Annotated in this window: 57 protein-coding genes and 4 tRNA genes (2 of these 61 only partly in view); 39 read left to right on the plus strand and 22 right to left on the minus strand. The window is 67.5% G+C overall.

All coding sequences use genetic code 11. The annotated features are described in order from the left end of the window. The 5 genes in view from gatA to E0W80_RS01065 are tightly spaced (at most 47 nt apart) and all read left to right on the plus strand, a layout consistent with a single transcriptional unit that may run on beyond the window. A protein-coding gene (gene gatA / locus E0W80_RS01045) for an Asp-tRNA(Asn)/Glu-tRNA(Gln) amidotransferase subunit GatA (RefSeq protein ID WP_047523334.1) crosses the window boundary here: on the plus strand, nucleotides 1–941 show its 3' portion. 577 nt of this gene lie to the left of the window's left edge; 941 of the gene's 1518 nt are visible here — the last part of the coding sequence; its start codon lies off the left edge, out of view; its stop codon occupies nucleotides 939–941. Next, the gene (gene gatB, locus E0W80_RS01050; RefSeq protein ID WP_131490971.1) at nucleotides 941–2455 is read left to right on the plus strand and encodes an Asp-tRNA(Asn)/Glu-tRNA(Gln) amidotransferase subunit GatB; all 1515 of its coding nucleotides are present in this window, start codon (nucleotides 941–943) and stop codon (nucleotides 2453–2455) included. The genes gatA and gatB overlap by 1 nt, the downstream gene beginning before the upstream one ends. Before the next feature lie 47 nt (nucleotides 2456–2502). Further along, on the plus strand, nucleotides 2503–3759 hold the full coding sequence (gene dinB, locus E0W80_RS01055; RefSeq protein WP_131490972.1) for a DNA polymerase IV: 1257 nt from the start codon (nucleotides 2503–2505) through the stop codon (nucleotides 3757–3759). A 37-nt stretch (nucleotides 3760–3796) separates the two neighbouring features. Further along, nucleotides 3797–4114, plus strand: a complete 318-nt coding sequence (locus E0W80_RS01060) for a hypothetical protein (protein ID WP_047523330.1) — start codon at nucleotides 3797–3799, stop codon at nucleotides 4112–4114. After that, nucleotides 4098–4679, plus strand: a complete 582-nt coding sequence (locus E0W80_RS01065) for a hypothetical protein (protein WP_131490973.1) — start codon at nucleotides 4098–4100, stop codon at nucleotides 4677–4679. Before E0W80_RS01060 ends, E0W80_RS01065 begins: the two co-directional genes overlap by 17 nt. 3 nt (nucleotides 4680–4682) lie before the next feature. Here the strand turns inward: E0W80_RS01065 and E0W80_RS01070 are convergent, their stop codons facing one another. The 6 genes from E0W80_RS01070 to orn form a co-directional block, all read right to left on the minus strand. Then, on the minus strand, nucleotides 4683–5186 hold the full coding sequence (locus E0W80_RS01070; RefSeq protein WP_131490974.1) for a DUF2017 family protein: 504 nt from the start codon (nucleotides 5184–5186) through the stop codon (nucleotides 4683–4685). Then, nucleotides 5183–5479 (minus strand): ATP-dependent Clp protease adapter ClpS, encoded by a 297-nt coding sequence (clpS, locus tag E0W80_RS01075; RefSeq protein WP_194239217.1) that lies wholly within the window; start codon nucleotides 5477–5479, stop codon nucleotides 5183–5185. The genes E0W80_RS01070 and clpS overlap by 4 nt, the downstream gene beginning before the upstream one ends. Continuing rightward, nucleotides 5476–5823 (minus strand): metallopeptidase family protein, encoded by a 348-nt coding sequence (locus tag E0W80_RS01080; RefSeq protein ID WP_047523326.1) that lies wholly within the window; start codon nucleotides 5821–5823, stop codon nucleotides 5476–5478. Before E0W80_RS01080 ends, clpS begins: the two co-directional genes overlap by 4 nt. A 38-nt stretch (nucleotides 5824–5861) precedes the next feature. Beyond that, nucleotides 5862–6497 (minus strand): LysE family transporter, encoded by a 636-nt coding sequence (locus E0W80_RS01085; protein WP_131490976.1) that lies wholly within the window; start codon nucleotides 6495–6497, stop codon nucleotides 5862–5864. Nucleotides 6498–6590: 93 nt separating this feature from the next. After that, nucleotides 6591–6663 (minus strand) — tRNA-His (locus E0W80_RS01090). A 36-nt stretch (nucleotides 6664–6699) separates the two neighbouring features. Further along, nucleotides 6700–7326, minus strand: a complete 627-nt coding sequence (gene orn, locus E0W80_RS01095) for an oligoribonuclease (protein ID WP_131490977.1) — start codon at nucleotides 7324–7326, stop codon at nucleotides 6700–6702. An 85-nt stretch (nucleotides 7327–7411) separates the two neighbouring features. On the opposite strand from orn, the gene E0W80_RS01100 reads away from it, so the two are divergent. Continuing rightward, nucleotides 7412–7484, plus strand: a tRNA-Arg gene (locus tag E0W80_RS01100). 45 nt (nucleotides 7485–7529) lie between these two features. Here E0W80_RS01100 and E0W80_RS01105 read toward each other — a convergent pair. Then, a complete protein-coding gene (locus E0W80_RS01105) occupies nucleotides 7530–7799 on the minus strand; it encodes a hypothetical protein (protein ID WP_131490978.1) in 270 nt (89 codons plus the stop codon). Nucleotides 7800–8006: 207 nt separating this feature from the next. Here E0W80_RS01105 and E0W80_RS01110 point away from each other — a divergent pair, with 207 nt between their 5' ends. The 4 genes from E0W80_RS01110 to E0W80_RS01125 all read left to right on the plus strand — a co-directional run bounded on the left by E0W80_RS01110 (nucleotide 8007) and on the right by E0W80_RS01125 (nucleotide 11323). Further along, the gene (locus tag E0W80_RS01110) at nucleotides 8007–8519 is read left to right on the plus strand and encodes a single-stranded DNA-binding protein (RefSeq protein ID WP_131490979.1); all 513 of its coding nucleotides are present in this window, start codon (nucleotides 8007–8009) and stop codon (nucleotides 8517–8519) included. A gap of 79 nt (nucleotides 8520–8598) precedes the next feature. Further along, nucleotides 8599–9087, plus strand: coding sequence for a hypothetical protein (locus E0W80_RS19285; RefSeq protein ID WP_194239225.1), 489 nt, complete (start codon nucleotides 8599–8601; stop codon nucleotides 9085–9087). Nucleotides 9088–9150: 63 nt separating this feature from the next. Beyond that, entirely contained in the window at nucleotides 9151–10830 is a 1680-nt protein-coding gene (ettA, locus tag E0W80_RS01120; RefSeq protein WP_047523319.1) for an energy-dependent translational throttle protein EttA, read from the plus strand. Nucleotides 10831–10837: 7 nt separating this feature from the next. After that, the gene (locus E0W80_RS01125) at nucleotides 10838–11323 is read left to right on the plus strand and encodes a thioesterase family protein (RefSeq protein ID WP_131490980.1); all 486 of its coding nucleotides are present in this window, start codon (nucleotides 10838–10840) and stop codon (nucleotides 11321–11323) included. A gap of 31 nt (nucleotides 11324–11354) precedes the next feature. Here E0W80_RS01125 and E0W80_RS01130 read toward each other — a convergent pair whose 3' ends face one another. Further along, complete coding sequence (locus E0W80_RS01130) at nucleotides 11355–12245, minus strand: acyl-CoA thioesterase II (protein WP_131490981.1); 891 nt, start codon at nucleotides 12243–12245, stop codon at nucleotides 11355–11357. Nucleotides 12246–12296: 51 nt separating this feature from the next. On the opposite strand from E0W80_RS01130, the gene E0W80_RS01135 reads away from it, so the two are divergent. Next, nucleotides 12297–12962 (plus strand): hypothetical protein, encoded by a 666-nt coding sequence (locus tag E0W80_RS01135; protein ID WP_131490982.1) that lies wholly within the window; start codon nucleotides 12297–12299, stop codon nucleotides 12960–12962. Nucleotides 12963–12997: 35 nt separating this feature from the next. Here the strand turns inward: E0W80_RS01135 and E0W80_RS01140 are convergent, their stop codons facing one another. From E0W80_RS01140 to pepN, 4 genes are all read right to left on the minus strand, one after another. Continuing rightward, nucleotides 12998–14662, minus strand: a complete 1665-nt coding sequence (locus tag E0W80_RS01140) for an FAD-binding dehydrogenase (protein ID WP_131490983.1) — start codon at nucleotides 14660–14662, stop codon at nucleotides 12998–13000. Next, entirely contained in the window at nucleotides 14659–15150 is a 492-nt protein-coding gene (locus E0W80_RS01145; RefSeq protein ID WP_227992075.1) for a globin, read from the minus strand. Before E0W80_RS01145 ends, E0W80_RS01140 begins: the two co-directional genes overlap by 4 nt. Next, entirely contained in the window at nucleotides 15105–16178 is a 1074-nt protein-coding gene (locus E0W80_RS01150) for a mechanosensitive ion channel domain-containing protein (RefSeq protein ID WP_131490985.1), read from the minus strand. Before E0W80_RS01150 ends, E0W80_RS01145 begins: the two co-directional genes overlap by 46 nt. A 146-nt stretch (nucleotides 16179–16324) precedes the next feature. Further along, nucleotides 16325–18877, minus strand: coding sequence for an aminopeptidase N (gene pepN / locus E0W80_RS01155; protein ID WP_131490986.1), 2553 nt, complete (start codon nucleotides 18875–18877; stop codon nucleotides 16325–16327). Between the two features lie 146 nt (nucleotides 18878–19023). Here pepN and E0W80_RS01160 point away from each other — a divergent pair, with 146 nt between their 5' ends. The 6 genes from E0W80_RS01160 (at nucleotide 19024) to E0W80_RS01185 (ending at nucleotide 25489) form a co-directional block, all read left to right on the plus strand. Further along, nucleotides 19024–20208: a ferrochelatase gene (locus tag E0W80_RS01160; RefSeq protein WP_131490987.1), complete on the plus strand. Its 1185-nt coding sequence runs from the start codon at nucleotides 19024–19026 to the stop codon at nucleotides 20206–20208. Between the two features lie 38 nt (nucleotides 20209–20246). Next, nucleotides 20247–20732: a ribose-5-phosphate isomerase gene (locus E0W80_RS01165; RefSeq protein ID WP_131490988.1), complete on the plus strand. Its 486-nt coding sequence runs from the start codon at nucleotides 20247–20249 to the stop codon at nucleotides 20730–20732. A 1-nt stretch (nucleotide 20733) separates the two neighbouring features. Next, entirely contained in the window at nucleotides 20734–21732 is a 999-nt protein-coding gene (locus tag E0W80_RS01170; RefSeq protein WP_131490989.1) for a DNA-formamidopyrimidine glycosylase family protein, read from the plus strand. 97 nt (nucleotides 21733–21829) lie between these two features. Further along, nucleotides 21830–23314, plus strand: a complete 1485-nt coding sequence (locus E0W80_RS01175) for a sodium:alanine symporter family protein (RefSeq protein WP_047519659.1) — start codon at nucleotides 21830–21832, stop codon at nucleotides 23312–23314. Between the two features lie 40 nt (nucleotides 23315–23354). Next, nucleotides 23355–23996 carry an FMN-binding negative transcriptional regulator gene (locus E0W80_RS01180; RefSeq protein ID WP_131490990.1) on the plus strand — a complete coding sequence of 214 codons (642 nt, stop codon included), beginning with the start codon at nucleotides 23355–23357 and terminating at the stop codon, nucleotides 23994–23996. Then, nucleotides 23993–25489, plus strand: coding sequence for an amidohydrolase family protein (locus E0W80_RS01185; protein WP_131490991.1), 1497 nt, complete (start codon nucleotides 23993–23995; stop codon nucleotides 25487–25489). Before E0W80_RS01180 ends, E0W80_RS01185 begins: the two co-directional genes overlap by 4 nt. Before the next feature lie 65 nt (nucleotides 25490–25554). Here the strand turns inward: E0W80_RS01185 and E0W80_RS01190 are convergent, their stop codons facing one another. After that, complete coding sequence (locus E0W80_RS01190) at nucleotides 25555–26040, minus strand: DNA starvation/stationary phase protection protein (RefSeq protein WP_047519653.1); 486 nt, start codon at nucleotides 26038–26040, stop codon at nucleotides 25555–25557. Between the two features lie 130 nt (nucleotides 26041–26170). Between E0W80_RS01190 and E0W80_RS01195 the strand changes: the two genes are divergently transcribed. The 3 genes from E0W80_RS01195 to E0W80_RS01205 all read left to right on the plus strand — a co-directional run bounded on the left by E0W80_RS01195 (nucleotide 26171) and on the right by E0W80_RS01205 (nucleotide 27231). Beyond that, the gene (locus E0W80_RS01195) at nucleotides 26171–26707 is read left to right on the plus strand and encodes a gamma carbonic anhydrase family protein (RefSeq protein WP_131490992.1); all 537 of its coding nucleotides are present in this window, start codon (nucleotides 26171–26173) and stop codon (nucleotides 26705–26707) included. Nucleotides 26708–26748: 41 nt separating this feature from the next. Then, nucleotides 26749–26822, plus strand: a tRNA-Ile gene (locus tag E0W80_RS01200). Nucleotides 26823–26970: 148 nt separating this feature from the next. Next, nucleotides 26971–27231 carry a DUF6458 family protein gene (locus E0W80_RS01205; protein ID WP_047519650.1) on the plus strand — a complete coding sequence of 87 codons (261 nt, stop codon included), beginning with the start codon at nucleotides 26971–26973 and terminating at the stop codon, nucleotides 27229–27231. Nucleotides 27232–27272: 41 nt separating this feature from the next. On the opposite strand, the gene E0W80_RS01210 is transcribed toward E0W80_RS01205, so the two are convergent. After that, entirely contained in the window at nucleotides 27273–27590 is a 318-nt protein-coding gene (locus tag E0W80_RS01210) for a hypothetical protein (RefSeq protein ID WP_131490993.1), read from the minus strand. A 174-nt stretch (nucleotides 27591–27764) separates the two neighbouring features. Continuing rightward, nucleotides 27765–28679 (minus strand): helix-turn-helix transcriptional regulator, encoded by a 915-nt coding sequence (locus E0W80_RS01215; protein WP_131490994.1) that lies wholly within the window; start codon nucleotides 28677–28679, stop codon nucleotides 27765–27767. A 121-nt stretch (nucleotides 28680–28800) separates the two neighbouring features. Between E0W80_RS01215 and E0W80_RS01220 the strand changes: the two genes are divergently transcribed. Beyond that, nucleotides 28801–29700 (plus strand): alpha/beta hydrolase, encoded by a 900-nt coding sequence (locus E0W80_RS01220; protein ID WP_131490995.1) that lies wholly within the window; start codon nucleotides 28801–28803, stop codon nucleotides 29698–29700. Here the strand turns inward: E0W80_RS01220 and E0W80_RS01225 are convergent. Then, entirely contained in the window at nucleotides 29672–30145 is a 474-nt protein-coding gene (locus tag E0W80_RS01225) for an Lrp/AsnC family transcriptional regulator (RefSeq protein WP_028501915.1), read from the minus strand. The genes E0W80_RS01220 and E0W80_RS01225 overlap by 29 nt on opposite strands. A 171-nt stretch (nucleotides 30146–30316) precedes the next feature. Between E0W80_RS01225 and pdhA the strand changes: the two genes are divergently transcribed. Genes pdhA through E0W80_RS01240 form a run of 3 tightly spaced genes read left to right on the plus strand, consistent with a single transcriptional unit; the run spans nucleotide 30317 to nucleotide 33800 of the window. Next, a complete protein-coding gene (pdhA, locus tag E0W80_RS01230) occupies nucleotides 30317–31432 on the plus strand; it encodes a pyruvate dehydrogenase (acetyl-transferring) E1 component subunit alpha (protein ID WP_131491101.1) in 1116 nt (371 codons plus the stop codon). 2 nt (nucleotides 31433–31434) lie between these two features. Beyond that, complete coding sequence (locus E0W80_RS01235; protein WP_131490996.1) at nucleotides 31435–32445, plus strand: alpha-ketoacid dehydrogenase subunit beta; 1011 nt, start codon at nucleotides 31435–31437, stop codon at nucleotides 32443–32445. Then, the gene (locus E0W80_RS01240; protein WP_131490997.1) at nucleotides 32442–33800 is read left to right on the plus strand and encodes a dihydrolipoamide acetyltransferase family protein; all 1359 of its coding nucleotides are present in this window, start codon (nucleotides 32442–32444) and stop codon (nucleotides 33798–33800) included. Before E0W80_RS01235 ends, E0W80_RS01240 begins: the two co-directional genes overlap by 4 nt. On the opposite strand, the gene E0W80_RS01245 is transcribed toward E0W80_RS01240, so the two are convergent. Beyond that, complete coding sequence (locus tag E0W80_RS01245; protein WP_131490998.1) at nucleotides 33793–34401, minus strand: TetR/AcrR family transcriptional regulator; 609 nt, start codon at nucleotides 34399–34401, stop codon at nucleotides 33793–33795. The two genes, E0W80_RS01240 and E0W80_RS01245, sit on opposite strands and share 8 nt — an antisense overlap. Before the next feature lie 112 nt (nucleotides 34402–34513). On the opposite strand from E0W80_RS01245, the gene E0W80_RS01250 reads away from it, so the two are divergent. The 5 genes from E0W80_RS01250 to E0W80_RS01270 are packed head-to-tail and all read left to right on the plus strand — an operon-like array spanning nucleotide 34514 to nucleotide 40448. Next, entirely contained in the window at nucleotides 34514–36067 is a 1554-nt protein-coding gene (locus E0W80_RS01250; protein ID WP_131490999.1) for a carboxyl transferase domain-containing protein, read from the plus strand. A 5-nt stretch (nucleotides 36068–36072) separates the two neighbouring features. Continuing rightward, nucleotides 36073–37995 (plus strand): biotin carboxylase N-terminal domain-containing protein, encoded by a 1923-nt coding sequence (locus tag E0W80_RS01255; RefSeq protein WP_131491000.1) that lies wholly within the window; start codon nucleotides 36073–36075, stop codon nucleotides 37993–37995. 2 nt (nucleotides 37996–37997) lie between these two features. Next, on the plus strand, nucleotides 37998–39146 hold the full coding sequence (locus E0W80_RS01260) for an acyl-CoA dehydrogenase family protein (RefSeq protein ID WP_131491001.1): 1149 nt from the start codon (nucleotides 37998–38000) through the stop codon (nucleotides 39144–39146). Between the two features lie 10 nt (nucleotides 39147–39156). After that, complete coding sequence (locus E0W80_RS01265) at nucleotides 39157–39645, plus strand: MaoC family dehydratase (protein WP_047519727.1); 489 nt, start codon at nucleotides 39157–39159, stop codon at nucleotides 39643–39645. Beyond that, the gene (locus E0W80_RS01270) at nucleotides 39642–40448 is read left to right on the plus strand and encodes a CoA ester lyase (RefSeq protein ID WP_131491002.1); all 807 of its coding nucleotides are present in this window, start codon (nucleotides 39642–39644) and stop codon (nucleotides 40446–40448) included. Before E0W80_RS01265 ends, E0W80_RS01270 begins: the two co-directional genes overlap by 4 nt. A gap of 20 nt (nucleotides 40449–40468) precedes the next feature. Here E0W80_RS01270 and E0W80_RS01275 read toward each other — a convergent pair whose 3' ends face one another. Together E0W80_RS01275 and E0W80_RS01280 are read right to left on the minus strand one after the other, a co-directional pair. After that, a complete protein-coding gene (locus E0W80_RS01275) occupies nucleotides 40469–41056 on the minus strand; it encodes a histidine phosphatase family protein (protein WP_131491003.1) in 588 nt (195 codons plus the stop codon). Next, complete coding sequence (locus tag E0W80_RS01280; RefSeq protein ID WP_131491004.1) at nucleotides 41053–41892, minus strand: Sir2 family NAD-dependent protein deacetylase; 840 nt, start codon at nucleotides 41890–41892, stop codon at nucleotides 41053–41055. The genes E0W80_RS01275 and E0W80_RS01280 overlap by 4 nt, the downstream gene beginning before the upstream one ends. A 98-nt stretch (nucleotides 41893–41990) precedes the next feature. Between E0W80_RS01280 and E0W80_RS01285 the strand changes: the two genes are divergently transcribed. Then, nucleotides 41991–42791: an RNA methyltransferase gene (locus E0W80_RS01285; protein ID WP_131491005.1), complete on the plus strand. Its 801-nt coding sequence runs from the start codon at nucleotides 41991–41993 to the stop codon at nucleotides 42789–42791. Nucleotides 42792–42794: 3 nt separating this feature from the next. Here the strand turns inward: E0W80_RS01285 and E0W80_RS01290 are convergent, their stop codons facing one another. Further along, the gene (locus E0W80_RS01290) at nucleotides 42795–43622 is read right to left on the minus strand and encodes an SGNH/GDSL hydrolase family protein (protein ID WP_131491006.1); all 828 of its coding nucleotides are present in this window, start codon (nucleotides 43620–43622) and stop codon (nucleotides 42795–42797) included. A 149-nt stretch (nucleotides 43623–43771) separates the two neighbouring features. Between E0W80_RS01290 and E0W80_RS01295 the strand changes: the two genes are divergently transcribed. Both E0W80_RS01295 and E0W80_RS01300 read left to right on the plus strand, forming a co-directional pair. Beyond that, nucleotides 43772–45514 carry a DEAD/DEAH box helicase gene (locus E0W80_RS01295; RefSeq protein ID WP_131491007.1) on the plus strand — a complete coding sequence of 581 codons (1743 nt, stop codon included), beginning with the start codon at nucleotides 43772–43774 and terminating at the stop codon, nucleotides 45512–45514. Nucleotides 45515–45669: 155 nt separating this feature from the next. Next, nucleotides 45670–46767, plus strand: a complete 1098-nt coding sequence (locus tag E0W80_RS01300; protein WP_047519620.1) for a VIT1/CCC1 family protein — start codon at nucleotides 45670–45672, stop codon at nucleotides 46765–46767. 189 nt (nucleotides 46768–46956) lie between these two features. Here the strand turns inward: E0W80_RS01300 and E0W80_RS01305 are convergent. Continuing rightward, nucleotides 46957–47039 (minus strand) — tRNA-Leu (locus E0W80_RS01305). Between the two features lie 111 nt (nucleotides 47040–47150). On the opposite strand from E0W80_RS01305, the gene E0W80_RS01310 reads away from it, so the two are divergent. After that, nucleotides 47151–48446: a M20/M25/M40 family metallo-hydrolase gene (locus E0W80_RS01310; RefSeq protein ID WP_131491008.1), complete on the plus strand. Its 1296-nt coding sequence runs from the start codon at nucleotides 47151–47153 to the stop codon at nucleotides 48444–48446. Nucleotides 48447–48488: 42 nt separating this feature from the next. After that, complete coding sequence (locus tag E0W80_RS01315) at nucleotides 48489–49313, plus strand: undecaprenyl-diphosphate phosphatase (RefSeq protein ID WP_131491009.1); 825 nt, start codon at nucleotides 48489–48491, stop codon at nucleotides 49311–49313. 7 nt (nucleotides 49314–49320) lie between these two features. Here the strand turns inward: E0W80_RS01315 and E0W80_RS01320 are convergent, their stop codons facing one another. Next, nucleotides 49321–50169, minus strand: coding sequence for a PAC2 family protein (locus E0W80_RS01320; protein ID WP_131491010.1), 849 nt, complete (start codon nucleotides 50167–50169; stop codon nucleotides 49321–49323). A gap of 90 nt (nucleotides 50170–50259) precedes the next feature. On the opposite strand from E0W80_RS01320, the gene E0W80_RS01325 reads away from it, so the two are divergent. The 5 genes in view from E0W80_RS01325 to E0W80_RS01345 are tightly spaced (at most 10 nt apart) and all read left to right on the plus strand, a layout consistent with a single transcriptional unit that may run on beyond the window. Continuing rightward, nucleotides 50260–50943 carry an HAD family phosphatase gene (locus tag E0W80_RS01325; protein WP_256536394.1) on the plus strand — a complete coding sequence of 228 codons (684 nt, stop codon included), beginning with the start codon at nucleotides 50260–50262 and terminating at the stop codon, nucleotides 50941–50943. Continuing rightward, nucleotides 50940–51959, plus strand: a complete 1020-nt coding sequence (locus tag E0W80_RS01330; protein WP_131491011.1) for a tRNA (adenine-N1)-methyltransferase — start codon at nucleotides 50940–50942, stop codon at nucleotides 51957–51959. Before E0W80_RS01325 ends, E0W80_RS01330 begins: the two co-directional genes overlap by 4 nt. A 10-nt stretch (nucleotides 51960–51969) precedes the next feature. Beyond that, nucleotides 51970–52881 (plus strand): hypothetical protein, encoded by a 912-nt coding sequence (locus tag E0W80_RS01335; protein ID WP_131491012.1) that lies wholly within the window; start codon nucleotides 51970–51972, stop codon nucleotides 52879–52881. Further along, nucleotides 52881–53873, plus strand: a complete 993-nt coding sequence (locus tag E0W80_RS01340) for a WYL domain-containing protein (protein ID WP_131491013.1) — start codon at nucleotides 52881–52883, stop codon at nucleotides 53871–53873. Before E0W80_RS01335 ends, E0W80_RS01340 begins: the two co-directional genes overlap by 1 nt. Beyond that, on the plus strand, nucleotides 53870–54811 hold the 5' portion of the coding sequence (locus E0W80_RS01345) for a WYL domain-containing protein (RefSeq protein WP_131491014.1). It continues 42 nt past the right edge of the window; only the first 942 of its 984 coding nucleotides appear in the window; its start codon is at nucleotides 53870–53872; its stop codon lies beyond the right edge, outside the window. The genes E0W80_RS01340 and E0W80_RS01345 overlap by 4 nt, the downstream gene beginning before the upstream one ends.

The following is a 54811-nucleotide window of genomic DNA, read 5'->3' on the forward strand; positions in this document are numbered from 1 at the left end:
CGACCTACGGCGGCGTGAGCCGCTACGGCGCGATCGCTCTCGCATCCAGCCTCGACCAGGTCGGTCCGGTCTCGAGAACGGTCCTCGACTCGGGGCTGCTGCACGATGTGATCGCCGGGCACGACCCGAAGGATTCCACCTCCCTGCGTGACGAATGGCCGTCGTTCGCCGAGGCGGCGCGCGAAGGCGCGCGAGGGGACGTCCTCAAGGGACTCAAGGTCGGCGTCATCCGTGAACTGCCCGACAGTGGATTCCAGCCCGGTGTGGCAGCGTCGTTCCGCAGCGCACTCGCGATGATGGAGGCTCAGGGAGCGGAGATCGTCGAGATCGGTGCTCCGCACTTCGAGTACGGCGTGGCCGCTTATTACCTCATCCTGCCGGCGGAGGCATCGAGCAACCTGGCGAAGTTCGACTCCGTGCGCTTCGGCCTGCGCGTGACTCCCGACGGCACGCCCACGGTCGAGGATGTGATGTCCGCGACGCGCGATGCCGGTTTCGGCGACGAGGTGAAGCGCCGCATCATCCTCGGCACGTACGCGCTCTCCGCCGGATACTACGACGCCTACTACGGGAGTGCGCAGAAGGTCCGCACGCTCATCCAGCAGGACTTCGCGAACGCCTTTGCGGAGGTGGACGTGATCGCGACGCCCTCGGCTCCGACCACGGCGTTCAAGATCGGCGAGAAGGTCGACGATCCGCTGCAGATGTACCTCAACGACATCACCACGATTCCGGTCAACCTCGCCGGCGTCCCCGGCATCTCGATCCCGAGCGGTCTCGCCGACGAGGACGGGCTGCCCGTCGGCATCCAGTTCATCGCTCCTGCGCGTGAGGACGCGCGCCTGTATCGCGTCGGCGCCGCGTTGGAGACGTTGCTCGTCGATTCGTGGGGCGCTCCGTTGCTCACCCGCGCACCCCAGCTCGCAGGAGGGACCCGCTGATGGCCGCCGCCAAGCTCATGGACTTCGACAAGGCGCTCGAACTGTTCGAGCCGGTCCTCGGTTTCGAGGTGCACGTCGAACTCAACACGAACACGAAGATGTTCTCCGACGCGCCCAACCCGGCCAACGAGGCCTACCACGCTGCGGAACCGAACACTCTCATCGCTCCCGTGGATCTCGGTCTCCCCGGCTCGCTGCCGGTCGTGAACGAGACGGCGATCCGTTCCTCGATCAGCCTGGGGCTCGCCCTCGGCTGCTCGATCGCGGAGTCGAGCCGGTTCGCCCGCAAGAACTACTTCTACCCGGATCTCGGCAAGAACTACCAGATCTCGCAGTACGACGAGCCGATCGCCTATGACGGGTCGGTCGAGGTCGAGCTCGAGGACGGCACGCTCATCACGATCCCGATCGAGCGCGCGCACATGGAGGAGGACGCCGGCAAGCTCACTCACATGGGTGGGGCGACCGGACGCATCCAGGGGGCCGAGTACTCGCTTGTCGACTACAACCGGGCGGGTGTCCCGCTGGTCGAGATCGTGACGAACATCATCTACGGCACCGAGCACCGTGCACCGGAGGTCGCCAAGGCCTACGTGCAGGCGATCCGCGACATCGTGCGTGGTCTCGGCATCTCCGAAGCGCGACTGGAGCGGGGCAACCTGCGTTGCGACGCGAACGTCTCGCTGCGTCGACGTGGCACCGACGAGCTCGGCACCCGCACCGAGACGAAGAACGTCAACTCGATGCGCTCCGTGGAACGGGCCGTGCGGTACGAGATCCAGCGCCAGGCGCAGATCCTCGCCGACGGCGGCACGATCACCCAGGAGACGCGTCACTGGCACGAGGACACCGGGACCACCTCTCCGGGGCGCCCGAAGTCGGACGCCGATGATTACCGGTACTTCCCGGAGCCTGACCTGCTGCCCGTGGAACCGGCCGCCGAGCTGATCGAGGAGCTGCGTGCGGCTCTTCCCGAGCAGCCGGTGGCTCGCCGCCGTCGTCTGATGACGGAATGGGGATTCACCGATCTGGAGTTCCAGGACGTCCGCAACGGCGGCCTGCTCGAGGTCGTCGAGGCGACGATCACCGCGGGGGCGACACCCGCCACTGCACGCAAGTGGTGGACCGGTGAGATCACTCGCATCGCCAACACCCAGGACCAGGACGCCACCGCGCTGATCAGCCCGGAGAACGTCGCTGCTCTGCAGCGGCTCGTCGATGCGGGAACGCTTACCGACAAGCTCGCCCGCCAGGTACTCGAAGGCGTCATCGCCGGTGAGGGCACTCCGCAGGAGGTCGTGGACGCTCGCGGGCTCGCGGTGGTGTCTGACGACGGCGCGCTGATCGCGGCGATCGACGAGGCTCTGGCGGCACAGCCCGACGTGATGGCGAAGATCAAGGACGGCAAGGTGCAGGCGGCCGGAGCGGTGATCGGAGCGGTCATGAAGGCGATGAAGGGCCAGGCGGATGCCGCGCGCGTCCGTGAGCTCATCCTCGAGCGCGCGGCGCAGTAGCGCGCGCCCCCGGGCCTCATGTCAGAGGCTCGGGGGAGAATCCTCGCATGGGACACGGTGACGGCAGAGGGCGGATCGTCTCCGACTCGGGCGCGGAGGACACCGGCACGCGTATCCTGCACGTCGACATGGACGCGTTCTATGCGGCCGTCGAGGTGCTGGATGACCCCACGCTCCGGGGTCTGCCGCTGATCATCGGTGCACCGGATGGCCGTTCCGTCGTCTCGAGCGCCTCGTACGAGGCCCGTCGATACGGCGTGCGCGCCGCGATGCCGGTGTCGCAGGCGCTGCGTCTATGTCCGTCCGCGCGCATCGTCCCGCCGCACTTCGCTCGGTACCAGGAGGTATCCCGGCAGGTCATGGCGATCTTCGAGTCGTTCACGCCGCTCGTCGAGCCGCTTTCCGTGGACGAGGCCTTCCTCGATGTGCAGGGCGTGCGGCGTCTGTGGGGGAGCCCGGCGCGCATCGCCGAGCTGATTCGAGAACGTGTGCGCGACGAGGTCGGCATCACGTGCAGCGTGGGCGTCGCGGCGACCAAGCATGTCGCCAAGATGGCTTCGACGATCGCCAAGCCCGACGGGATGCTCATCGTCGCGGGCGACGACACGCTCGACTTCCTCGCGCCTCGGCCCGTACGTGCGATGTGGGGAGTGGGACCGAAAGCTGCGGAGGCGCTCGAAGCACGCGGTATCCGCACGGTGCAGGACGTCCGCGACGCGCCGACGGAGATGATCGATCGTGCCGTCGGAGCCGCGCTCGGGGCCCGCCTCAGACAACTCGCCCGCGGAGAAGACCCTCGAGCCGTCGATACGGAGCGAGTGGAGAAGAGCATCGGTCATGAGGAGACCTTCGACACGGACATCCTGGACCGGCCGTTCCTCCGTGCCGAACTGCTGCGTCTGGCCGACCGGGTCGCGGTCCGGCTTCGACGCGCCGGCTGGGAGGCGTCGACCGTCGCGATCAAGATCCGATTCGACGACTTCCGCACCGTGAACAGATCCCATACTCTGACGGAGCCCACGGCAGTCGGACAGCGGATCGGCGAGGCGGCACAGACGCTCTTCGAGCAGATCGACCGACGCGACCCCGTCCGTCTCGTGGGGGTTCGGGCAGAGAATCTGCGACCTGCCGGTGGCGCGGGAATGGCACTCTGGGACGACGACGAGGACTGGCGCAAGGTCGAAGGCGCGGTCGATGAAGCCATGGCTCGTTTCGGCTCGACGACGATCAGCCGCGCGCGGCACATCGGACGCGGTGAAGGGCGAGGCGCGGCCCAACATCCCAAGGCGCACGGCGTGGATTGATCCCACACGCTCGGCGTTCCTCGACTACCGTGGGCTTATGCCGAACATTGCACTGGAACTCGGAAAGCAAGCTGCGTCCTTCGGCGTGAAGAGCGCGTATGGAGAGCCGCAGGACGTGGATGGGGTGAGCATCACGCCGGTCGCGTTCACCTATTCGGGATTCGGCGGGGGGAGTGGGGACGGCGCCGAAGGCGGTGGAGGCGGAGGCGTTTCCGTTCCGGTCGGTGTCTACGTGCGGCGTGAAGAGGGCCTGCGCTTCGAGCCCAACATCGTCACTCTGCTCGTCGTGGCCGTGCCGTTCGTCTGGGTCGCCGGACGAGCGTTCGCACGTATCATCCGTGCCCTCAAGAAGTGACGACCCGGTCGCGGCAGCACTCGAGCATGCGGCGACCCTGATCGCGCAGGACATCCGATCACTGGCTGCGGCCAACCCGGTCGTCCTCATCGACGGCGGCAGCGGTGCCGGCAAGTCTTCCCTCGCTGCGCGGCTCGTGCGGCGCTGGCCTGTGCTCGGCCACGTGCAGCTCGTCGCGCTCGACTCGATCTACCCGGGCTGGGACGGGCTCGATCAGGGCGCGGAACGCGCTCTCGAGTGGATTCTGCGCCCGCACGGGCGGGGGTACTTGGGGACCTGGCGGCGCTGGGATTGGGAAGCGGAGACCGAGGCCGAGAGCCACGCCGTCGACCCTGCTCTCGGCGTGATCGTCGAGGGCAGCGGGATCCTGCGGCCGTCGACCGCAGGCCTCGCCGACGTCCGGATCTGGGTTGAATCGACGGAAGAATCCCGGAAGAGGCGCGCGCTCGCCCGTGATGGTGACACCTATCGCCCACATTGGGACCGATGGGCGGCCCAGGAGCGACGCCACATCGACCGAGACGACCCACGCGCGCTCGCGACGCGTATCGTCGAGATCCCCTAGCGGTCAGTCGATCGGAAGTCCTTCCGCTTCATCCGCAGCGTGGATCAGCAGATCCAGGCGATAACCCAGCCAGTCGTAGATGCCGTGGCGATCGTCCCCGCCGGGGTCCTCGTCGGAGGTGATGCCCAATCGGGTGGCGATGACGAGACGGATGGCAGTGAGCGTGCGCAGCCAGGCGTCGACGCTCTCGATGGACACGAACACCTCTCGCGTCGTGAGAGCCGTGTCCTCCGTGAGCGCGTCGGAGTCCGGGGGCAGTGTGCCGAGAGCCGACCGTACGATGCGGGCGTCGGCGAGGCGACGGTCGAGAAGATCGTCTCTCGTCGCGACGCTGAACTCCGCCGCCGCGTCCGAGTCCTCCGGATACGGGGTCGGAGTCAGCCGATCGACGGCGGGGTCAGCGATGTCCCGGGAATCGGTGACGAGTTCCACGAAGTCGTCCACCAGTCGCGCGAGGTGGAACGCCTCGATCAACGTCATCTCCTGAAGGATGCGCTCAGCGGTCACGATGCCGCCTTCCGTACTGTCGCCCAGAGCCCGAAGTCGTGCATCGCCTGGGCATGGACCTCCATCGTCTCTCTGGGGCCGGTCGCGACCACCGCATGGCCTTCGTGGTGGACGGCGAGCATGAGTGCGGTGGCATGGTCGACCGAGTAGCCGAAGTACGTCCGGAACACGCGCACCACGTAGCTCATGAGATTCACCGGGTCGTTCCAGACGACGACCTGCCACGGCTCGAGGGGGGCGGCCCGAAGATCGGTGGTCTCGTCGAGCTCGGGAAGCGCAGCCGGTGTCGTCATGCCCATCCCATCTCATGCAGCTGCTCGTCGTCGATGCCGTAGAAGTGGGCGATCTCGTGCACCAGTGTGGTGTGGATCTCATCGCGGAGTTCGTCTTCGGAATCGCACTGTGCCAGGTGCGGGTCACGGTAGACTACGATGCGGTCGGGGAGCTCGCCCATGCCGTACTGGGTGCGCTCGGTGAGGGCCAGACCGTCGTAGAGACCGAGAAGATCGAGGCTGCCGTCCTCCGGGCGATCTTCGACAACGAACACGATGTTCTCCAGCCCCTCGACCATGTCATCGGGGAGCCGGTCGAGCTCGTCGATCACGAGCTCTTCGAAGGCGTCGGCGTTCATTTCCATCGCATCCAGCCTAGAGGCGGTAGCCGCCCGGCGCCCGCTCAGTGCACGACGACGAGGACACCGGCGACGGCGATGAACAGCGTTCCGAAGACCACGTTGAGTACACGTTGTCCACGCGCGGACGCCGTCAGACGTCGGAAGGGCCGTGCGGCAGCAGCGAAGAACCCCCACATGACGATCACGTCGACCACGACCACGGTGGCGATCAAGGTGAGGTACTGGGGGAGTGGCGGTTCATCGAGCCGCACGAACTGGGGGATGAACGCTAGGAAGAAGACGATCGCCTTCGGATTCAAGAGGTTCACCCAGAACCCCCGTCGGATCATCGACCAGTGGCTCTCACGGAGGTCGATCGGGGCCGGGGCGTCGACATCGACGTTGACCGCAGCGGGCCGGACGAGCAGGAGCCGTACCCCGAGAAAGACGAGGTAGGCGGCTCCGGCATAGCGGATGGCGTTGAAAATGAGTTCCGAGCGTGAGACGAGGAGACCGACGCCGGCAGCGACGATCGCCACGTGGACGACCAGAGCGATCTGCTGGCCGATGATGCCCCAGATCGAGCGCCGCCACCCTTGGCTCATGGCGTTGGACATGGTGTTGATGGCGCCCGCACCGGGCGTGAGGCTGATCACGACGGACGCGGTCAGCAACGAGAACCAGACCGCGAGTGACACGAGGTCAGTCTAGAGCTTCGGGGTGACGTGCCCGGCTTGTTCACGAGGGGACGAAGAAGGCCCGGATCATTCGACCCGGGCCTTCTTCCTGAGGGTGAGTAACGGGACTCGAACCCGCGACATCCGGCACCACAAGCCAGCGCTCTACCAGCTGAGCTATACCCACCATGCGCCCACCGGAGCGGGCAACCATACGAGTCTATTACATGTTCGGAGTGAACTCTGACACCGTGCGGGTCGAGATCTCTCGTGCTTCGTCGCTGGACGGCCCCGGCTCATCGACGAAGACCGCTTCGCGGTAGTAACGGAGCTCTCGGATCGACTCCAGGATGTCAGCGAGCGCACGGTGCCCGCCGTCTTTCGTCGGCGCTTGGAAGAACACACGCGGGTACCAGCGTCGCGAGAGCTCTTTGACGCTGGACACGTCGACGTTCCGGTAGTGCAACCACTGGTCGACCTGTGGCATGTACTTGGCGAGGAACATCCGGTCTGTCCCGATCGTGTTGCCGGCGAGCGGCGCTTTGCGCTCCAGCGGCACGAAGCGCTTGATGTAGGCGAGGGTCTGCGATTCGGCCTCCTCCACGGAGACACCGCCGGCGATCTCATTGATCAGGCCCGAGGTCTCGTGCATCTTCGTGACGAAGTCGTTCATGTGCGCGAGAGCGTCCGCGCTGGGGCGAATCACCACCTGGAAGCCGGGATCGACAGGGTTGAGCTCGAAGTCGGTGATGACGACGGCTATCTCGACGAGCTCATCGACCGCCAGATCGAGTCCCGTCATCTCGCAGTCGATCCATACGAGACGGTCGTTCTCGGACGCAGTTACCATGCGGCCATCCTATCGACGGGCCCGACATCGCTGACGTGGCGGGCTTCGTGCAAGGCCGCACGACCGCGATACTCTATACGCGTGCGCCTCCGTAGCTCAGGGGATAGAGCAGGAGCCTTCTAATCTCTTGGTCGCAGGTTCGAATCCTGCCGGGGGCACTTCGACTGCGTCAGCCTGAGCTGTCGGCAGGTGTGGTCCGTGTCTCACGAGTGGCGCAGCGCAGCAACGGCGTCGTCCACGTTCCAGAACTCGCCGACGACGCGAAAAGAGCCCGTGGCCAGGTGCAGGCGCTCGGCGCGATACCGGAGCCCGAGCGGATCGGCCGTGAGCCTGAGATGCCCGAGGACGTGCTCCCTCCGATCCTGCACGCGCCAGAGGTGATCTGCGGCACGCACGAGGTGCTCACGGCTGGAAGAGAGCCGAGGCGTTGCGTACGGAACGTCGGGGAGGGCAGTGATCAGGTTGTCGGACATCGGAACTCCTTTCGCTCCTTCGAAGATATGACCGACCTCCGACATTCGGTCTCCGCTCCGACACGCGGCCTGATCGGCCCTTTCTGCACTGACAGGCCCGGGACGCGATCGGTGCACGTTTCGCGTGATTCCGAGCTATCGAGTCGTGGTCGCGGATGCAGGCTGGAGACCCGGACGACACGCGTCCGGTCACCGGAAGGACAGGACATGATCGACACGCTGACCATCGTGGGAAGAGTCGCCACAGATCCGACGCAGGGGCAGACGGGCGGCGGTATACCCGTGACGAACTTCCGTCTCGCGAGCACCCACCGGCGGTTGGACCCGGCGACGCAGGAGTGGACGGATTCCGGGACGAACTGGTTCTCCGTCGCGGCGTTCCGGCAGCTCGGTGAGAACGTGAGGGCCTCACTGCGCACCGGTGACAGCGTGATCGTCACCGGACGATTGAAGATCCGCGAGTGGGAGAGCAACGGCAAGCATGGCACGAGTGTCGATATCGAGGCCGATGCGATCGGACACGATCTGCGTTGGGGGACGACGGCGTATCGACCGCGCGCCCGCCCGACTGCGGAGCCGGGCCTGCACGCTGTCCACAGCGACCGGTCCATGTCGCCGGCCGAAGACCTTCGAGACGACGAGTCCGTCCGCGGCGAGGAGACGACTCCGCTCGGTCTCTCCTGGACGGAGTCGAGCGCCACGATGGAAGCGGTGCGGTGAGCTCGCACGCGATTCCCACGGCGACGCGGGATCTCCGTGACGTACCGAGGCGCTTCGACAGGAGCCGTAGACTCGGCACGTGATTCGTCGAACGGTCTTCTCCCCGGCGCGCACGGCCGGCGTGGTGGCTTCGGTCGCTGCCGTCCTCCTGTTCGCCGGTTGCGCGCCGACACCTGAGCCTTCCGCCTCTCCGACGGCTCAGGTGTCGGCGGGCCCCACGCCCGTTCCCGAACCGGCACTGGTTCCCGATGGCACGGCAGAAGAGAACCTTCCTGTCTTCACGGCGGTCGCTGAGCGCGTATGGGCGACCGATCAGCGTGGTTCCGGCCGCGCATACGTGGATGCCCTGGTCGAGGCCGGCTTCGATCGCGACGCCATGCAGGTGACTCAGGACCAGACGACGGTAGGCAATCCGGCGGAGAGCCTTCAGTTCTCCGTGCGGTGGGGTGATGAAGCCTGCCTGGTCGGACAGGTCGGACCGTCCACGGGTCAGGTCGTCGCGACCGTGATGCCGCAACTCGCCGAGGGGCGGTGTCTCGTAGGCACCACGCGCCCGATCGACTGGTGACGGGCCGAGGGGCCGGTAGGCTGGGGTGTCGATCTTCGACGCCAACAGAAGGAGCGGTTTTCGGTGGCTGAGTACATCTACTCGATGGTGCGTGCGCGCAAGGCGGTGGGCGAGAAGCTCATCCTCGACGACGTGACCATGGCGTTCCTGCCCGGAGCAAAGATCGGCATGGTGGGTCCGAACGGCGCCGGAAAGTCCACGATCCTCAAGATCATGGCCGGTCTCGACACCCCCTCGAACGGTGAGGCGAAGCTCTCCCCGGGTTATTCGGTGGGCATTCTGATGCAGGAGCCGGAACTCGACGAGTCGAAGACGGTGATCGAGAACATCCAGGACGGGATCGCCATCAAGGCGAAGCTTGACCGGTTCAACGAGATCTCCGCGCTGATGGCCGAGCCCGACGCCGACTTCGATGCCCTCCTCGCCGAGATGGGCACCTTGCAGGAAGAGATCGATGCCGCCGACGGGTGGGACCTCGACTCCCAGCTCGATCAGGCTATGGATGCGCTGCGCACTCCTCCCGCCGACGCCGCGATCGCCCCGCTCTCCGGTGGTGAGAAGCGCCGTGTCGCGCTGGCGAAGCTGCTCCTGCAGAAGCCCGACCTCCTGCTCCTCGACGAGCCCACGAACCACCTCGATGCCGAGAGCGTGCTCTGGCTCGAGCAGCACCTGCAGGCGTACAAGGGCGCGGTGATCGCGATCACCCACGACCGGTACTTCCTGGACCACGTCGCCGAGTGGATCGCCGAGGTCGACCGCGGTCGTCTCATCGGCTACGAGGGAAACTACTCGACTTACCTGGAGAAGAAGGGCGAGCGCCTCGAGATCCAGGGCAAGAAGGACGCGAAGCTCGCCAAGCGCCTCAAGGAGGAGCTGGAGTGGGTGCGGTCCAGCGCCAAGGGCCGTCAGACCAAGTCGAAGGCTCGCCTGGCTCGCTACGAGGAGATGGCCTCGGAGGCGGAGCGCACCAGAAAGCTCGACTTCGAGGAGATCCAGATCCCGGCGGGTCCGCGTCTCGGCACGGTCGTCATCGAGGCGAAGAACCTCAAGAAGGGATTCGACGGGCGTTCACTCATCGACGGGCTGAGCTTCAGCCTTCCGCCGAACGGCATCGTCGGCGTGATCGGACCGAACGGTGTGGGAAAGACCACGCTCTTCAAGACGATCGTGGGACTCGAGCCGCTCGACGGTGGTGACCTGAAGATCGGTGAGACGGTCAAGATCAGCTACGTCGACCAGTCTCGCGCCAACATCGATCCGAACAAGACGCTGTGGGAGGTCGTTTCCGACGGCCTGGACTTCATCACCGTCGGCAAGACGGAGATCCCTTCGCGTGCCTACGTCTCGAAGTTCGGCTTCAAGGGGCCCGATCAGCAGAAGAAGGCCGGCGTTCTCTCCGGCGGTGAGCGCAACCGTCTGAACCTCGCTCTGACGCTCAAGGAGGGTGGCAACCTGCTGCTGCTCGACGAGCCGACCAACGACCTCGACGTCGAGACGCTGAGCTCGCTCGAGAACGCTCTGCTCGAGTTCCCCGGATGCGCCGTGGTGATCACTCACGACCGGTGGTTCCTCGACCGCATCGCGACGCACATCCTGGCGTACGAGGGCACCGACGAGAAGCCCGACCAGTGGTACTGGTTCGAGGGCAACTTCGAGGCCTATGAGGAGAACAAGATCGAGCGCCTCGGACCGGACGCCGCGAAGCCGCACCGGTCGACGCACCGCAAGCTGACGCGCGACTGAGACCGCGATGTCTACGTCGCCGGGGACCCGCCTGCACATCCCGATCCACCTTCGCTGGGGAGATCTGGACGCCTTCAACCACGTGAACAACACCTCGATGCTGAAACTGCTCGAGGAGGCTCGCGTGCGGGCATTCTGGCGGGCGGGTCCCGGCGAAGAGGCGCCCTCCACGGCGGTGCTCGATTCCGGCATCGACGAGGGCATCCTGACCCTCATCGCCCGCCAGGAGATCGAGTATCTCGCACCGGTGCCCTATCAACGCCGGCCTCTCGAAGTCCAGATGTGGTTCGGCAAGCTCGGCGGCTCCAGCGTCGAAGTCTGCTACGAAGTCCACAACGACCCCACTGCCGCGCCCCGACAGATCTACGCGCGGTCGACCGCGATCATCGTGCTCGTCGATGCGCAGACCGGGCGCCCGACCCGGCTCACCCCGGAGATGCGTGACGCCTGGGAGCCCTACGTGGGTGCATCTATCGAGTACTCCCACCGCTGAGGCTGCGGAACAGCGCGAGACCGGCGCGGCGTCAGGAGGCGTCTTCAGGGACGCGAATCATGATCTCCTGCGCGACGCTCGCCGCAAGAGAACCATCGCGTGTGTAGATCCGTCCGGTGGCGAGCCCGCGGCCACCGCGGGCGTTCGGGGACTCCTGGACATACAGCAGCCACTCATCCACGCGAGCGGGACGGTGCCACCACATCGCGTGGTCCAGGCTCGCGACCTTCAACCCGGGCAACGCCCAGTACACGCCGTGCGCGCGGAGGATCGACTCCTGGATCGTCATGTCGCTGAGGTAGGCGAGCGCGGCACGGTGCAGGCGCTGATCGTCGGGGAGTGGTGCACGCAGACGCATCCACACCGCCTGGCGCGCGACACGCTGGTCGTCACTCGGCAGATACAGCGGAGAGTCGACGTGCCGGATGTCGGCAGCGCGTTCGCTCAACATGCGCGTGGTGCCCTCGGGAAGGCCGTGAACGCGCTCCTCGTCCGGCGTGAGCTCCTCCGGGGAAGGGATGCCCTCCGGCATCGGCTGGGCGTGCTCCACACCGGGATCACCGTCTTGGAACGACGCGATCATCGAGAAGATCGGCACACCGTTCTGATAGGCCTGCGCCCTCCGGGTCGAGAAGGAACGGCCGTCGTGGATCCGATCGACGGCGATCGTGATTCCCTGACTCGCGTCGCCGGGGCGCAGGAAATAGCCGTGCATCGAGTGCACAGCCCGGTCTTCGGGAAGTGTGCGTTCGGCGGCGAGGAGCGCTTGCGCGAGGACTTGACCGCCGTAGATGCGTCCGCTCGGCATGGGATGCGACGAACCCGTGAAGATGTCCTCCGTGGTCCGTGCCTGCGTCGCATCGAGATCGAGGATCTCACGCAGCCGCTCGACGGTCCGGACGGCATGGTCCTCCGCGCTCATATGTTCCTTCCCCGCGACCGCACACGCCGCTCCGTTGGTAGTTTAGAACGCGTGCCGCATCACCTCCTCCTCGCCGACCCGGACACCGCGAAGGATGTACTCACTTTCGTCGGTCGAGCGACCCGGATCACGGACGACGGGGTGCGGCTGCAGGCAGCGAACGGCGTCCTCGCTCTGACCACCGCGGCGCTGGCGCCGCACGGTCTCTTCGACCAGACTCCGACGATCCTCGCCATGCGTATCGTGCATGCTGACCCTGAACTCCGCTGCGATGTCGTCGTGGATCAGCTCACCACGACGGACGAGCAGGCCCAGCTCGCGTTCCCGGACACGGGACTATCGCCTGCGTGGGCCGGCGTCGCACCGCCCCGCTCCGGATGGGAGCAGGCCTCCGCGCTCCCGGCCTCGACGATTGCGCAGCGCGCGCAGTGGGGGATCTCCGCGGTGGCTCGGGGCGCGGGTGCAGGATCGGGCGAGGAGGCCGTCCGGGCGCTTCGTGCAGCGATCTGGGGTGAACCGGATGAGGACCTCGGCGGACTGCCGCGTGGCATCGCCTTCGCCGCCGACGCCATGGGTTTCATCTCCGGGGACGAACAGGTGCCCGTCACCCGGTCCGGTCGGTGGACTCGACTGTCCTTCCGCCGCGGTCATGTCCTGGTGCGAGGGCCGATCGCCTCCGGACTCACGGGCGTCCGCGACACGGGCTCCGCAGGCTGAGACGTCGTCGGCGACACGCGCGGCAGACCCGAGGATCAGCTCCCGGCTGCGGCCGCACGTCCGGCTGCACGACCGCTGAAGAGACAGCCGCCCAGGAACGTGCCTTCGAGTGCACGATAGCCATGGACCCCGCCTCCGCCGAAGCCACTCGCCTCGCCTGCGGCGAACAACCCGGGGATCGGTGCGCCCTGAGCGTTCAATGCGCGACCATCGAGATCGGTGTTGATGCCGCCGAGCGACTTCCGCGTGAGGACGTGCAGTTTCACCGCGATGAGCGGGCCGGCGCTGCGCTCCTGCAGTCGATGAGGTGCGGCGGTGCGGATGAGCTCGTCGCCGCGATAGTTCCGCATGGACCGCAGCATCGCGATCTGTGCGTCCTTGGTGAAGTCGTTCTCCACCTCACGATCCCGGGCGACCACCTCCTTGCGCACGGCGTCGATGTCGAGCAGCTCTCCGCCGGGATGGCGCTGCATCTGCTCCAGGAGTGATTCGAGATCGTTCTCGACGATGAAGTCCTCGCCCTCGTCGAGGAACGACTGCACGGGACCTGTCGGACCCTTCGCGAGCCGTGAACGGAGCAGCAGCCCGACATCCTTGCCTGTCAGGTCGGGGTTCTGCTCGCTCCCGGACAGCGCGAACTCCTTCTCGACGATCTGCCGCGACGTGACGAACCAGGAGTGGTCGTGCCCTGTCGAGCGCAGATGCTCGAGGGTGCCCAAGGTGTCGAAACCCGGGTACAGCGGAACCGGCAGACGTCGTCCGGTGGCATCCAACCAGAGCGACGAGGGCCCCGGGAGGATGCGGATGCCGTGAGAGGGCCACACCGGGTCCCAGTTCGTGATGCCTTCGACGTAGTGCCACATCCGGTCACCGTTGATCAGCCGCGCGCCCGCCGCTTCGCTCACGCCGTGCATCGATCCATCGACGTAGGCCGGCACGCCGGAGAGCATGTGCGCGGGCGGCGCGCCGAGCCTCGACGGCCACGCGGCGCGGACGAGGTCGTGGTTGCCACCGATGCCGCCCGAGGAGACGATCGTGGCACCCGCTGAGATCTCGAACTCCCTGATGACCTCGCGGGTGGTCGGCTCACCCCGCTCCGCACCGCTCGATGCGAGGATGCTGCCGCGCGCACCCGTCACCGTGCCGTCCGTCACGATCAGTTCCGACACGCGGTGTCGAGGAAGCACGGTCAGGCGCCCCTCACGTTCGCCCTGCTCCACGGCAGCGGCGAACGGTGCCACGATCCCGGGTCCGGTTCCCCACGTGATGTGGAACCGTGGCACGGAGTTGCCCGGGCCGATCGCGCCGTATCCGCCTCGTTCCGCCCACCCCACCACCGGGAAGAAGCCGACGCCGCGTTCACGCAGCCAGGAGCGCTTCTCACCGGCCGCGAACTGCAGGTATGCCTCGGCCCAGCGCCGTGGCCATTCATCCTCCGGGCGGTCGAAGGCGGCATTGCCGAACCAGTCCTGCGTCGCGAGCTCGAGCGAGTCCTTGATACCGAGACGCCTCTGCTCGGGGGAGTCGATGAAGAACAGGCCGCCGAAAGACCACCAGGCCTGACCGCCCAGATTGGTGCGCGGCTCCTGATCGATCAGGATGACACGCCGCCCCGCATCCAGCGCCTCTGCGGCGGCGACGAGGCCGGACAACCCCCATCCGATCACCAGGACATCCGTGGACAGGGGCGTTGTCGTCATGAGTTCTCCGTTGATTCCTGACGTGAGCGGGTCTCGAGCGTGGGACGGTCGCCAGCTGCGGCGCCGATGCCCGACGGCTCGAATGTGTTCACCATGGCATAGGCGGCGCGCTCCAGGTAGTCCCACAACGTCGATTCGTGCAGGGGGGACAACTGCGCCTCGTCGACGGCGGTCCTCATATGACGAAGCCAACGATCCCGGGCGTCCGGGTCGATGTGGAACGGCATGTGGCGCATCCGGAGCCGGGGATGCCCGCGGGTCTCCCCATAGGTCGTCGGTCCGCCCCAGTACTGCTCGAGGAAGAGGCGGAGCCGATCCTCTGCGGGCCCCAGATCCTCCTCGGGGTACATCGGCTTCAGCACGGGATCGAGTGCGACCTCGCGGTAGAACACGGAGACGATCCTGCGGAAGGTCTCGTGACCGCCGACCTCGTCGTAGAACGTCACTTCTGGGTACTCCCGTCGTCGGTGGGCTTCTTGCGCCGCCAGATCCCGCGATCGGGGATGACGGGAACGCCGGTGACGGCGTTCGGGCGCGTCCTGGGCGGGTTCGCGCCTCGCACGCGGCGTGCGCCGTCGAGGCCGGTGGGGACGACATCTGCCATCCGCGGGACGCTGATCTCCTTCTCGAGGAGGGCCGCGCGCAGGCGGCGGCGCAGTTCTTGCGCCACATCGTCCTTCGCGTTGGCTCGGGCCTTGATCACGATGCGGACGACGAGCGCGTCGCCGTCGATGGATTCGAGGCCCCACAGCTCCGGCTTGTCGATGATGCGGGTGCGCCACTTCGGGTCTTTCGCGAGCCCCTGTGCCGTCTCCAGCATGGTGTGTTCGACCAGGTCGAGGTCGGAGTCTGCAGGAACACCGATGTCGATGATCGATCGCGCCCAGCCCTGGGACATGTTCCCGATGCGGGTGACCTCTCCGTTTCGCACGTACCAGAGGGTGCCGTTGACGTCGCGCACCTGGGTGATGCGCACGCTGACGTACTCCACGACCCCGCTCGCCAGGCCGAGGTCGACCACGTCACCGATGCCGATCTGGTCTTCGGCCACGATGAACATGCCGTTGAGCACGTCTTTCACGATGTTCTGGGCGCCGAAGCCCAATCCGGCACCGACGGCGGCCGTGAGGAGCGTCAGCGAGCCGAGGAGCGACGAGTTCAGTGCATTGACGATGAGCACGATCGCGATGACGACCAGCATCACGTTGACGATGTTCTGCAGGATCGTGCCGAGTGTCCTGGTGCGCTGCACCAGTCGCATGTCTGCGAGCGGCGAGCGCTCGAGTGCTTGCGTGTCATCGACCGAGGCCTTGTTCTTGGCGCTGTCGACGATGCGACGCACGACCCGTCGGATGATGAGACGGAGTACCAGGCCGATCACGATGCAGCTGCCGATGATGAGCGCGACGGTGAGCGCGTTCTTGCCGACCTGCGTCAGCCAGGCGAGCAACGCTTCCACCCCATCGGGGAGGGGCGTCTCCGCGGGTGAGTCGGTGTCGGCGAAGGGGAGGATCATCAGTCACGATCCTAGCGATCGGGTCTCTGCGCGGGCTGGGTGCGGGCGCCAGACGAAAATGGAGACCATCCGTCCCCCTGTCGCCGTGTCGGTGAGGAACACGCCGAGTGCGGGACAGATGGTCTCCGTTTCGGATGCGTCGGGGATCAGTCCTCGGCGTCGCGCGCCTGCGCGGCCAGCGCGCGCTCCACATCCGCCAGGTTCTCGAGCACGAGTCGGCGCAGCGCCGGCGCCGCGTCCTGGTGGGCGGAGACCCAGGCGCGGGTCGCGTCGCGCAGCGCGATGTCGGCCAGCGCCGTCGGGAAGAGTCCGACGATCAGGTACTGCGCGATCTGATAGCTGCGCGACTCCCACACCGGAAGCAGCATGTCGAAGTACGCGGGGACGAACTCGGCGAGCACCGCCGTACCTGCCGGATGCGTGAACCCGAGCGCCGCAGAGCGGACGATCGTGTTCGGAGCGTCGTCACGCTCGATCAGCGATGCCCACGCCGCCTTCTTGGACGCCGAGTCGGGAAGGGAAGCGCGTGCCTGCGCGGCGAACTCTCCGCCCTTGGCCGTGTTGTCCGAAGCGAGGGCGGCATCGATCGTCGCGGCATCCGTGGCACCGATCGTGGCGAGGCCGACGAGGAGCTGCCAGTTCAGGTCCGCGTCGACCTCCAATCCGGGCAGGGTGTCCTCTCCGGATCGCAGTCGTCCGACGATGCCTGCGTGCTCCGGGGTGACCAGGGCGTTCGCGAACGCGGTGACGAACTGCAGCTGGCTGTCGCTGCCGGGCTCCGCTGCCTCTGCGAGGCTCCACAGGCCGTCGGCGACCTTGAGGCGGGCAGCCTCGCGATCAGCGGGCGCGACGTACAGCGTCGCGGCGGAGCGGAGCTGAGCGAGCGTGGTGCGCACGGTCGTCGACTCGGTCTCGCGGCCGATGTTGCCGAGCACGAGGTCGATGTACTCCGATGCGCCGGTCTCGGCGTCGCGGGTCTGGTCCCAGGCGGCACCCCACACGAGCGAACGTGCGAGGGGGTCGTGGATGTCGGCCAGGTGAGCAATCGCCGTCGCGAGCGACTTCTCGTCGAGACGGATCTTCGCGTAGGCGAGGTCGTTGTCGTTCAGGAGGACGAGGTCCGGTCGGGCGAGGCCGTGCAGCTCGGGCACTTCGGTGCGGTCGCCGTCGACATCGACCTCGAGGTGATGCGTGCGGGTGAGCGAGCCGTCGGTCAGCGTGTAGAAGCCGATACCGAGGCGGTGAGGACGGATCGTCGGGTAGTCCGCGGGCGCCGTCTGGGTGATGGCGAAGCGCGAGATCGTGCCGTCGTCACCCTCGGCGATGACCGGCTCGAGCGTGTTGACGCCGGCGGTCTCGAGCCACTTCTTCGACCACGTGCTCAGGTCGCGCCCGCTCGTGGCTTCGAGCTCCGACAGCAGGTCGCTCAGCTCGGTGTTGCCCCAGGAGTGCTTCTGGAAGTACTGGGATACTCCGGCGAAGAAGGCCTCGATGCCCACCCAGGCGGCGAGCTGCTTGAGGACGGAGCCGCCCTTGGCGTAGGTGATGCCGTCGAAGTTGACCTGCACGTCTTCCAGGTCGTTGATCTCGGCGACGATCGGGTGCGTCGAAGGAAGCTGGTCCTGGCGGTACGCCCAGGTCTTCTCCATGGCGTTGAAAGTCGTCCATGCCTCGGTCCACTCGGTGGCCTCGGCCGTCGCGATGGTCGAGGCCCATTCGGCGAAGGACTCGTTGAGCCAGAGGTCGTTCCACCACTTCATGGTGACGAGGTCCCCGAACCACATGTGCGCGAGTTCGTGGAGGATCGTGACGACCCGGCGCTCCTTGACGGCGTCGGTCACCTTGCTGCGGAACACGTAGGTCTCGGTGAACGTGACCGCTCCCGCGTTCTCCATCGCGCCGGCGTTGAACTCCGGCACGAACAGCTGGTCGTACTTGGCGAACGGGTACGGGACGCCGAACTTCGATTCGAAGTAGGCGAAGCCCTCGCGGGTCTTGTCGAAGATGTAGTCGGCGTCGAGATGCTGCCACAGGCTCTTGCGGCCGTACACGCCCAGCGGGATGACGCGGCCGGACGCACTCGTGAGCTCCGAGAAGGTCGACTCGTAGGGCCCGGCGACGAGGGCGGTGATGTAGGACGAGATCCGAGGGGTCGGCTCGAAGCCCCAGGTCGCGGTGACGTCGTCGTCGTGCACGATGGCTTCCGGCGTGGGGGAGTTGGAGATGACCTTCCATGCCGCCGGAGCGGTGACGGTGAACTGGAAGGTCGCCTTGAGGTCGGGCTGCTCGAAGACCGCGAACACACGACGTGAATCGGGGACCTCGAACTGCGAGTAGAGGTAGACCTCCCCATCGACGGGATCGACGAAGCGGTGCAGGCCCTCCCCGGTGTTCGTGTAGAGGCAATCGGCATCGACCACGAGGACGTTCTCGGCCTGGAGCCCCGTGAGCGTGATGCGCGAGTCGGCGAAGACCTCGCTCGGGTCGAGCTGCTCGCCGTTGAGGGAGATCTCACGCACATCCCGGGCGATGAGATCGATGAAGGTGAAGCTCTCGGGCGTCGCGGTGAAGCGCACGACACTGCGAGAGCCGAAGACCTCGGCGCCCTTTGTCAGATCGAGGGCGACTTCATAGGACTGCGTGTCGATGACATCGCGGCGCTCCTGCGCTTCGATACGGGTGAGGTTCTCTCCAGGCACAGCTGTACTCCCAGGGGTGAGGGGATGTCACCGGGGCTTGGCGCAGTTGGCGCCGACGGCAACCATGACAGCCTACGCCAGAGCGGCGAATGTCCACCCGCATCGAGGTGGACGCTCCTACGCGGCGGAGGTGAAAGGATGGAGTCGTGACTGCGATCGAGCCGAATGCTGTTCCCTTTGCCTCGCCCGGTGCCGCCGGTGGTGCACCGTACGTGACCACGCCCGTGGCCTATGACGCGATCCTCCTCGCGGGGTTCGGGGGCCCCGAGGGGCAGGAGGACGTGATCCCGTTCCTGCGGAATGTGACCCGGGGAAGAGGAATCCCCGACGAGCGGCTCGAAGAGGTCGCGCACCACTACCGTCATTTCGGTGGAGTGAGCCCGATCAACGGGCAGAACCGCGTGCTCAAGGAGGCCCTCCAGAAGGCCCTCGTCGAGCGCGGCATCGATCTCCCGGTCTACTGGGGCAACCGGAACTGGGCTCCGTATCTCGAGGAGGTCGTGAGCGAAGCCTCCGTCAACGGACACAACTCCCTGCTCGCCTTCGCGACGAGCGCCTACAGCTCCTTCTCCAGCTGCCGCCAGTACCGCGAGGACTTCGCCCGCGTGCTGGAGGAGACGGGTCTGGGAGAGACGGTCACGATCGACAAGATCCGTCCCTTCTACGATCACCCGGGCTTCGTCGAGGCCTTCGAGACCGGAGTGCGCGATGCGGTCGAGGGTTTCCTCGCCGAGGGTGTCGCGGCCACCGACATCCAGATCCTGTTCTCGACCCACAGCATCCCGACGGCCGACGCGGAACGCTCCGGAGCCCGCGACATCGAGTGGGGTGAGGGCGGCGCCTACGCCGCGCAGCACCTCGCCGTGGCCGCCTGGGTGATGGACCGCGTCCGCCGGACCGTACCCGGTGCGGAGGACGTGTCGTGGGAGCTCGTGTACCAGTCGCGGTCCGGGCCCGCCTCGCAGCCGTGGCTCGAGCCCGATGTGTGCGACGTCATCGCCGAGCTGCCGAGCCGCGGGCGCAAAGCCGTCGCGGTGGTCCCCGTCGGCTTCATGAGCGATCACATGGAGGTCCTCTGGGACCTCGACACCGAGGCGGCCGAAGCCGCGGAGGAAGCGGGTCTGTCGTTCACCCGCACTCCCACCCCGGGTGTGTCACCTGCCTTCGTCGCGGGCATCGTCGACCTGATCGAGGAGCGTCTTCAGGGCCGTCCCAACGAGGACCGACCCCACGTGACGTCGCTTCCCGGAGCGTTCGACGTGTGCCGTCCCGGCTGCTGCGAGAACGTGCGCGCGGGCTTCAAGCCGGCAGCCGCAGGCCTCGTTCCCTGACATCCCGATCGCGATCCGGCACTTCTAGGATGGGAGCCATGCGCATCCACATCGCCACCGACCACGCGGGCCTCGACTTCTCCACCCAGCTCCAGGATCATCTGCGCGCTGCGGGCCATGAGGTTGTCGATCACGGGCCGACCGAGTACGACGCCGTCGACGACTACCCCGCATTCTGCATCCGCGCCGCGCAGGCGGTCGTCGCCGATCAGCGTGCGGGTGTCGATGCGCTCGGCGTGGTGTTCGGCGGCTCCGGGAACGGGGAGCAGATCGCTGCGAACAAGGTCGGTGGAATCCGCGCGGCCCTCGTGTGGAATCTGTCGACCGCGGAGCTCGCTCGGGAGCACAACGACGCCAACGTGATCTCGATCGGTGCGCGGCAGCACTCCTACGAGGAGGTCACGTCGTTCATCGACCGGTTCATCGAGACGCCGTTCTCCGGTGACGAGCGCCATGTCCGTCGCATCGGTCAGATCGCGGACTTCGAGCGCGACGGGTCGCTTCTCCCGGATCCCCGGGCCTGACATGCCCGAGGGGCATTCCGTCCACCGGATCGCGCGGCAGTTCGATCGGAATTTCGTCGGCAAGACGCTGAGTGCATCGAGCCCGCAGGGACGATTCGCCGAAGGAGCCGCGGTCCTCGACGGGCGGGCGGCGGTGAGCGTGCAGGCCGTCGGGAAGCAGATGTTCCTGGAGGCGGAGGGGGACATCTGGCTACGGGTGCACCTCGGTCTCTACGGGGCCTGGGACTTCGCGGGCGAGATCCTCGTCGACCCGACCATCGCGTCGGCGAACGGTCGGATGGGGCAGACGAACCAGCGGGGAACCGTCCTGGATGAACCGATCCTGGACGACGCGGGGGAGAACTCGCTGGCGTCGATCGGAGCACCTCGTCGCACGCGGGTCCACGTGCGCATGTCGGAGCAGACCAAGGGGCTCGCGGACGAGGGGCTGGAATGGCCGCCTCCGGTCGTCGGGCAGGTGCGTCTGCGCCTCATGACGGACATCACCGCCGCGGACCTGCGCGGACCGACCGCCTGCGTGCTGCAGTCGCCGGAGGAGATGCTCGCCACGATCGCGAAGCTCGGTCCCGACCCGCTGGTCGGCGATCCGGTGGAGAACGAGGAGCGTTTCGTTCGTGCCGTGCGGAAGAAGTCGACGGTCATCGCGCTGCTGCTGATGGACCAGTCGGTCGTGAGCGGTATCGGCAACGTCTACCGTGCCGAGATGCTCTATCGTCAGCGGTTGAATCCGCACACGCCGGGGCGAGACGTTCCGGAGGAGATCGTCCGGGCGCTCTGGCACGACTGGGTGCGTCTGCTCGCCATCGGCGTCGAGACCGGGCAGATGATGACCATGGACGGTCTCACCGGCGAGGACTACCGGGCGGCGATGGCCAACCGCGACGATCGGCACTGGGTGTACCACCGGGCGGGGCTTCCCTGCCGGATCTGCGGTACCGAGATCGCTCTCGAGGAGATCGGCGCGCGCAAGCTCTACTGGTGCCCGCGCTGCCAGGCGTGAGGTCGGTTCCCCGGACACGCGGGTGGGGGTCCGCTCCGGTCCGCTTCCTGTGAATATGGTGACAGCGTCGAATACGCCGACACCGACAGGAGCCGACATGGATCTCACCAACCTCCAGACAGTTCTCGAGACCGTGAGCGGATTCATCTGGGGACCGTTCTTCCTCATCCCGTTGCTGCTGGGCACGGGTCTGTATCTCACCATCCGATTGGGAGGCCTGCAGTTCGTCCGGCTCGGCTCGGCGCTGCGACTCGGACTCTTCACGCGCAACGACCCCGGCGCCGATGGGGACATCTCCCAGTTCCAGGCCCTCACGACCGCCCTCGCCGCCACAGTCGGCACGGGGAACATCGTCGGCGTCGCGACGGCGATCGGCATCGGCGGTCCTGGCGCTCTCTTCTGGATGTGGATCACCGGGCTGCTCGGCATGGCGTCGAAGTACTCCGAGGCGTTCCTCGGCGTGCGCTTCCGCAAGACCGACGACGCGGGGGAGAAGTCCGGTGGGCCCCAGTACTACCTCGAGCGCGGCATCCGGGGTCCCTTCGGCAAGGTCCTGGCGCTCTCCTTCGCCGTGTTCGCGGTGATCGCCTGCTTCGGCATCGGCAACATGACGCAGGGCAACTCGATCGCGCAGAACCTCCAGGCGAGTTTCGACGTGCCGACCTGGGTGACGGGCATCGTCCTCACCGCGTTCGCCCTGGTGGTCCTGGTGGGCGGTATCAAGTCCATCGGGCGTGTGACGGCAGGCCTGGTGCCGATCATGATCATCTTCTACGTGCTCGGCGCCCTCTACATCCTCATCGCGAACGTGGGGGCGATCCCTGCCGCGTTCGCCCAGATCTTCTCCGAGGCGTTCACCGGCACCAGCGCTGTGGGCGGTTTCGCGGGGTCCGCGATCATCATCGCCGTTCAGTTCGGTGTCGCACGCGGCATCTTCTCGAACGAGTCCGGAATGGGATCCGCGGCGATCGCCGCGGCGGCCGCGAAGACCAGCCACCCGGTGCGGCAGGGTCTCGTGTCGATGACGCAGACGTTCATCGACACGATCATCGTCGTCACGTGCACCGGTCTGGTCATCATCTCGACCGGCACGTGGAAGGAGATCGACCCTGAGACGGGCGAGCAGCTGAGTCCCGCTCTCATGACCGGGGCGGCGTTCTCCCACGGACTCCCCGGGGACTGGGGACACATCATCGTGACGCTGGGGCTGGTGATGTTCGCCGGCTCGACCATCCTGGGATGGTCCTATTACGGGGAGCGCAACGTCGAGCGACTCATCGGCCGACGTGCCGTCATGCCCTTCCGGATCATCTTCTCGCTCGTCGTGTTCATCGGGTGCACCGTGCAGCTCGGCGTCGTGTGGGCCTTCTCGGACGCGATGAACGGCCTGATGGCGCTGCCCAACCTGATCGGTCTCCTGCTCCTCTCCGGCCTGGTGGCGAGGGAGACCAAGAAGTACCTCGACAACGATCCGAAGCTGCGCGCGGATCGCGCGCAGATCGATGCCTTCATGGCCGGTACTCCGGGGTGGGAGGAGTGGAAGACGCAGGCGATCCCTGTGGTCGGGCGCCGTCGACGCTGACGCGGCGAGTGGCTCGATGTCGCGGCTCTAGGCTATTGGCATGCGACAGAACCCCAGCTTCACCCTGGCGGATGTCGACGAGATCCGCCGTGTGATCGACGCCCATCCGTGGGCCACGATCATGAGCGCGGGTGAGGGCGGACTCGTCGCTTCCCACTATGCGGTGCTCCTCGACGAGGGGCGCGATGACTTGACGATCGTCGGGCATGTCGGACGGCCGGACGATCTCATCCACGGCATGGGGGAGCGTGAGCTGCTCGTCGTCTTCCAAGGGCCGCACGGATACGTGTCACCGGGGTGGTACGGCGATGTGCCGGCGGTTCCCACGTGGAACTACACGGCCGTCCACCTCGCAGGCGTTCCCGAGATCCTCGATGCCGAGGAGAATCTCAGGGTGCTCGATCGCCTGGTCGCTCGATTCGAGTCACGCATGGCGGACCCGAGGCTGATGTGGGAGCGGCCGAACGACGCTGCTTTCGTGGAACGTCTCGCCGCGGGGACGGTGGGCTTCCGGCTCGTGCCGACACGCGTCGTCGCGAAGCGGAAGCTCAGCCAGAACAAGCCCCCGGAGACCATCGAGACGGTGATCGCCGCGCTCGACGCGGAGGGGCCCTACTCGAACCCGGCTCTGGCCGCGGAGATGCGGCGCGCGCAGGACGCACGCCCCGGAGGAGCGCAGTGACCGAACGTGGAACCGCGATCAGCACCGTTCGAGCCGCGCGGATCGCGGGTCCGGGGCGCGAGTTCCTGATCGACGATGAACCGGTCGACATCCACATCGCCGACGGGCGCATCGTCGACATCGCACCGACCGGAGCCTTGCGTGCGGGGGGAACGGTCATCGATGTCGAAGGCGCATGGGTCTTGCCGGGATTGTGGGACAACCACGTCCACACCGTTCAATGGGCGTTGGCGTCGGAGCGGGCACCGCTCGGGCATGCCCGGTCGGCTGTCGAGGCGGCGCGGGCGATGCGCGATGTCGTACCGCTGGCGGACGGCCGCCGTGTGGGGACCGGCTTCCGTGATGCCCTGTGGCCCGATCGGCCGACGCAGGAAGTCCTCGATGCCGAGACCGGCGCGGTGCCGACATATCTCATCAATGCCGACGTCCACAGCGTGTGGCTGAACAGCGCGGCCTTGGCCCGGGAGGGCTTCCGGAGTGCCGATGGGATGCTCCGGGAGACGGAGGCGTTCGAGATCTCCCGACGCCTCAACGCCGTTGAGGCCGAGCACGGCGATCAGGCGATGGAGCGTGCGGGACGGCAGGCGGCCTCTCGGGGCGTCACCGGACTCGTCGACTTCGACATGGCGTGGGGCGCGGAGGCGTGGCCTCGCCGAGTTCGGAACGGATTCGCCTCCCATCGCGTCGAGTTCGCCGTCTATCCCTTCGACCTCGATCGGGCCATCGAGGCGGGCCTCCGTACCGGTGACGTCCGTGAGGATGTCAACGTCCCCGAACGCGGGCGTGGGCTCGTGCATGTCGGATCGTTGAAGATGATCACCGACGGCTCGCTGGGTACGCGCACAGCTGCGTGCTCGCACCCCTATCCCGGTGATCCCGACAACTTCGGGATGCTGACCGTGCCGGCCGAGCAGCTGGTCTCCCTGCTGACACGTGCGACGGGGGCGGGGTTGGCTGTCGCCGTGCACGCCATCGGCGATCGTGCCATCACCAACGCCCTGGATGCCTTCACCACGACCGGGGCTGTCGGTTCCATCGAACACGTGCAGTTGGTCCGTCACGCGGACCTGGCGCGGTTCGCGCGCCTCGGAGTGATCGCCAGCCTCCAGCCGCAGCATGCCGTCGATGACCGGGATCTGGTGGAGCGGCATTGGGCTGAGCAGACGGCGATCGGATATCCGCTCGCCTCGCTGCACGCGGCCGGGGCGGAGCTGCGGTTCGGCTCGGACGCCCCGGTAGCGGCTCTCGATCCCTGGCATGCGATCTCCGCGGCCGTCTCCCGCACGGACGACGACCGCGCGCCCTGGCACCCCGAGGAGCGGCTCGGTGTCGAGCAAGCCATCGATGCGAGTGTTCGAACCGCGCTGCGCCCCGGCGAGCCGGCGGACATCGTCGTGTGTGGTGCGGATCCGCTCACGGCGAGCGGCGACACGCTGCGGCGGATGCCGATCAGCGCGACCCTGCTGGCGGGAAACGTCACCCACTTCGGATAGTCCGAAGTCGAACGCCGAAAGGGCCGGCCTCCGATGACGGAGGACCGGCCCTTCCGGATGACGGGTCAGGCGGCGATGTGCGAGAGAAGGAACCAGCGGTCCTTCTCGAGGCCGCGCTGGATCTCGATGGCGACGTCCTGGCTCGTGAGGTCGACCTCGTCGAGGCCTTCGACGGCGGCCTTGACATCGACGAGGATCGCATCGATGTCGGAGATGACCGCACGGATCAGCTCGTCGGACTGTGTGAAGCCCGCCGGAACCGAGGTGGCTCCCGCCTTGTCGGCGACGGCGCTCACACGGGCGTCGATCGGAAGACCCAGGGCCACGATCCGCTCGGCGGCGGTGTCGGCGAAGTCGCCGGCGTGGGCGACGATGGTGTCCAGCAGCTCGTGGACGCCGACGAAGTTCGCTCCGCGGACATGCCAGTGGGCCTGCTTGCCGTTGACGGTCAGGGCCTGGAGGCCGAGAACGACGGGGGAGAGGAACTGGGCCGCCCCCGCAGCCACGGTCGGGTCGATGGCGGTGGTGGAAACGGTCTGTGCCTTGCTCATCCTGTGCTCCTCCTGGAACGGTTCTCTTACCTGATGAAGACAACGCTACTCAGGCTCAGACATTCCGCAAGCAAGCTGAGGCTCGGCTCACTTCCCTGTCATTCCGCGGATCTGAGGGTAGTCTCGCCTCATGACCATCGCCGTGGAAGCCTCCCTCCTCGCCCTGCCGAACAGCGCGCCGTCGGTCGATTCCACGGCATTCGTCGCCGCGGGGGCGCGCATCATCGGAGACGTCTCGCTCGCTGCAGGATCCAGCGTCTGGTACAACGCCGTGCTCCGTGGCGATTCGGCGGAGATCGTCATCGGCCCGGGGTCGAACGTGCAGGACAACGTCTCCGTCCATGTGGACGGAGGACACCCGGTCATCGTCGGTACGAAGGTGTCGATCGGACACAATGCCGTGGTGCACGGCTGCACGATCGGCGATGGATCGCTCGTCGGCATGGGGGCGGTGATCCTCAGTGGTGCGGTGATCGGCGAGGGGTGCTTGATCGCCGGCGGCGCGGTCGTCCTGGGTGGGACGGAAGTCCCCGGGGGCTCACTGGTGGCCGGTGTGCCTGCGAAGGTCCGCCGCGCGCTCAGCGAGGAGGAGCGTGCGGGCCTGATCAGCAATGCCGACGTCTATCTGCGGCACTCGCAGACGCACTCCGCAGCGACCTCTGTGTGAGCTCTGCATGACCTCGCCGAACGATAGGCTGAGGTGCGTACGGGGCGGTGGCCAAGCTGGTTAAGGCAGTGGGCTCATAACCCAACGATCGCGGGTTCAAGTCCCGCCCGCCCTACTCTTCGCTCGCGAGGTTAGATACCTGCGTTCGTGAGACGAACACGGGCGTGTCCGGCCCGATCCGCCGCTGTCAAGCCCCTCCCGCGCGTGACTCTGCCACGCCATTCTTCGACGGAGCGGCATCGCGTCGCAGAACGGGAGAAACCATGAGCATCGGCAGCGGAATCGCGCTCTTCGTGATCGGAGCAATCCTCGTCTTCGCGGTGAACGTCGACATCCAATGGGTCGACCTCGACATGGTCGGATACATCCTCATGGGCGCCGGAGTCGTCATATTCCTGATCGGAATCGTCCTCCTCGCCCGTCGTCGTCGGACCGAGACCGTCTCACGCACCTTCGTCGACCCCGCGACCGGGGAACCGACCACTCGCCGCTCCGTCAGTTCGAGTGGCGACGAGGCGGTCTGAGCAGGACTGACGGTTCCGGGTGGTCGAGCCATCCGGAACCGTCAGTCGGCAGCGCCGCTCTCGAGGTGCTCCTCCACGAGGAGGATCCCTCCACTGGAGCTGGCGGAGTGAGCGAGGTCTTCGATCCACTTCCGGCTCAGCTCCGGGGACTCGGGCTCCTGGAACACGAACCGGAGCGGGATCGAGGGGTGCAGCCACAGAGTCGAGCGTCCGGGTGCATCCCCTTCCGGGTGTCGCCACGAGAGGGTGAAGCTCTCGTTGCGGCGGAGTTTGGTCGCGATGACGACCTTCAGGTGCGCGAGCGCGCGGTCGTCGATCTGGATCGGAGTCTGGGCGTCGCCGTAGTAGAGACTGCCCATCAGCGGGCGGAGGTTTCGACGTCAGAGCGGATCTGGATCATGGGGACTCCTCGACGGTGTGCGCGACAGACCGGGAGGGTGCTCCGGGTACTTGAACTCTAACCACACGGCGGCGAAGCGACGGGGGCGGGAGATCGACTCGCCGTCGGATACGAAAAGATTGTTCGCCCCGTGTCACGGTCCCGTGAGCGACGGTGTGTTGCCGTACGCCTCACGGTAGGCGGCACTGAACCGCGAGGAGTTGCTGAAGCCCCAGCGACGGGAGATCTCCGTGACGGAGCGACCGTTGCCCGCGTGGAGATCACGCCGGGCGCCGTCGAGGCGTGCGCGACGCAGCGCTTCTGCAGGCGTGATGTCGAGCGCCCGACGGAATGCGTACTGCAGACCCCTCGTCGAGATGAACGACGCCGCGGCGACATCGTCGATGGTGATCGCACGATGCGCGTTCTCGTCGATGTACGCGAGCGCCCTCCGGACGGCTGCCGGTGCCGCGGCGCGCTGGGCAGGGCGATCGAGATACTCGGAGAACGTCGTCGGAAAGGTGGCGAGGGTCATCATCAGGACGTGTCGTTCGAGCTCGGCGATCAGGAGCGGCTCTGCGGCCTCGTCGACGAGGGCTCCCTCGACATAGGAGAAAGCCCTCTCCCAGCGCTGCGCGGCGACGGCGGAGGGGGGAGCGAATCCCGTGGTGCGCAGCTTTCGTCCGTCGACCCCCGTGATCTGTGCAGCGCGGGTCTCCGCGGCGGCGCGATCGACGACGAACGCGCGGACTCGTGCAGCGCGATCCCATCTCGCCTCGACGCGGGTGCCGTCCGAGATCCACGGTCGCCCCGGGTCGAGCGAGTGGCGAGCGGACCAGACTCTGGCGTCGGGTGCGTCGACACGGCACACCAGCAACTGGTCCTGCGGTTCGGCGAGGGAGTGGATCTGTGCGGCGAGTCGGTAGTTCACGACAGCGACGCTGTCGAGGATCTCGGAATGCCAGTCGAAGCGGAAGTGGCGAGGGTCGGCGTTCTGCAGCGACGACGAGGGGACGAACTGGTGCCACGTGGACTCCACCTGTGCGATGTCGGTGGATGTGAACTGCATGGCCGTGCTCCTTGTTCCTCGCGCTGCGATCCCACTCGGCAGCACATCACCAGGAGCGTATAGCACCGTGTCTGATCGTTTCCGGGTCGGGCAGACGCACGTCGACTCGTAGACTCGGATCATGACCGTGCCTTCCCCGTATGCAGACCGCCTGCGTCGCCTCCCCGTGCAGCGACACGAGGTCGAGGTGCGGGGTGCGACGACCGCGTACTGGGTGTACGGGCCCGAGGATGCTGAGACCACCGTCATCGCCGTGCACGGCTTCCGCGGCGAGCACCACGGCCTCGAACCGGTGTTGGCCTACCTTCCCGAAGTGCGTGTGATCGCCCCTGACCTCCCCGGTTTCGGCGAGTCGGCACCGTTGCCCGGGCGGCGGCACGACCTGGACGAGTACGCCGGTTGGCTCACGGACTTCGCGTCCGCGGTGGCGCCGGGTGCCGTGATCCTCGGGCACTCGTTCGGTTCGATCGTGACGGCAGCGGCCGTCGCGCGAGGTCTGGGCACCCCACGGCTGATCCTGCTGAACCCGATCGGTGCTCCGGCGCTGGAAGGCCCCAAAGGTCTGATGACGCGCCTTGCCGTGCTCTACTACGCGCTCGGTGCCCGTCTTCCGGAGCGGCTCGGAACCGCGCTGCTGCGCAACCGCGTCATCGTCCGGGTGATGAGCATCACGATGGCGAAGACGAAGGATCCCGCGCTGCGCCGGTTCATCCACGACCAGCACGACACCTACTTCTCGCGCTTCTCAGACCGCGACGTGCTGCGCGACGCCTTCGTCGCGAGCGTCTCGCACGACGTCCGGGAGTTCGCGCCCGAGATCGATGTCCCGACCCTGCTCGTGGCTGCGGAGCGCGACGACATCACCCCGATCGAGGCCGAGCGGAAGCTGGCGAAGACCTTCCGGGATGCCGAATTGGTCGAGATCGCTCACGTCGGCCATCTCATCCACTACGAGACGCCTGCCGAAGCGGCGGGTGCGGTGCGTCGCTTCCTCAGGATTCCCGTCGTGCGAGGCCGATGAGGCCCGCGACGCGGAACGGGATGACCTCGCCCATCGCGAGCGACGTCTCGGTGCGTTCCACCCCCTCGATCGACAGGATGCGGGCGTCGGTGTCGAAGAGATGGCGTGCATCGCGGCATGCGACCCGCGCGAGCAGATCGATCGACCCGCTCAGTCCGTGCGCCTGGACGACCTCGGGGATCCGGGCCAGTTCGTTGATGATGCGGGGGAGTTCCGTTTGTCGCACGCCGATGCTGACGAACGCCTGAAGCGGGAAGCCCAGGACGTCGGGGGAGAAGGACCGCTCGTAGGAGAGGAAGATCCCGCTCTGCTCCAACCGTGCCATCCGCGCCTGGATCGTGTTGCGTGACAGCCCCAGATTCTCCGCCAACGCCACGATCGTCGTCCTCGGGTCGTCGGCGAGAGCAGCGAGGAGTTCGAGATCGATACGGTCCAGTCCGGGCATAGTGCCAAACCTTAGCAGCATCGCCCCCGCGCAAATTGAGCAACATGCTCAAGCCGGGTTCGAATGCTTGAGCGAGGTGTTCAGCGGACGTACTCTCGGACCATGCCGGTGATGACGCCGGCATCACCGCGCGGAGCCTCACGAGGGCCGCCGAGGACGAGGAGGACGATGATGTCACCGCAGATCACCCCCATCGCAGACACCGCCCAGGACCTGGAGCTCTCCGAGCGCATCCTGGCCCCGGACGGAAACCGTGTCGCGAACCCTCGGTTGGACCCGTTCGTCGCGGACGTCGATGCCGCACAGCTGCGCTCCCTGCTCCGCGACATGGTCATCCTCCGCCGGATCGATGCCGAAGGCGTGGCGCTCCAGCGGCAGGGCCAGCTCGGTCTCTGGGCTCCCTGCCAAGGCCAGGAGGCCACGCAGATCGGCACTGCCCGGGCGATCGCGAAGGACGACTTCGTGTTCCCCAGCTACCGGGAGACCGGCGTCATCTACGCGCGCGGCGCAGAGCCCGGCGACTACGTGCGCATGTGGCGCGGTGAAGAGGGGGCCGCGTACGACCCCGCTGCACTCGGCGTTGCTCCGTTGCAGATCATCATCGGCGCGCAGACGCTTCACGCGGTCGGTTACGCTCTGGGCATTCAGCACGACGGCGCCGACGAAGTCGCGGTGACGTACTTCGGAGACGGCGCGACCAGCCAGGGCGATGTGAACGAGGCGATGATCTTCGCCGCGTCCTACCAGGCACCGGTCGTCTTCGTCTGCCAGAACAACCACTGGGCCATCTCGGAGCCGGTCGCGGTGCAGTCCCAGTATCCGATCGCCGGGCGGGCGCCGGGGTTCGGCATCCCCAGCGTCCGCGTCGACGGAAACGATGTCCTCGCCTGCATGGCGGCCATGCGCTGGGCGCTCGATCACGCGCGCTCCGGCAAGGGGCCGGCCTACATCGAGGCGGTCACGTACCGCATGGGTCCGCACACGACGGCCGACGATCCGACGCGTTACCGCGACCAGGACGAACTCGAGTCGTGGCGCCGCCGCGATCCGATCGCGCGGCTGGAGGCACACCTGCGCGCCACCGGAGACCTGACGGACGAGGATCTCGCCGAGACTCAGGCGGCCGCCGACGTCATCGCGTCGGAGATGCGGGCGGCGTGCCTGAACATGGTGACGCGCCCGCCGCTGGCCGTGTTCGATGGGGTCTACGCCGATCCGCACACCGGGCTCGAGCGCCAGCGCGACGAGTACGCGGCGTACCTCGCCTCGTTCGAAGGCGAGGTCTGAGCATGACCGAACTCACGCTCGGAAAGGCCCTCGGCGCAGGACTCCGCCAGGCGATGCGCGACGACGACAAAGTCGTTCTCCTCGGCGAGGACATCGGGAAGCTCGGTGGGGTGTTCCGCATCACCGATGGGCTCCTGGACGAGTTCGGCGCCGCGCGCGTGATCGACACCCCGCTGGCGGAGTCCGGCATCGTCGGTACAGCGGTCGGGCTCGCGTTCCGCGGCTACCGACCGGTGGTCGAGATCCAGTTCGACGGCTTCGTCTATCCGGCCTTCGATCAGATCGTGGCGCAGGTCGCGAAGCTGCACTACCGCACGCAAGGCCGCGTGAAGATGCCCATCACCATCCGGATCCCGTGGGCTGGAGGCATCGGTGCGGCGGAGCATCACTCCGAGTCTCCGGAAGCGTACTTCGTCCACACCGCCGGATTGCGCGTGATCGCGGTCTCGAATCCCGAGGACGCGTACCGCAGCCTGCGGCAGGCGATCGCCTCGGATGATCCCGTGATCTTCTTCGAGCCGAAGCGGCTCTACCACCACAAGGGAGAGGTCGACCTCGACGCACCCCTCGCCGACGCACCTCCGATGGGATTGGCGCGTGTGGTCCGCGCCGGCACGGACGCGACGCTCATCACCTATGGAGCCATGGTGTCCACCGCGCTCCAGGCCGCCGAGGCTGCAGAGGACGAGGGCATCTCCCTGGAGGTCATCGACCTGCGCTCGCTCTCGCCGGTCGACTACGACTCGGTCGCCGCCTCCGTGCGGAAGACCGGACGAGTCGTCGTCGCCCACGAGGCCTCCCGTGAGGCCGGCGTCGCGGCCGAGGTGATCGCCAGCATCACCGAGCGCTGCTTCGAATACCTCGAGTCGGCGCCGCTGCGCGTCACCGGACACGACATCCCGTATCCGCCGGCGAAGCTCGAGAAGTACCACCTGCCCGACCTCGATCGCCTGCTCGACGCGGTCGATCGCGTGCTGGATCGGCCGAACAGCTTGACGGGAGCAGACGCATGAACGCCGAGTTCCGCCTTCCCGATCTCGGGGAAGGGCTCACCGAGGCCGAAGTGGTGTCCTGGCTGGTCTCGCCCGGCGACACGGTCGCGCTCAACCAGACGCTCGCCGAGGTCGAGACCGCGAAAGCGATCGTGGAACTTCCCTCTCCCTATGCCGGAACGGTGGCGACGCTCCACGCCGAGGCCGGCGAGACCGTCGCCGTCGGAGCACCCCTGATCGACTTCGACGTGGTCGGCGACGAGAGCGGGCCGACTCCGGCCGCCGCATCGGGAGAGAAGGCCCAGCCCAACCTCGTCGGTTATGGAGCGGCACCCACGTCTGCGGGACGTCCAGCGCGACGTGCCCGGCGAGTCGGCGTCACCGCGACTGCGGTCGACACGGCGGTCCTCGAGGCGGCACCGCATGATGCCACCTCGTCCGCCGCCGTCGAGGCCCCGATCGAGCGGCCGCGATCGACACCACCGGTGCGCGCCCATGCGAAACGTCTCGGGATCGATCTGGTGCTCGTCGCCGCCGAGGTGGGCGACCGCGTCGTCACCCGCGCGGACGTCGACGCCTATGCGGAGCGGGTCGGCGCCGTGGGGACAGGGGGCGAGGAAGACGCGGTGAGCGGATCGACCGTGCCGTCCAGTGCCGCAGCTCTCGGCGACGAACAGCGCGAGACGCGCATCCCGATCCGCGGTGTGCGCAGACACACGGCTGCGGCGATGGTGCAGAGCGCGTTCACGGCGCCGCACGTCACCGTCTTCCACACGGTCGACGTGACCGGGACGATGGAACTCCTCGCCCGTCTCCGCGAAGACCGTTCGCTCGCCGCGCACCGCATCGGCCCGCTGACCGTCGTGGCGAAGGCGGTCTGCCTCGCGCTGGGGCGCACCCCTGGTCTGAACTCCCGGTGGGATGAGGCGGCCGGCGAGATCGTCCAGCACAACTACGTGGACCTCGGGATCGCCGCCGCGACGGATCGAGGCCTCATCGTCCCGATGATCAGGGACGCGGAACAGCTCACGCTGCTCGGCCTGGCGGATGCGGTGAAGTCGCTGGCCGAGGTCGCGCGCGCGGGAAAGACATCGCCCGCCGAGCTCGCGGGCGGCACGTTCTCGATCTCGAACATCGGCGTCTTCGGAGTCGATGCAGGCACGCCCATCCTCCCGCCGGGGCAGTCCGGGATCCTGGCGATCGGTGCTGTTCGGCGACAGCCGTGGGAGCACCGCGGCGAGATCGCGCTTCGTGACGTCATGACGCTCAGTCTGTCCTTCGACCACCGCTTGGTGGACGGCGCAGAAGGAGCGCGGTTCCTCAAGGACGTCGCCGACATCCTCGAGGAACCGGGAAGAGCGATGCTCCTCAGGTAGTCGCGCGCAGAGCGGCCTCCGCCATCGCGACCAGCACGGTCGCGGTGGCGGAGCGCTGCCTGGCAGCGGCGCGCGTGCTGTGAGGGGTGGAGTTGATGAGTCCGAAACATGCCTGGACACGAAGGCGCAGTTCGTCTTGGTCGACGCCGCCCTCGGCAGCCGCGTGCAACGGCGACAGCGCCGACATCCAGAGCTCGATGTAGGAGCGCTGCAATCGGCGGACATCGGCGCGGTCGGAGTCGCTCAGATAAGCCAGGTCACGATCCTGCACCTGGATGACCTCGGCGTTGCCCAGAGCGAAGTCGACGTGGAAGCGGATCAACGCGCGCATCCGCTCGTCGGCGGTCGGAGCTTCCTCGGCGACGCGCTGACCCCCTCGGATGAGGTCCTCGCTGACCTTGACGAGAACTGCGCCCAGCAGGGCTTGCTTGCCCGCGAAGTGGCGGTAGACGGCGGGACCGGAGACACCGACGGCTGCGCCGATGTCTTCCAGGCTCACGCCGCTGTACCCGCGCGCGGCGAAGAGCCGCGCGGCGGCGTGCAGGATCGCATCGGACCGTTCGGCCTTGGCGCGGTCTCGGGCGGTGACCGGGCTTGTCATCTCAGTTAATCCTCGCTAACCTGAAGCAACGGGTTAGTGAACACTAACCGAAAGTGCATGCACCGCGCCAGGGCTCTCGCCCGCGCGGACGTGGGTCGAGGAGGACATCACGATGCCCGCAACTCAGGAGTCACTCGCGCGGGAGCTGCGAGAACGCCTTGCGACGGCCGCGCTCGGCGGACCGGAGGCGTCCCGTGAACGCCATGTCTCCCGGGGGAAGCTCCTCCCGCGCGACCGTGTCGCACGGGTCCTCGACGAAGGCAGCCCCTTCCTGGAGGTGGCCCCGCTCGCGGCCGACGGTCTGTACGGGGGAGAGGCCCCGGGAGCAGGTGTGATCGCCGGCGTCGGTCTGGTCCACGGCCGTCACGTGATGGTCGTCTGCAACGACGCGACGGTGAAGGGAGGCACCTACTTCCCCCTCACCGTCAAGAAGCACCTGCGGGCCCAGGAGATCGCGCTCGAGAACCGTCTGCCGTGCCTCTACCTGGTCGACTCGGGAGGGGCATTCCTGCCGAAACAGGACGAGGTGTTCCCGGACCGGGAGCATTTCGGCCGGATCTTCTTCAATCAGGCGCGCATGTCCGCGGAAGGTATCCCGCAGCTCGCCGCCGTGCTCGGCTCCTGCACGGCGGGTGGCGCCTACGTGCCCGCGATGAGTGACGAGACCGTGATCGTCAAGGGGCAGGGCACTATCTTCCTCGGCGGCCCACCGCTCGTGAAGGCCGCGATCGGCGAGGTCGTGACCGCGGAGGAGCTCGGCGGCGGTGAGTTGCACGCACGACGCAGCGGCGTGGTCGACCATCTCGCCGAAGACGATGAGCACGCACTCGAGATCCTTCGTGACATCGTCGCCACGCTTCCCCCGCCCGCAGCACCCGCGTGGGAAGTTGCCACCAGCCGGCCGCCGTCGGATCCGTCCAGTCTCTACGACGCCGTTCCGGTCGACGTCAACGCCGCCTACGACGTGCACGAGGTCATCGCGCGGCTGGTCGACGGCGACACCTTCCTCGAGTTCAAGCCCGAATACGGCACGACTCTGATCACCGGCTTCGCCCGACTCCACGGGCATCCCGTCGGTGTCGTCGCGAACAACGGGGTGCTGTTCAGCGAGTCCGCGCTCAAGGGAGCGCACTTCATCGAGCTGTGCGATCAGCGCGGTATCCCTCTGCTCTTCCTGCAGAACATCACGGGATTCATGGTCGGCTCCGATGCCGAGGCCGGTGGTATCGCCAAGGACGGCGCGAAGATGGTGACAGCTGTCGCGAGCACGAGGGTGCCGAAGCTCACGGTCATCATCGGCGGATCCTTCGGGGCAGGCAACTATTCGATGTGTGGACGGGCGTACTCACCCCGCTTCCTCTGGACCTGGCCGGCCAGCCGCATCTCCGTGATGGGCGGGACGCAAGCGGCTTCGGTTCTCGCGACCGTCAAGGAAGACCAGCTCTCCGCGCGCGGCGAGAGCTGGAGCAGTGCCGAGCGCGCCGCCTTCGAGTCGCCGATCCGCGAACAGTATGAGCATCAGGGAGAGCCGTACTACGCGACTGCTCGACTGTGGGACGACGGCATCGTCGATCCCGCTCAGACCCGCGACCTCCTGGGCCTCGCCCTCGATGTCGTCGCCCGTAGTCCGCTGCCCGAACCGCGCTTCGGCGTCTTCCGGATGTGAGTGCCATGTCGTCGTCACCCGAGATCTCCTTCCACACCGTCCTCGTCGCCAACCGCGGCGAGATCGCCAGGCGCGTGATCCGCACCCTCCGCGCCCTCGGCATCCGCAGCGTCGCGGTGTACAGCGACGCCGATGCCTCGGCACCGCACGTGCGCGAGGCGGACGTTGCCGTGCGGATCGGTCCTGCACCGGCGGCGGAGTCGTACCTCGACATCGATGCCGTGATCGCAGCCGCCCGCAGCACCGGCGCCCAGGCCATCCACCCCGGCTACGGGTTCCTCTCCGAGAGCGTCGGACTCGCGGAGGCCTGCGCGGAGAGCGGCATCGTCTTCATCGGCCCCTCGGTGAAGGCTCTGCAGATCATGGGGGACAAAGCGCGCGCTCGTGACCATGTCCTGCGCCACGGCGTTCCCGTGGTCCCCGGCTTCGATGCCAAGGGCCTGTCCGATCTCGAGATCGCCGAGGAGGCGGAGCGCGTCGGGTACCCGCTGCTGGTGAAGCCCAGCGCCGGCGGCGGCGGCAAAGGTATGGAGGTCGTCGCCGACGCGAAGGGGCTTCCAGGCGCGCTCGCCTCCGCACGACGTGTGGCGGCCGCGGCGTTCGGGGACGATGCTCTGATCCTCGAACGCCTGATCAGGCGCCCTCGGCACATCGAGGTTCAGGTCTTCGGAGATGCGCACGGGACGGTCGTCGCGCTCGGCGAACGGGAATGCACGCTGCAGCGACGGCACCAGAAGGTCATCGAGGAGGCACCGTCCGCCGGGATCCCCGCACATACCCGGGAACAGCTGCTCGCGGCGGCCGTCCTCGCGGCTGAGAGTGTCGAGTACGTCGGCGCGGGCACCGTCGAGTTCCTCATCGACGCCGATGCTCCCGATGAGGTGTTCTTCATCGAGATGAACACCCGGCTGCAGGTGGAGCACCCGGTGACCGAGGAGGTCACCGGGCTCGATCTCGTCGCTCTTCAACTCCGTGCCGCGGATGGGCTTCCGCTCGCGATCGCACCACGTCTACGCGGTCACGCTGTGGAGGCCCGCGTGTACGCGGAGTCGCCGGAGCGCGGATTCCTCCCCTCGACCGGGACTGTTCTGCTCTTCGAGCCCCCCATCGGCGTCCGCGTCGACGCGGCGATCGAGTCAGGAAGCGCGGTGACGGGCTTCTACGACCCGATGATCGCGAAGGTGATCGCGTTCGCAGATGACCGTGCCACTGCACTTGCTCGTCTCGACGAGGCGCTCGCACGCACGGTCGTGCTGGGCGTCGAGACGAACATCGCGTTCCTCCGGGCCCTCTGTCAGGACGAGCGCGTCCTCGCCGGCGACCTCGACACGGGTCTCATCGACACCCTGCTTCCGTTCGACGCGGAAAGGCCTTCGTTGGCGCAGCTCACCGCGGCGCACGAGGCGGTTTCCGGGCACGCCGAGCCGGTGCGGACGAGCCCCCTGTGGCGTGAGCTTCCGGGGTGGCGCTTGGGGGCTGCAGAGGTGGCAGGCGCACCGTTCGTCGCACTCACGGACGCCGACGACGAGATCGCGCTCACGGAGACGTCTCCCACCGGATCGCGCGAAGCGATCCGTGCCGCCGTGGATGGCGATGGAGCCGTGTGGGTCGCCGAGGGCGGTCGCACCGTGCGCCTCCGGCCCCTCGACCGGAAGCAGCGGATGCTGCGACGACTGTCCGCGCGTGACGCGGGGGTTGCGGCGACGGAACCGGAAGGACGCGCCCCGATGCCGGGCAGCGTCGTCGCGGTGCACGTCGCGGACGGGGATCCGGTGTCCGCCGGTGATGCACTCGTCTCGATCGAGGCGATGAAGATGGAACACCCTGTGCTCGCACCCCACGACGGGGTGGTGCATCTGCTGGTCGCGGTCGGCGACCAGGTACGGCGCGACCAACCGGTCGCCCGTGTGACGACGGAGGAGAGCTGAACATGGAAGATCTGTCCGAGGAGGAGCGCGAGCTCGCCGCCATGGTGCGGGAGTTCGCCGACACCGTCGTCGCGCCGCAGGCCTACGAGGCCGACCGCTCGCACACGCTGTCGATGGATGTCGTGGCGCAGATGGGCGATCTCGGATTGTTCGGACTGCCGTTCCCGGAGGAGTACGGCGGCCAGGGCGGCGACTACATGGCGCTCGGCATCGCGATCGAGGCCCTCGGTCGCGTGGATCAGTCGATCGCGATCACACTCGAGGCAGGTGTCAGCCTGGGCGCGATGCCGATCTTCCGCTTCGGCACCGAGGAGCAGCGCCGCGAGCTGCTGCCGGATCTTCTCGCAGGACGAGCGTTGGCGGGTTTCGGTCTCACCGAGCCGGAAGCGGGAAGCGATGCCGGTGCCACCAGGACCACGGCCCGACTCGACGGTGACGAATGGGTCATCGACGGCTCGAAGCAGTTCATCACCAACTCGGGCACGCCCATCACGCGCTTCGTGACCGTCACCGCCGTCACGGGGAACGAGAGCGGTCGCAAGGAGATCTCCACGATCATCGTCCCCAATGGCACGCCGGGGTTCACGGTCGAGGCACCGTATGACAAGGTGGGCTGGAACGCGTCCGACACGCATCCACTGACCTTCGACGGTGCCCGGGTGCCCGCATCGAACCTGCTGGGTGAGCGGGGAACGGGCTTCCGCAGCTTCCTGAGCATCCTCGACGAAGGGCGCATCGCGATCGCGGCGCTGTCGACCGGTGCAGCCGAGGGGTGTCTGGAGGCCGCTGTCGAGTACGCCCAGAGCCGCACCATCTTCGGCGCCGCGCTGAGTACTCGGCAGAACGCGCAGTTCACACTGGCACGGATGCGTGCGCGGGTGCACACCGCCCGACTCGCCTGGCACCACGCCGCCAGGCTGCGGGATGCGGGCAAACCCTTCGCCGAGGCGGCGGCGATCGCCAAGCTCGTCGGCGGCGAAGCCGCGATGGACAATGCCAGGGATGCGACCCAGATCTTCGGAGGGAACGGGTTCATGAACGAGTTCCCCGTGGCGCGTCACTACCGCGACTCGAAGATCCTCGAGATCGGCGAGGGCACCACCGAAGTACAGCTCCTCGTGATCGCACGGGGTCTCGGGCTCGCCGGGTAGCGTGGCCGGTATGACCACGCACGACATCCTCCAGCGGGGGCTGTACTACGAGGAGTTCGAGATCGACGCCCGTTACCTGCACCGTCCGGGGCGCACGGCGACCGAGGCCGACAACGTTCTCTTCACGACACTGACCATGAACACGCAGGCGCTCCATCTCGACGCGGCGTTCGCCGATGCGCAGGATCCGTTCCACGCGCGGCTGATGAACTCGATGTGGACCCTGTCGACGATGGTGGGCTCCTCGGTCGCCCAGTTGACGCAGGGGACCCTCGTGGCACAACTCGGCTTCGGTGACGTGGCATTCCCGCATCCGCTGTTCGCCGGCGACACGCTCTATACCGAGAGCGTCATCGTGGAGAAGCGGCTGTCCTCATCGCGACCGGGGCAGGGCATCGTGAAGATCGCGCACACCGGACGCAACCAGGATGGGACGGTCGTCGCCACCGCCGTGCGCTCTGTGCTCGTGCACTGCCTTCCGGAAGGAGCCACGGCGTGAATTTCGACCTCGGGCCCGCTTTGCTGTTCTGCCCCGCCGATCGCCCTGAGCGCTTCCAGAAGGCCTCTGAGCGAGCCGATGCCGTCATCCTCGACCTCGAGGATGCCGTGCTCCCGGATGCGAAGGATGCCGCGCGCCGGAACGTGATCGCCGCCGACATCGATCCTCACCGCGTGATCGTGCGGGTCAACGCCCCGGACACTGATGCCTTCATGGCCGACCTCTCGGCGCTGGCGCAGACCGACTTCCGCACCGTGATGGTCGCGAAGACGGAGAGCGCGGAGAGCCTGGCGGCATTCGATGAGCGCTACTCGCTGATCGCCCTCTGCGAGACCGCCCGTGGCGTCCACGCGGCGGACCGCATCGCCGCGCACCCGACGGTGTCCGCGATGATGTGGGGCGCCGAGGACCTCGTCGCCTCGCTCGGAGGGACCTCGTCACGGAACGCCGACGGAGGCTATCGCGACATCGCCCGGTACGCTCGCGCGCGTGTTCTCCTCGAGGCGGGCGCACACGGCAAGGCGGCCATCGACGCCGTGCACATCGATCTCGACGATTCGGACGGCCTTCAGCGGGAGGCGCGGGATGCCGCCGCCTCCGGTTTCCGCGCGACCGCCTGCATCCACCCGAGTCAGGTCGAGCTCATCCGTGCCGCCTACCGGCCCGATGACACGAGCATCGACTGGGCGCGTGCGGTGCTCGCAGCCGCCGAGAGCGAACGCGGTGTGTTCCGATTCGAAGGACGCATGATCGACGAACCCGTGCTTCGCCACGCGCGCTCCGTCGTCTCCCGCGCACGCTGACAGCGCGCACGAGGATCAGCTCAGAGGACCGGTGACTCCTCCAGCAGGCGCAGGTACCCGGGGGCCGCGACGAAGCGGTGTACGGAGCCGTTGCGCAGGACATCGCCCTCACGGGGGAGCGTGCCACCGGAGACGTGGTCGATCACCGCGCGGATCACGCCGCCGTGCGCGACGACCAGAACGGACTCCGCCTGCGGAGCTGAACGGCGCCGCGCTTCGCGGTCGATCGAGTGGAGCGCGGCGATGGCGCGCACACCCACCTCGTGCAGCGTCTCCGCACCCGGCACCTCGGCGTGCCAGTCTCCGTAGGTGCGGATGTAGTCCTCGACGAGCAGCCCTTCGCCGTCGCCGAATTCACGCTCACGGATGTCCGGGACGACGGCGGCGAGCTCCAGTCCGAGCCTGTCCGCGATGATCTCCGCCGTCTCCCTGGCCCGAAGCAGCGGACTCGAGTACACGGCGTGATGGGTCGTCCCCGCGAGCTTCTCCGCGGCCCAACGTGCGTCTTCCCGACCGGTCTCGTTCAGCGGGATGTCGGTCGATCCCTGGATGCGCCGTGCGAGGTTCCAGTCGGTCTGGCCATGGCGGACGAGCGTGAGGTAGGTCACGTGAGGAGCTCCTGGAGTGCGGGGAGCACGTCGCTGGTACCTGCGGCGATGGTGAGATCGGCCCAGGTGTCCGCACGCGTCGGCTCCCGGTTGACGATGATGAGGGGGATGCTGCGGCGGCGGGCGCGCTCGACGAGGCGCACCCCTGAGTTGACCACGAGCGACGAGCCGGCGACGATCAGGGCGGAGCTGGAGCGGAGCAGCGACTCGGCCGCGCGGAAGCGGTCCTGCGGCACGTACTCGCCGAAGAAGACCACATCCGGCTTCAGCATCCCGTCGCACACCGTGCACACCGGGACGATGAAGCCGTCCGTGCTCTCGGGGAGGACGTCGCCGTCGGGCGCGAGAGCGATGTTCTCGGGGACGGTGATCCAGGGATTGCGTTCCTCGATCTGCACGGCGATGTCGCGGCGATCGAAGACCTGGCCGCAGTGCAGGCAGAGCACCCGGCGCATCGTGCCGTGCACCTCGATCACGTGGGAGCTTCCGGCACGCAGATGCAGTCCGTCGACGTTCTGGGTGATGACCCCGGACACTTTGCCGGCGGCTTCGAGTCGAGCAAGAGCTGTGTGCCCGGGGTTGGGGGCGGCACTGGCGAAGGCACGCCAGCCCAGATGCCCGCCCACCCAGTAGCGTCGCCGCGCCGCTTCGTCGCCGAGATAGGTCTGGATCGTCATCGGGTCGCTGCGCGTTCGGGCTCCCTCGCCGCGGTAGGCGGGGATGCCCGAGTCGGTGGAGATGCCTGCTCCGGTCAAGAGGGCGATGCGCTTGCCGTGCAGCAGCTCTGCGGCGTAGGCGACGGTGGCCGACAGCTCGGCGGTGTTCGACACGCTCACGGGGACCTCCTCGAGCGAGTCTACGGTGTGGCGTCGACGGGGGATCGCGCGAGACGCCCCCTGCGCGCGTCGAGCGCGGCGGTGGCAGAGTGGGAGTCGTGCAACTGTTCCCGGTGACCGACGTCCACGATCCACGCCTCGACGACTACCGCGGGCTCACGGACACGGCTCTCAGAGCACTGAATGAACCGGCGGGCGGGCTGTACATCGCGGAATCGACGAAGGTCATCGCCCGGGCGATCGCCGCCGGACACCTTCCGCGCTCCGTCCTGGTGCAGGAGCGCCGGGTGGAGGACATCCGTGCGATCGTCGGTGCCTTCGACGTGCCGGTGTACGTCGTCCCCGACGAGGTCGCCGAGGCCGTCACCGGCTTCGCCGTGCATCGCGGGACGATCGCGTCGATGCACCGCCCGGAGCTGCCGTCCGTTCGCACGGTGCTGGAAGGGGCGACGCTCGTCCTCATCCTGGAGAACATCGGCGATCACACGAACGTGGGGGCGGCCTTCCGGGCGGCGGCCGGACTGGGCGCCGATGCCGTCCTGGTGTCGCCGGGTGGCGCGGATCCGCTGTACCGGCGGAGCGTCCGAGTCAGCATGGGAACGGTGTTCCAGGTGCCGTGGACACGCATCGTCGACTGGGGCTCCGCGGTCGAGGACCTCCACGCCGCCGGGTTCGACATCGCCGCGCTCGCCTTGCGCGATGATGCCGTGTCGCTCGATGCGTACGCAGCCGCACGGCCGGAGCGCGTCGCACTCGTGATGGGCTCCGAGGGGGACGGTCTCTCCCGGACGGCGCTCGACGCGGCCGATCACATCGTCACGATCCCGATGAGCGGGGGAGTGGACTCGCTGAACGTGGCATCGGCGGCCGCGGTCGCGCTCTGGGCGATGCAGCGCTGAAGCTCAGTCCCTTTCGGGCAGCACGACCGGCGAGGGCTCGGGCCGCTTGGCGGCGATGTTGTCGCCGGATGACTGGTGCCGCAGCCGACGGAGCACCCACGGGACCAGATGCTCCCGTGCCCAGCCGAGGTCTTCCGACCGCGCCTCCCGCCAGGTCCGCAGCGGGAAGGGCTCGGGCTGCATGGACTCGAGATCGTTCGGGACGTTGAGGGCGCGCAGCACCATCCGGGCGACTTCGTGGTGGCCGAGTGCGTTGTAGTGGAGGCGGTCGTCGTCGAAGAAGCGCATGTCCTGCACGACCTTGAGCGCCCACTGGTCGGCGACGATGCAGTCGTGGCGCTCGGCGATCGCACGGACGTTCTCGTTGTAGATCGCGACCTTCCCTCGGAAGGCGCGGAAGACCGGCGTGAAGCCGGTGTCGATTCCGGTGAAGAGCAGCACTGCCGCCCCCGTCGAAGCGAGGCGGGCGACGGCGTCGTCGAGTTGGCTGGCGATCGCATCCGGATCGGTGCCCGGGCGGATCACGTCGTTGCCGCCGGCGCAGATGGACACGAGGTCCGGGCGCAGCGCCACCGCGGGCTCGACCTGGTCGGCGACGATCTGCGCGATCAGCTTGCCGCGCACCGCGAGGTTCGCATAGGCGAAGTCGTCCACCTGCGCGGCGAGGACTTCGGCGACGCGGTCAGCCCAGCCGCGGTGGCTTCCCGGATGTGCCGGATCGGGGTCGCCGATCCCCTCGGTGAACGAGTCGCCGAGTGCCACGAACCGGCGCCACGGATGCGCCGTCTCGTTGGGTACATAGGGGGTCCGAGTCGAATCCTGGTCGGTCATCCAGCTCTCCTTCGCGAACGTTCCGCGGAGCGGCGGTGGCCGCAGCGCAGTGACAGATCCTACCCCGAGGGACCCACTGATGGGCGGGGCGCGCGCGGGGGAGTGCGGCGAGTGACGCAGTGTCGTCGGCAACGATTATCGTGGAGTCGATGCTCTCTCCGTCCTTTCCTCAGCGTGCCCCATGGGGAACCGCGAGCAAGCTGCGTGCCTGGCAGCAGGAAGCGCTGGACCAGTACTTCCGCGACGACCAACGGGACTTCCTCGTCGCGGCCACACCCGGTGCCGGCAAGACCACCTTCGCCTTGACTCTCGCGGTCGAGCTGATGCGCACGGGCGAGGTCAATCGGATCATCGTCGTCGCGCCGACGGAACACCTCAAGACGCAGTGGGCGGATGCCGCGTCGCGGGTGCACATCCGCCTCGATCCTCGGTTCCGCAACAGCGACTGGGCACCGGCGCGGCACTATCACGGTGCCGTCGTGACCTACGCACAGGTCGCGGCGAAGTCCTCCGTGCATCGGCATCTGACGGAAGACGCGAAGACCCTCGTGATCCTCGACGAGGTGCATCACGGCGGGGATGCGTTGAGCTGGGGAGACGCCATCCGCGATGCGTACGGCCCCGCGAAGCGGCGTCTGCTGTTGTCGGGGACCCCGTTCCGAAGCGATACGGCACCGATCCCGTTCGTCGAGTACCACCCCGACGAGTCCGGTGCGCGCGTCTCACGCACCGACTACAACTACGGCTACGGGCGGGCGTTGGCGGACGGCGTCGTGCGGCCGGTGCTGTTCCACATGTATGCCGGAAAGATGCGCTGGCGCACGACCACGGGCGACGAGCTCGAGACGCATCTCGGTCAGGACAACACGAAGGATGTGACGTCGCAGGCCTGGCGCACGGCACTCGATCCCGAGGGCGACTGGATGCCCGCGGTGCTGTCCGCAGCGGACCGACGCCTCACCGAGATCCGCCACCACGTTCCCGATGCCGGCGGGCTCGTCCTCGCCACGGATCAGACGGTCGCGCGCGCCTACGCGAAGATCCTCCACAGCATCACACGTCAACAGCCGACGATCGTGCTCTCCGACGACGCCACGGCCTCCGAACGCATCGAGAAGTTCAGCGCGAGCACGGACCGGTGGATGGTCGCCGTGCGCATGGTCTCGGAAGGCGTCGATGTGCCGCGGCTCGCTGTCGGCGTGTATGCCACCTCCTCCTCGACGCCTCTGTTCTTCGCGCAGGCCATCGGTAGGTTCGTGCGAGCCCGGCGTCGCGGTGAGGCCGCCAGTGTGTTCCTGCCGCAGGTGCCTGTGCTCATGGGCCTGGCGAACGAGATGGACAAACAGCGCGATCACGCGCTCGACCGTCAGTCGAAAGAGGAAGACGGTCTCGATGATTCGTTGCTCGAGAGTGCGAACCGGGAAGAGGAGACGTCTGACGCGCTGACACAGGAGTTCAGCTATCAGGCGCTCTCCTCGGTCGCCCACTTCGATCGTGTCGTGTTCGAGGGCCAGGAGTTCGGTCAGCTGGCCGAGCCGGGTACGCCGGAGGAAGAGGAGTTCATCGGATTCCCCGGGCTCCTCGAACCCGAGCACGTGCATGAGCTGCTCATGCAGCGACAATCGCGGCAATCCCGGTTGCGGGAGGCTCGGGAGGCCTCCGCTGGCCCTGCCGAGACGACGACGCTGCCCCCGCCGCTTCACCGCACCCTGAAGGAGCAGCGACAGCTGTTGAACAGCCTCGTCGGCCTGTACGCCCGGCAGAAGGGCGAACCGCACGGCGCGGTCCATGCCGAACTTCGGCGGATCTGCGGCGGCCCCGCGGTCGCACAAGCCACGGTGACGCAACTGCAGTCGCGCATCGAGGTCCTGCGCAAGCGCGTGCGCTCCTGAGCTGAGCGATCGGTGCGTGTCGGACGCGACCTCGTGCCGCCCGATTCGGATCCCCGAAATGCTGTCAATCCGCGTCTGAGCGAGGTGTCGGCGGGGCGGTCCGGATAGCGTGGAACGGTTGCCCGCGCCCGGGCATTGCCCGTTCTGGAGGATCCATGACAGCGCCCGCTGCCGACACCCCGACCCCCGCCGACCGTCGGCGCTGGGCCCGCTATCTCGTCGAGGAGCGCGCTGAGGGCTCCGTCTACCAGAAGCTCGCAGCCCGACGCACGGGGGAGGAGCGGGAGATCCTGCTCAGCCTCGCTGATGCGGAACGTCGACACGAGCAGCACTGGCTCGATCTGCTCGGAGCGGAGCCCGAGAAGCTCCCCCGGGCGGGTGTCCGGTCGAGGATGCTCGGCTGGATGGCCGGTCGGTTCGGATCGATCTTCGTGCTGGCCCTCGCGCAGAACGCCGAAGCGCGTTCGCCGTATGACTCCGAGCAGTATGCGACCCCGGCGATGCGTGCCGACGAGAAGGTCCACTATGAGGTCGTCCGTGGACTCGCGGCTCGAGGTCGACGGCGCCTCTCCGGCTCGTTCCGCGCTGCCGTCTTCGGTGCCAACGACGGCCTCGTGAGCAATCTCGCTCTCGTGCTCGGTATCGGCGCGACCGGGGTCAGCTCGGGATTCGTCCTGTTCAGCGGCATCGCCGGCCTCCTCGCCGGTGCCCTGTCGATGGGCGCGGGAGAGTTCGTGTCCGTGCGGTCGCAGCGCGAGTTGCTCGCAGCCACCGCCGCCAACGACGATGCCACGGCGTCCGCGGGAGACCTCGACATCGACGAGAACGAACTGGCGCTCGTCTATCGCGCGCGCGGCATGGAACAGGAGGAGTCGCTGGCTCGCGCTCGGCGTATCGTCACCGCCGCGCAGGCCGGGGTACGCGGAGCCGCGACCGGCCCGATCAACGCCCAGCGCGCGGACGACCATGAGATCGTCGGCAGCGATTGGACTGCGGCGGTCTCGAGCTTCCTGCTGTTCGCCTCCGGCGCGATCATCCCCGTGCTGCCGTGGATCTTCGGGCTGGAGGGGACGAACGCGATCGTCGTCGCACTGGTGCTGGTCGGCATCGCGCTGCTGAGCACCGGCGCCATGGTCGGGGTGCTCTCGGGCGGACCGCCCTTGCGGCGCGCACTCCGTCAGCTCGCGATCGGCTTCGGAGCGGCAGCGATCACCTATGTGCTCGGCGTGCTCTTCGGCGTCGGGGCAGTCTGACCGATCCAGGCGAGGAGATCGTGATCGTCAGAGCGCCGTCCTCGTCACGGATGATGCCCGGGGTGCGGTCTCCGATCGAGTATCCCGCGATCGGATCGCCGACCAGGTAGCGACCACGATCGAACCGGAACGGGAACGAAGAAGCCCCGGAGCATTCCTGGCGAACCAGTCATGCTCCGGGGCTGTCTGTGCGCGGAGGGGGACTTGAACCCCCACGCCCTTACGGGCACTACGACCTCAACGTAGCGCGTCTACCATTCCGCCACCCGCGCAGGTGTTGGATGATCGTTGCCGACCGAAGAATGACATTACCACGTCCTCAGCGGGCACTCGAACCGAACCATACGCCCGGGCGTGGCGCGTGGTTTCGATAGCCTGGAGCCATGACCGATCCGTCTCTTCCGGAGGTCGCGCGCGTCGCGAGCGACCTGATCCGCTTCGACACATCCAACTTCGGCGGAGGGAACGCGAAGGGCGAACGCGAGGCCGCGGAGTACGTCGGGTCCTACCTGGAAGCGTTGGGGCTCGAGGTCGAGTACTACGAACCCGTTGCGCGGCGCACCAACGTGATGGCGCGGGTGCCCGGGCGCGACCGCGACAAGCCTGCACTGGTCGTCCATGGGCACCTCGACGTCGTGCCGGCAATGGCCGAGGACTGGAGTGTCGACCCCTTCGCCGGCATCGTGCAGGACGGCATGCTGTGGGGGCGCGGCGCCGTCGACATGAAGAACATGAACGCGATGATCCTCACCGCAGTCGCCGACATCCTCCGCGCCGGAGAGCGCCCGGAGCGCGATCTGGTGCTGGCTTTCTTCGCTGACGAAGAGAACGGCGGTGTCGAAGGGTCGGCGCTCGTCGTGCAGAACCGACCCGAGTGGTTCGCCGGGGCGACGGCGGCGATCAGCGAAGTCGGTGGCTACTCGATCACGGTGGACGACCGTCGGGCGTACCTGCTGCAAGTCGGCGAGAAGGCCCTGATCTGGATCCGTCTGGTCGCGAAGGGTCGCGCGGGACACGGGAGTCGCCTGCACGACGACAACGCGGTCACGAAGCTCGCCGAGGCGGTGGCGGCGATCGGTCGCACCCGGTGGCCGATCCGCCTGACGCCGACCACGACGGCGCTGCTCGAAGGGCTCAGCGCGCTGAGCGGACGCAGCGTGGACGACCCCGACGCCCTCGCGGAAGCCGCGGGACCTGCCGAGGCGTTCCTGCGTTCCTCGTTCCGGACCACCACGAACCCCACGGTCCTCAGCGCGGGATACAAGCACAACGTGATTCCCGAGCGCGCGGAGGCGCTCATCGATGTCCGCGTGATCCCCGGGACCGAGGACGACGTGCTCGCCGAGCTTCAGAGCATCGTGGGGGACGACATCGAGATCGAGACGGTCGTGCGAGACATCGGCATGGAGACCCCGTTCGAAGGCGAACTGGTCGAGGCGATGGTCGCGAGCATCGGGCGTCACGACCCGGGCATCCCGGTGATCCCGTACCTCCTGGGTGCGGGCACCGACAACAAGGCACTGGCCTACCTCGGGATCACGGGGTACGGATTCGCACCGCTGAAGCTCCCCACCGATCTCGACTTCACAGGGATGTTCCACGGAGTCGATGAACGAGTGCCCGTAGAATCGCTTGTCTTCGGCCAGCGTGTGCTGGCCGATCTGCTGCGCACGTACTGAGCGCCGGCCGCTCCGTGCCGCGATGACACCGAAAGCCCCTCCATGCACCTGTTCGAAGCACTGATCCTGGGCATCGTCCAGGGACTCACCGAGTTCCTCCCGATCTCCTCCAGCGCCCACCTCCGTATCCTCGGAACCTTCCTTCCGTCAGGGGAGGACCCGGGCGCGGCCTTCACCGCCATCACCCAGATCGGCACCGAGGCGGCTGTCGTCGTGTTCTTCTGGCGCGATATCGTCCGCATCATCACGCAGTGGTTCCGATCCCTCGTCGGCAAGGCCCCGCGCAACGATCCGGATGCCCGCATGGGGTGGATGATCATCATCGGCAGCATCCCGATCGTCGTCCTGGGTCTGCTCTTCCAGGACCAGATCGAAACCGTCCTGCGGTCGATGTGGATCGTCGCGATCATGCTCATCGTTTTCGGAATCCTGCTCGGCGTCGCCGACCACATCGGTGCGAAGCGTCGCAAGCTCAACGATCTGACCTACCCCCACGGCGTCGCCTTCGGATTCGCTCAGGCATTGGCGCTGATCCCCGGGGTCTCCCGCTCGGGTGGCACCATCACCATGGGGCTGTTCCTGGGCTACGAGCGCGCTGCTGCCGCGCGCTATGCCTTCCTCCTGGCGATTCCCGCCGTCTTCGGCAGCGGTTTCTACCAGGTCTTCAAGAGCTGGGACGAGCCGTCGTTCTTCTCGTTCGGGGACACTCTCGCGGCCACCGGCATCGCCTTCGTGGTCGCGCTCGGGGTGATCGCGTTCTTCATGAGCTGGATCTCGAAGCGCAGCTTCCTGCCGTTCGTGATCTACCGGATCCTGCTGGGCACGGTATTGCTCGTGCTGCTCGGGACCGGGGTGATCGCGGCCTGATCCGGCGTCAGCGCTTGCGGTCGCCCGGTCCGTCGTCGCGGCGACGGAGGTAGCGCTCGAAAGCCTGCGCGATCGCGTCGCCGGAGGCTTCGGGGGAGTCCCAGGTGTCTCGGGTGCGCTCGAGCTGGCGGATGTACTCGGCCATGTCCTCGTCATCGGCCGCTGCCGCATCGATCGAGGCTTCCCAGGCGGCGGCCTCGGTGCGGAGCGCCTGGCGGTCGACGTCGACGCCCGTGAGCTCCTCCAGCCGATCCAGGAGAGCGAGCGTCACCTTCGGTGAAGGCGTCGCCGAGGCAACGTAGTGGGGGACGCTGGCCCAGAGGCTTGCCGTGGGGATTCCCGCGTTCTCGGCGAAGTGCTCGAACACGGTGAGGATCCCGACCGGTCCCTCATAGAGCGAGCGATCGAGTCCGTGCGCCTCACGGACCTGCTCGTTCTGACTGGACGCGAAGATCGAGATCGGCCGGGTATGCGGAACATCCGAGAGCATCGCACCGAGGGTGACGAATCCCGTGATGTCGTCGCGCAGAGCGACGTCGATGAACTCCGAGGCGAACGCCTGCCAGGTACGTGCCGGTTCGGCTCCCGTGAGCAGCCAGAATTCCGGGCCGGGCGCGGGGTTCCGTGGGCGCCAGAGTCCGGCTTCCGGCCAGGTGAGCTGGCGGCGGCCCTCGGCATCCATGCGAGTCGACGGTCGCGTGTACTGGTAGTCGAAGTAGAGCTCGGGGTCGACCGAGTGCACGAGGTCGTACTCCGTCGATGTGCGCAGTGCCTCTATCGCAGCGCTGGCGGCTTCACCCGCATCGTTCCAGCCGTCGAAGGCGGCGATGACGATGCGCGGACCGAGAACATCCATCGAGGGCTCCCTTCGAGTTCGCAGATGTGATCCTTCCAGGCTAGTCCGCGACGGCGGGATGCGGGTGGCACCCCGGCTAGCATGGGTTCGGTGAGCAGAAAGCCCAGCGCAGTCCTGTGGGACATGGACGGAACACTCGTCGACACCGAACCGTATTGGATGGCCGCCGAGACGGCGCTGGTCGAGTCCTTCGGCGGATCATGGAGCCACGAAGACGCATTGCGACTCGTCGGCAGCGGTCTGATCGACAGCGCCGTGATCCTGCAGAACGCGGGTGTGGCGATGGAAGCCGAGGCGATCGTCTCGCACCTGACCGACGTCGTGCAGCAGTCGCTTCGCACTCAGGGTGTCCCGTTCCGGCCTGGCGCGCGCGAACTGCTCCGTGATCTCCGGGACGCGGGAATCCCCACCGGTCTGGTGACCATGTCACTGCGCCGGATGGCACTGGACGTCGTGGAATTGATCGACTTCGAGGCGTTCGACATCGTCGTCGCCGGTGATGACGTGGAGAACCCGAAACCGCATCCGGAGCCGTATCTGCAGGGGGCGGCACTCCTGGACGTCGACATCGCCGAGGCCATCGTCATCGAAGACTCGCCCACCGGGGTGCGAGCGGGGCTTGCCTCGGGCGCAGTGACGCTGGCGGTGCCGCACATCGTGCCGCTGGACGGACTCGGTGCGCACGATCTGTGGGCGACACTCGCCGGACGTGGCGCCGACGATCTCACCGACCTGTTCGACAGCCACAGCGCCGCGACGGGAGCGATCCGATGACCGATACCGCCGCGCCGCGGCCGAGCGGCCCGTTCCGCGCGGGCGATCGTGTCCAGCTCACGGGACCCAAGGGACGCCTGCACACCGTGACGCTCCGCGAGGACGGAGAGCTCCACACGCATCAGGGTGTTCTGCGCCACCGTGACCTGATCGGGCTTCCGGACGGTTCCGTCGTGGCGAACAGCTCCGGGCACGACTATCTGGCGCTCCGGCCTCTGCTGCGTGACTTCGCGATGTCGATGCCGCGCGGCGCGGCGATCGTGTACCCGAAGGACGCCGCCCAGATCGTCATGCAAGCGGACATCTTCCCTGGGGCGACCGTGGTCGAAGCAGGTGTCGGTTCCGGTGCGCTGTCGTTGTCGCTGCTGCGCGCGGTGGGTCCGGCAGGGAAACTGATCTCGTTCGAGCGCCGCGAGGACTTCGCCGATGTCGCGCGCGCGAACGTCGAGACCTTCTTCGGTGAGAACCCGGACACCTGGCGTGTCGTCGTGGGAGACCTCGTCGAAGCCCTGCCGACCGAGGTGCCGGCGGCATCCGTCGACCGCGTCGTGCTCGACATGCTCGCGCCGTGGGAGTGCATGGACGCCGTCGCCGACGCGCTCACCCCGGGTGGAGTGGTCCTCTGCTACGTGGCGACGGCGACGCAGCTCTCGCGAGTCGCGGAGTACATCAGGGGCACCGGGCTCTTCACCGACCCGGACGCGTCGGAGACGATGGTCCGCGGATGGCACGTCGAGGGACTCGCGGTGCGCCCCGACCACCGGATGGTCGCCCACACCGGCTTCCTCCTCACCGCGCGCCGACTCGCCCCGGGAGCGATCGCTCCTTCGGTCAAGCGCCGTGCGTCCAAGAGCAGCTACGGCGACGAGGACGTGGAGGCCTGGACGCCGGGAGCCGTCGGCGACCGCGAGATCAGCGACAAGAATCTGCGCAAGCGCGCGCGGGAGGCCGAGAAGGCGGCAGAGGGGGCGCGCCTGGCGGCCGCTTCGCGCGATTCCTCGCACCCGACGGAATAGACTGGAGCGCGTGCGTAAAACGTCCGCCGTTCTGGCCTCCCTCAGCCTTGCCGTCCTCGCCCTGACCGGCTGCGCCGTCGCGTCGCCCGACAGTGCTGCCGCCTGTGATCGTGGCACCGACGACAAGGTCTTGAACATCGCCGACGTGAGCGGTGACCTCGGCTCGGTTCCCGACGTCGACGTCTTCGGCCCGGTCAAGACGGACGAGACCTCGTTCGCCGACGTCACCGTCGGGGACGGTCTGGCACTCGGATCGGACTTCCAGCCCGTGGTGCTCGATATCGCCTTCTTCGGCGGAGACAGCGGCAAGGCTCTGTACAAGTCCGAGTTCAACGGCGACCCGAGCCGCGTGCACAGCATCGACTACTGGGCTCAGCGTTCCGCGGGTCTTGCAGACGTGCTGGAGTGCGCCACCAGTGGCAGCCGTGTCCTCGCCGTCCTGACTCCGGAGGACTTCGGGGCCCAGAACGTCCAGGCGTTCGGACTCGACGAGGGGGAGAACATCGTCGCGGTCATCGATGTGCTCGATGTCATGCCGTCGAAGGCATCCGGTGCGTTGCAGTTCAACGACGCGCGCGGCCTTCCCAGCGTCGTGCGGGCTCCCGACGGCACACCCGGCATCATCGTCCCCGACGTTCCGGCGCCGACCGAGATCGTCACGCAGACGCTGATCAAGGGCGATGGTCCGAAGGTCGAGGAGGGCGACATCGTGGTCTCCAATGTCATGGGCGTCGACTGGGATGAGAAGACCGTGACCACGTCCTCGTGGGGCAAGGACGCGAGCGTGAGCGTCGCCGCCGAGCAGATGGTGGGCGCCACCGTCGGTTCGCAGCTCCTCGTCGTGTTCCCCGCAACAGAGAGCGCTCCCGCCACCGCGATCGTCGTCGACATCCTGGGCGCAGTGGCGGCGCCGACGCAGTGATGGCCGCCCGTATCCCCGCGGAGGAGCGCCTGACGAATCTCGTCGTGGCGCTGATGGCCACGGAGATCGGGCTGACGAAGCAGCAGATCCTCGACAACGTCTCCGGCTACCGCCAACGAGCGGAAGCGGGCACGCGTTCCGATGCGCTCGAGAAGATGTTCGAACGCGACAAGGACGAGTTGCGGACACTCGGTGTACCGATCGAGACGATCGGTGACGCCGCTGATCCGAACGATCTCCGCGAGGCCCGCTACCGTATTCCGCAGGCAGAATACGACCTTCCGAGTGACATCGTGTTCTCTCCGGCGGAACTGGCAGTGCTGCGTCTCGCCGGCAGCGTCTGGAGCGCGGAGTCTGTTTCCGGGGATGCACAGTCCGGCGTGCGCAAGATCCGCGCTCTCGGGATCGACGGTGACGAGCCGATCATCGGCTTCGCCCCACGCATCACGGCGCGTGACGCGGCGTTCGCTCCTCTCCAGGATGCGATCGAGCGCTGTCGGGTCGTGACGTTCGACTACCTGAAGCCCGGCGAGGAGGCGCCGCGGCGACGGCGCATTCGTCCCCTCGCCCTCGTCGACTACGAGGCTCGGTGGCATGTGTTCGGGATCGATGTCGATGTCGATGAGGACCGGACGTTCCTGCTGGGCCGGATCGTCGGAGACGTCAAGGTGAGTTCGACGGGCTTCGATGCGTCCCTGCGCGACGGTGCGGGGGAGAGTGCTCTCGCCGGGCTCGAACGCGTCGCGTCGGAGAACTCGGCATTGCTCGAGGTCACGCCCGGCACCGAAGCCGCGCTCCGCCTCGGACGACGCGCGGTTCCGGCGACGCAGGGGATCCATGTTCCCTTCGTCGATCTGCACATCCTCGCGGATGAGCTGGCGTCCTACGGCCCAGAGGTCCGCGTGGTCGAGCCCGCCCCGCTCCGCGATGCGGTGATCTCCCGGCTCCAAGCAGTCGTCGATGCGCATGCTGATGCGGAGGACGCAGGATGAATCCGAAGCCCAAGCCGCTTCTCGCCGCCGAACGGGTCCGGCTCTATCTGACGCTCGTCCCCTATCTCCTCGAACACGGCCAGGTCTCGCTCGCGGAAGCGGCGGAGGAGTTCGGCGTCACGCCGCAGGAGATGCGCGGGATGGTAGAGAAGCTCACCGTCATCGGGCTTCCCGGGGAGTCCGGGTACTGGCAGCAGCCGCAGGAGATGTTCGACATCAACTGGGACCTGCTCGATCTCGAGGACGTCATCGAGATCACGAACGACGTCGCGCTGCGGCGAGTGCCTCGGTTCACCGCTCGTGAAGCCGCGGCCCTGCTCGCAGGCCTCCAGATGGTCGCGGCCGTGCCCGCGGTGTCGGATTCCGGACTCGTCGCGGGTCTCATCTCGAAGTTGTCCCGTGGCGCCGCCGATGCGCCCGCAGATGTCGTCGTCGCGCCGAGCGCGGTCGACGAGGTCCGCGAAGCGGTCGCGCGTGGTCTTCACGACGGTGTCGCGATCTCCTTCACCTACCAGGCCCCTGACGCCGCCCCGACCACACGCACGGTCGACCCGATGCAGATCCTGATCACCAACGGGCAGTGGTACCTGCAGGGGTGGTGCCACCTGCGTCAGGCGATGCGCACGTTCCATCTCGATCGTGTGAGCGCGCCCCAGCTGACGCAGATCCCGATCACCCACGGCGGGGATCACGTACCTGAGGCGTTCGCCGGTCTCGACGACGAGCGCGAGGTCACGGTGCGCGTGCCGGAACGCCTCGCCCCGCTGCTGGCCGGATTCGTCCCCACGGGGGAGCTCGAGGTGGTAGACGGTTTCGTGGCCACGCAACTGCACCTCGCCGACCCGCGCGGGATCAAGCGGCTCGCGGCGCGCTTCGGCGGGGCGATGGAGGTCATCGATCCCGGTGTCGCACGCACGGCCACCAGGGAGTGGGCCGCC

The sequence above is a fragment of the Microbacterium sp. PI-1 genome, from assembly GCF_004337555.1.
In the GTDB taxonomy this organism is placed as follows: domain Bacteria; phylum Actinomycetota; class Actinomycetes; order Actinomycetales; family Microbacteriaceae; genus Microbacterium; species Microbacterium aurugineum.

What these genes read in the sequence shown, in the direction of transcription:
- gatB (WP_131490971.1), top strand. Translation starts at nt 941, where the DNA reads ATGGCCGCCGCCAAGCTCATGGACTTCGACAAGGCGCTCGAACTGTTC.
- dinB (WP_131490972.1), top strand. Translation starts at nt 2,503, where the DNA reads ATGGGACACGGTGACGGCAGAGGGCGGATCGTCTCCGACTCGGGCGCG.
- E0W80_RS01060 (WP_047523330.1), top strand. Translation starts at nt 3,797, where the DNA reads ATGCCGAACATTGCACTGGAACTCGGAAAGCAAGCTGCGTCCTTCGGC.
- clpS (WP_194239217.1), bottom strand. Translation starts at nt 5,479, where the DNA reads ATGACGACACCGGCTGCGCTTCCCGAGCTCGACGAGACCACCGATCTT.
- E0W80_RS01080 (WP_047523326.1), bottom strand. Translation starts at nt 5,823, where the DNA reads ATGGAAATGAACGCCGACGCCTTCGAAGAGCTCGTGATCGACGAGCTC.
- orn (WP_131490977.1), bottom strand. Translation starts at nt 7,326, where the DNA reads ATGGTAACTGCGTCCGAGAACGACCGTCTCGTATGGATCGACTGCGAG.
- E0W80_RS01105 (WP_131490978.1), bottom strand. Translation starts at nt 7,799, where the DNA reads ATGTCCGACAACCTGATCACTGCCCTCCCCGACGTTCCGTACGCAACG.
- E0W80_RS01110 (WP_131490979.1), top strand. Translation starts at nt 8,007, where the DNA reads ATGATCGACACGCTGACCATCGTGGGAAGAGTCGCCACAGATCCGACG.
- E0W80_RS01125 (WP_131490980.1), top strand. Translation starts at nt 10,838, where the DNA reads ATGTCTACGTCGCCGGGGACCCGCCTGCACATCCCGATCCACCTTCGC.
- E0W80_RS01130 (WP_131490981.1), bottom strand. Translation starts at nt 12,245, where the DNA reads ATGAGCGCGGAGGACCATGCCGTCCGGACCGTCGAGCGGCTGCGTGAG.
- E0W80_RS01140 (WP_131490983.1), bottom strand. Translation starts at nt 14,662, where the DNA reads ATGACGACAACGCCCCTGTCCACGGATGTCCTGGTGATCGGATGGGGG.
- E0W80_RS01150 (WP_131490985.1), bottom strand. Translation starts at nt 16,178, where the DNA reads ATGATCCTCCCCTTCGCCGACACCGACTCACCCGCGGAGACGCCCCTC.
- E0W80_RS01165 (WP_131490988.1), top strand. Translation starts at nt 20,247, where the DNA reads ATGCGCATCCACATCGCCACCGACCACGCGGGCCTCGACTTCTCCACC.
- E0W80_RS01170 (WP_131490989.1), top strand. Translation starts at nt 20,734, where the DNA reads ATGCCCGAGGGGCATTCCGTCCACCGGATCGCGCGGCAGTTCGATCGG.
- E0W80_RS01175 (WP_047519659.1), top strand. Translation starts at nt 21,830, where the DNA reads ATGGATCTCACCAACCTCCAGACAGTTCTCGAGACCGTGAGCGGATTC.
- E0W80_RS01180 (WP_131490990.1), top strand. Translation starts at nt 23,355, where the DNA reads ATGCGACAGAACCCCAGCTTCACCCTGGCGGATGTCGACGAGATCCGC.
- E0W80_RS01190 (WP_047519653.1), bottom strand. Translation starts at nt 26,040, where the DNA reads ATGAGCAAGGCACAGACCGTTTCCACCACCGCCATCGACCCGACCGTG.
- E0W80_RS01195 (WP_131490992.1), top strand. Translation starts at nt 26,171, where the DNA reads ATGACCATCGCCGTGGAAGCCTCCCTCCTCGCCCTGCCGAACAGCGCG.
- E0W80_RS01205 (WP_047519650.1), top strand. Translation starts at nt 26,971, where the DNA reads ATGAGCATCGGCAGCGGAATCGCGCTCTTCGTGATCGGAGCAATCCTC.
- E0W80_RS01210 (WP_131490993.1), bottom strand. Translation starts at nt 27,590, where the DNA reads ATGGGCAGTCTCTACTACGGCGACGCCCAGACTCCGATCCAGATCGAC.
- E0W80_RS01215 (WP_131490994.1), bottom strand. Translation starts at nt 28,679, where the DNA reads ATGCAGTTCACATCCACCGACATCGCACAGGTGGAGTCCACGTGGCAC.
- E0W80_RS01220 (WP_131490995.1), top strand. Translation starts at nt 28,801, where the DNA reads ATGACCGTGCCTTCCCCGTATGCAGACCGCCTGCGTCGCCTCCCCGTG.
- E0W80_RS01225 (WP_028501915.1), bottom strand. Translation starts at nt 30,145, where the DNA reads ATGCCCGGACTGGACCGTATCGATCTCGAACTCCTCGCTGCTCTCGCC.
- pdhA (WP_131491101.1), top strand. Translation starts at nt 30,317, where the DNA reads ATGTCACCGCAGATCACCCCCATCGCAGACACCGCCCAGGACCTGGAG.
- E0W80_RS01235 (WP_131490996.1), top strand. Translation starts at nt 31,435, where the DNA reads ATGACCGAACTCACGCTCGGAAAGGCCCTCGGCGCAGGACTCCGCCAG.
- E0W80_RS01240 (WP_131490997.1), top strand. Translation starts at nt 32,442, where the DNA reads ATGAACGCCGAGTTCCGCCTTCCCGATCTCGGGGAAGGGCTCACCGAG.
- E0W80_RS01245 (WP_131490998.1), bottom strand. Translation starts at nt 34,401, where the DNA reads ATGACAAGCCCGGTCACCGCCCGAGACCGCGCCAAGGCCGAACGGTCC.
- E0W80_RS01250 (WP_131490999.1), top strand. Translation starts at nt 34,514, where the DNA reads ATGCCCGCAACTCAGGAGTCACTCGCGCGGGAGCTGCGAGAACGCCTT.
- E0W80_RS01255 (WP_131491000.1), top strand. Translation starts at nt 36,073, where the DNA reads ATGTCGTCGTCACCCGAGATCTCCTTCCACACCGTCCTCGTCGCCAAC.
- E0W80_RS01260 (WP_131491001.1), top strand. Translation starts at nt 37,998, where the DNA reads ATGGAAGATCTGTCCGAGGAGGAGCGCGAGCTCGCCGCCATGGTGCGG.
- E0W80_RS01265 (WP_047519727.1), top strand. Translation starts at nt 39,157, where the DNA reads ATGACCACGCACGACATCCTCCAGCGGGGGCTGTACTACGAGGAGTTC.
- E0W80_RS01290 (WP_131491006.1), bottom strand. Translation starts at nt 43,622, where the DNA reads ATGACCGACCAGGATTCGACTCGGACCCCCTATGTACCCAACGAGACG.
- E0W80_RS01295 (WP_131491007.1), top strand. Translation starts at nt 43,772, where the DNA reads ATGCTCTCTCCGTCCTTTCCTCAGCGTGCCCCATGGGGAACCGCGAGC.
- E0W80_RS01300 (WP_047519620.1), top strand. Translation starts at nt 45,670, where the DNA reads ATGACAGCGCCCGCTGCCGACACCCCGACCCCCGCCGACCGTCGGCGC.
- E0W80_RS01310 (WP_131491008.1), top strand. Translation starts at nt 47,151, where the DNA reads ATGACCGATCCGTCTCTTCCGGAGGTCGCGCGCGTCGCGAGCGACCTG.
- E0W80_RS01315 (WP_131491009.1), top strand. Translation starts at nt 48,489, where the DNA reads ATGCACCTGTTCGAAGCACTGATCCTGGGCATCGTCCAGGGACTCACC.
- E0W80_RS01320 (WP_131491010.1), bottom strand. Translation starts at nt 50,169, where the DNA reads ATGGATGTTCTCGGTCCGCGCATCGTCATCGCCGCCTTCGACGGCTGG.
- E0W80_RS01330 (WP_131491011.1), top strand. Translation starts at nt 50,940, where the DNA reads ATGACCGATACCGCCGCGCCGCGGCCGAGCGGCCCGTTCCGCGCGGGC.
- E0W80_RS01340 (WP_131491013.1), top strand. Translation starts at nt 52,881, where the DNA reads ATGGCCGCCCGTATCCCCGCGGAGGAGCGCCTGACGAATCTCGTCGTG.